This is a genomic window from Streptomyces sp. NPDC002130 (assembly GCF_040296465.1).
Taxonomy (GTDB): Bacteria; Actinomycetota; Actinomycetes; order Streptomycetales; family Streptomycetaceae; genus Streptomyces.
In genome coordinates, this window is sequence record NZ_JBEOXI010000018.1 from 1 (window position 1) to 54,893 (window position 54,893).

A 54,893-nucleotide genomic window follows, 5' to 3' on the forward strand; every position below is an offset into this window, starting at 1 on the left:
AGCCGGCGGCCCCCCGCGCCGGGGGGGGCGCCGCGGGGGCCCCCCCCCCCCCCCCGGTGCGAGAGGTCCACGAATCCGGTGCCGTCGGCGAGGGCGCGCTGCTCACGGAACAGGTCGCCGTAGTGGGCGGCGACGCCTTCGTCCACGCCCTCGGCGGGGACGGCGCCGGGCAGGGTCAGCAGGGGGCTCTTCATACCCGTAAGCCTACGACTCGGTAGTTGAAGCCTTGAGCGTGCAGTCCTCGCACCGGCCGAAGATCGCGAAGTGCTTGAGGTCGGTGTCGAAGCCGAAGGTCTCCCGCAGCTTGGCCGTGAACTCGGCGGCCACGGAGACGTCCGCCTCGATCACGTTCTGGCAGTCACGGCAGACCAGGTGGATGTGGTGGTGCCGGTCCGCGAGGTGGTACGTCGGCGCCCCGTGCCCCAGATGGGCGTGGCTGACCAGCCCGAGCTCCTCCAGGAGCTCCAGGGTCCGGTAGACCGTGGAAATGTTGACCCCCGACGCCGTCTTCCTCACTTCCACGAGGATGTCGTCGGGGGTCGCGTGCTCAAGTGTGTCCACGGCTTCGAGCACGAGTTGCCGCTGCGGGGTCAGCCGGTAACCGCGCTGCCGCAGATCGCTCTTCCAGTCGGTGCTCACCACACCCCTGAGTCTAGGACTACTTGAAGAAAGCGATGCCGTCGTCCGGCATGTCGTCGGGCAGGGCCTTGGCCCAGCGCTCGACCTCTTCCGGGGTGACGACCTTCTTGAGGTGGGCGGACATGTAGGGGCGCAGCTCGACCTCGGGGGTCTGCTTCTCGCCGACCCACATCAGATCGCTCTTGACGTAGCCGTACAGGCGCTTGCCGCCGGTGTAGGGCTGGGAGGCGGCCGTGCGGGCCACCGCGTCCGTCACGAGGTCGATCTGCGGCTTCTTGTCGGCCAGCTCGCCGTACCAGATCTCGATGACGCCGTCGTCGCGGGTCATCGTCACCTCGACCTTGCGGGCGGCGTCGATCCGCCAGAAGCCGTGCTCGGACTCCAGGGGACGGACCTTGTTGCCGTCCTGGTCGAGCACCCAGCTGTGGGACCGGTACTCCAGGAAGTCCCGGCCGTCGTGGGTGAAGGAGACCTCCTGCCCGAAGTTGCACTTCTCGGAGCCGGGGAAGTCGTGCACGCCGGCGCCCGCCCAGTTGCCGAGCAGGAAGGCGAGCGGGACGAGGTCCTTGTGGAGGTCGGACGGGATCTCGATCATGGGAACTTCCTAGACGTGGGTCAGCGCTGGCCCTGGTACAGCTTCTTCACGGTCAGTCCGGCGAAGGCGAGGACGCCGACGGCGACCAGGACCAACAGGATTTCGAAGAAGATCTCCACGGGGTGCTCCTTGAGCGGGGGTGCGAATGGGTGCACAGGGCCGAGCCCAGCTTACGCGGGCCCCTTCGGCACTACGATTCCGGCTATGGCGAAGAAGCTGGTGATCAAGGTGACGGCGGGGGCCGACGCCCCCGAGCGGTGCTCTCAGGCGTTCACGGTGGCGGCGGTGGCCGTCGCGAGCGGCGTCGACGTCTCCCTGTGGCTGACCGGCGAATCCGCCTGGTTCGCCCTGCCCGGCCGGGCCGCCGAGTTCGAGCTGCCGCACGCGGCTCCCCTGCCCGACCTGCTGGACTCCCTCCTCGCGGGCGGCCGCGTCACCCTGTGCACGCAGTGCGCGGCCCGCCGCGACATCACGGAGCAGGACGTCATCAAGGGCGTCCGGATCGCGGGCGCGCAGGTCTTCGTGCAGGAGGCGATGGCGGACGGGACGCAGGCGCTCGTCTACTGAGGCGTCTGCGTGTAGAGGCAGAACGGGTGGCCCGCCGGGTCCAGCAGCACCCGGACCTCGTCCTGCGGCTGGAACTCCGCCAGCCGCGCGCCCTCGGCGACGGCCCGCGCGGTCTCCCGTTCCAGGTCGTCGACCTGGATGTCGAGGTGCATCATCATCTGCTGCCGGTCCGGGCGGCTCGGCCACACCGGCGGGCGGTAGGCGGGTTCCGTCTGGAAGGACAGCCCCGTGCCACCGTCGGGCGGCAGGATGTGCACCCAGTCCGGGCCGTCCTCGCCCGGCCGTACGGCCCAGCCGGTCAGCAGCCGCAGATAGAAGTCCGCCAGTTCACGGGCGTCCGGTGCGTCCAGAGTCGCCGCCGCCAAGCGCATGGCCCTCCCCCCGTCCCGGCCGGTTCAGTACCGGCGCTTCCTGCCGTCCAGCTCGTCCCACCACTCGTCGGACTTGGGGTCCCCGGAGGGGTCGTCCCACCACCGGTCCTCCGGCCCCCGCCGGTTCGCGACCATGGCCGCCACGGGCGGGATGACCATGGCGACCACACACATCCCGACGGCGACGGGAACGGACCACAGCCGCACGACACTCCAGGCCAGCACGAAGAGGCCGATGCAGAGGCCCATCATCGCGAAGTACGTGTGACGCCGCCGTGCGTACATGTCTCCAGCGTAGGTCCGGGCAGGCCGAAGGGCCGCACCCCAGGCGTCCAACCCGCGGGGTGCGGCCCTTCGAGGACCGGTCGTCGTCAGACGGCGATCGCGACCTCCGCCAGGCCGCCCTGCTGGGCGACGACCGTGCGGTCGGCGGTGGCGCCGGGCACGAGGGCACGGACGGTCCAGGTGCCCTCGGCCGCGTAGAAGCGGAACTGTCCGGTCGCCGAGGTCGGCACCTCGGCCGTGAACTCGCCGGTCGAGTCCAGCAGACGGACGTAGCCCACCACGGGCTCGCCGTCCTTGGTCACCTGACCCTGGATGGTGGTCTCACCGGGCTTGATCGTCGAGGCGTCGGGGCCGCCGGCCTTCGCACCGCACATGTCGTACTCCTGAAGTCTGGAAAGGTCGGTCGGGGTTGCTTACTTGTTGGCGCCGAGCTCGATCGGCACGCCCACGAGGGAGCCGTACTCGGTCCAGGAGCCGTCGTAGTTCTTGACGTTCTCCACACCCAGGAGCTCGTGCAGCACGAACCAGGTCAGCGCGGAGCGCTCACCGATGCGGCAGTAGGCGATGGTGTCCTTGGCCAGGTCGACGCTCTCCTCGGCGTAGAGCTCCTTGAGCTCCTCGTCCGACTTGAAGGTGCCGTCGTCGTTGGCGTTCTTGGACCACGGGATGTTGCGGGCGGACGGGACGTGGCCCGGGCGCTGCGACTGCTCCTGCGGCAGGTGGGCCGGGGCGAGCAGCTTGCCGGAGAACTCGTCGGGCGAACGCACGTCGACGAGGTTCTGCGAACCGATGGCGGCCACGACGTCGTCGCGGAAGGCACGGATGGACGTGTCCTGGGCCTTGGCCTTGTAGTCCGTCTTCGGACGCTCCGGCACCTCGTCGCCGGCGACCAGCTCGCGGGCGTCGAGCTCCCACTTCTTGCGGCCGCCGTCGAGGAGCTTGACGCTGTCGTGGCCGTACAGCTTGAAGTACCAGTAGGCGTACGAGGCGAACCAGTTGTTGTTGCCGCCGTAGAGGACCACGGTGTGGTCGTTGCCGATGCCCTTGTCGGACAGGAGCTTCTCGAAGCCCTCCTGGTCGACGAAGTCACGGCGGACCGGGTCCTGAAGGTCCTGCGTCCAGTCGATCCGGATGGCGTTGCGGATGTGGTTCTTCTCGTAGGCGGACGTGTCCTCGTCCACCTCGACGATGGCGATGGTCGGGTCGTCCAGGTGCTCCTGGAGCCAGTCGGCGTCAACCAGGACGTCGTTGCGGCTCATGCTTCTTCTCCTCCGGGGCAGTTACGGCGGGGCGTGCGAGGTCTGCAGGGCGCGCCCTTGAGGCAGGGCGGCGCACGGGTGCCCGTGATGCGGGGCTGCGGGGATGCGCGCGCCGGCGAGAATGCCGGTGCGATCGCTCAGAAGGTGCGACAGAGCATGGCGGCGACGCGGCACAGGTCTACTGCCCGCCGCTTCGTGAGGTCCGCCTGTCGCTTCATACCGTCGATCGTAGGGACGGTCGGGCGGGCGTGTCACCGGTGTGTCGCATGCTGAGACGAGATGATCCGCGATGTGGGACCCATGAGCTGTGCGAGGCCTCGGGGCAGGGGCCGTGACCCGGTGTATCGGCCGTCACCTCTGAGCTGCGGACGCCACCGTCTCGCCCACCGGACACCCCTGGTCCGCCGCCCTGCGCCCTTCTCTACCCGGCCAGCCGGACGTCGGAACCCTTCACGGTGATCTCGACGCCGTCCGGGGCGGCCTGGACGGTGTCCACCTTGATGCCGCCGGGCAGACCGTCGATCTTCTGCTGGAAGTCGGTGATCGCCCGCACGCGGTTCTCGGCGATGTCGACTCCGCCGAAGCTGGGCAGGCCGTCGGCGTGCACGCGGACGGTGCCGTCGTCCACCTTCACCGAGCTGAGCACGGAGACCGGCTCCGGGAGCTTGGTGCCGAGGACCGTGGCCTCGACGGTGACCTTGATCTTGCCGTTGCCGCCGTCGGAGAGGCCGACGACGTTGGCGGTGACGCCCGGGGCGACCTGTGTGGGCTCGGACTTCGCCGTCTTCAGCAGCTCGTCGTAGGCGATGGTCGCGGTGCCGGTCGCGCTGGTGGCGGTGGCGGAGCTGTAGTCGCCGGAGAACTCGACGCCCTTCATGTCGGCCTGGAGGTCGTCGATGCGGATCTTCCGGCCGCCGTCGCCCGCGGCGGCCTCGTAGTCCTTGATGCCGACCTCGATGTCGTCCAGGGAGCCGCCAACGACCTGGGTCAGGAACGGGAAGCCCTTGATCGACACGTCCGGGGTCGTCGACAGGTTCTCCGTGGTCTTCAGCCGGTCGGCGGCCTCGTCCTCGGCGAAGTTGACCGCGACGCGGTCGGCGATCACGAAGAGGCCGCCCAGGATCACGACGAAGATCAGCAGTATTCGCAGTGCGCGCATGCGTTGTGTCCCCCACCGGTCCGGTGTTTCGACGACCCGGTGGCCGTCCCTTGCGTGAGGGTAACGCCGGGCGGAAGGGGGGCCGGCAAATTGTTGATCATCTGTGACAGCCCCCGGCCCGGAGCTACGCCAGCGCCCTGCCCAGGACGTACACCGCCGGGGCCGCCGCGGCCAGGGGCAGGGCCACGCCCGCCGTGAAGTGGACGAACCGGGACGGGTAGTCGTAGCTCGCGACCCGGTGGCCGATCAGGGCGCAGGCGGCGGCGCCCGCGCCGAGGAAGGCGCCCTGCGTGCCCAGGTCCGTCAGCGTGCCGACAGCGCTGCCCGCCCCGGACGCCGCGAGCAACGCCACCACCACGGACGCCGCCGTGCGCGGCGGCGGCACGATGGCGCGGGCCAGGACGGCCACCGCCACGGCCACGGCACCCACCGTCACCGCGTCGGCGGCGGCCGCGAGGTACCCGCCGGCCACGATCGCCAGCGCCGAGGCCGCGACCGTCGCCATCAGGCCGTACATCCGCTCGTCCGGGTCGGCGTGCGACCGCAGTTGCAGGACCAGGGCGAGCAGCACCCACACCCCGATCGTGCCGAGGATCGCCGACGGCGAGCGGTCCGAGACCAGCAGCGCGGCGTCGGCGGCCAGCGCGCCCGCGAAGCCCAGCGCGATGCCCTGCCGGGCGGGCCACATCCCGTTCAGCCGGAACCAGCCCGCCGCCGTGACCGCCTGAAGGACGACGAGCGGCACGAGCAGCGCGTACGTCCCGAGCGCCGCCGCACCGGCCAGGAGCAGCCCGAGCAGCGCCGTCAGCGCGGCCGGCTGCATCCCGGGCTCGATGATCGGGGAGCGCCCCTCCGCCCGGGCCCGCTGGGCGGCCGTGACGCGCGTGTTCCCGCCGACGGTGGCGGGGCCGTAACCGGAAGCGGAGGGGTCGGCGGCGTCACCTGCGGCCGGGGCCGCGGGCCCCTGCGGCGTCCCGGGGCTCCGGGCCGGCTGGGGCGACTGGGGTGTCAGGATCGCCGTCTCCGGGTCCGGCGCCTGCCCGGACACCGGCTGGTGGTTCTGCGTCTCCCAGGTCTGCCCCTGCCACTGCTGCGTGTACTGCTGAGCGGCGTGCGGGTCCTCGTACCCCTGGTAGCCCTGCCCGGGCCAGGCCTGCGGCTGCTGCCCGTAGGGGTCGTAGCCGTCGTACGGCTGGTGGGGCTGGTTCGGCTGGTCGGTCATCGTCACCCTCCTGCGAACGGCGGGAGCACCTCGACCGTGCCGCCGTCGGCCAGCCGTACCGTCTCATGCCCGCGGGTGCCCACGGGGTCACCGTCCACGAGGAACGAGCACCGGCGCAGGACGCGCTCGAGTTCGCCTGGGTGCCGCTCGCGCACCCCGGCGAGCGCCTCGGCGAGCGTGACCGCCTCGTACGGCTCCTCGGCCACCCCGGCCGCGGCCTTGGCGGCGGCCCAGTAGCGCACCGTGACCTTTGGCATCTGCTTCCTCAATGAATTCGACGGTGAACCCCGTCAGGCTAGCCCGCCCGGCCGACACCCCACTCCCCGATCCGGGCCAGCAGCTCGTCGCCCGCCGCGTGCTCGGCGTGCCCCATGCCCGGCTCCAGCCACAGTTCGCCCTGGTCACCGGCGGCCGCGGCCAGCATCCGCGGATGGTCGACAGGGAAGTAGCCGTCGGCGTCGCCGTGCACGATCAGCAGCGGGGTCGGGGCGATCCTCGGCACCGCCTCCACCGGGGAGAGGGGCACCGGGTTCCAGTCCCGGTGGTGGATGCGGGTACGGAAGCCGTACCGGCCCACGACCCGCCCCTCGGGCCGGGTCACCAGCCAGTGCAGCCGCCGCATGGGCGCGGTGCCCCGGTAGTACCAGCGGGCCGGTGAGCTGACCGACACCACTGCGTCCGTCTGCCGCGGGTGCAGCGCCGCGTGCCGGAGCACCACGGAGCCGCCCATGGAGAAGCCCACGGTCACCACCCGCGCGTGCCCGCGACTCCGCGCCCAGGCCACCGCCGCCGCCAGGTCGAGCACCTCCCGGTCGCCGACCGTGGAGTGCCCGCCGGACATCCCGTGCCCGCGGAAGGAGAAGGTGACCACGCCCCCGTACCGGGCGAACGCCTCAGCGATCCGCCGCACGTGCGGGCGGTCCACCGCGCCGGTGAACCCGTGGGCGACGACGAACACGGGATGAGCGGAAGGCGTCCCCGAGGTGTCGTGCACAGCCGCTCCCGGCTCGTACACGGCGTCGATCGCGACACCGTCGGACGTCCGCAGAAACACCCGCGACGACATCCGCACAGGCTTTCCCCCGCTCGTCTCGGAATGCGGACGATCGGTGGAACGCGCCACATGACCTGCCGGACCAGAGCTCATGTGGGCTATTCTGCTGGGCAGAGGACTCGGGCAACGTAGCCCCCGGGTCCTTTTGTGCTTTCGGAAGCGTTGTATACGACGCGGGAAACCGCAGGTGTACGGGGCCTTCGGGATCGCAGAGCGGTGCTGTGCCAACAAACGTCCTCGCAGGGACCGAGGAGGAACCAGACATATGAGTTCTCTGCTGCTCCTGACCAATGCCCTCCAGCCGTCGACGGAGGTGCTCCCCGCCCTCGGACTGCTCCTGCACAACGTGCGTGTGGCTCCCGCGGAGGGCCCCGCCCTCGTCGACACCCCCGGCGCCGACGTCATCCTCGTCGACGGCCGGCGTGACCTGCCCCAGGTCCGCAGCCTCTGTCAGCTGCTGCGCTCCACCGGACCGGGCTGCCCGCTCGTCCTCGTCGTCACCGAGGGCGGCCTCGCCGCCGTCACCGCCGACTGGGGCATCGACGACGTCCTGCTCGACACCGCCGGCCCCGCGGAGGTCGAGGCGCGGCTGCGGCTGGCCATGGGGCGGCAGCAGATCGTCAGCGACGACTCCCCCATGGAGATCCGCAACGGCGACCTCTCGGTCGACGAGGCGACGTACTCGGCCAAGCTCAAGGGCCGCGTCCTGGACCTCACCTTCAAGGAGTTCGAGCTCCTGAAGTACCTCGCGCAGCACCCCGGCCGGGTCTTCACCCGCGCCCAGCTGCTCCAGGAGGTCTGGGGCTACGACTACTTCGGCGGTACGCGCACGGTCGACGTGCACGTACGGCGGCTGCGCGCCAAGCTCGGCCCGGAGCACGAGTCGCTGATCGGCACCGTCCGGAACGTCGGTTATCGATTCGTTACGCCGGAGAAGCCGGAGAAGATGGAGCGCGCCGCCGAGGACGCGAAGGCCAAGGCGGCCAAGGCAAAGACGGACAAGGCGGACGAGTCGGCCGCCCTGGACGCCGCTGAGGCCCGCGCCAAGGCGTGAGAGGCGTATCCCGGCGCCGACCTGGGCATCGCTTCCCTCACAGGGCGCCCCGGACGGCGGTCGGGATATCGTACAGAACCTCCTTTACGCCCTGCCCGGAGCCGGTATATCCGCGTAGACTCCGCGCGTGGCCAAGGTGACTCGGGATGATGTGGCGCGGCTGGCAGGGACTTCCACTGCCGTGGTCAGCTATGTCATCAACAACGGACCCCGGCCGGTCGCCCCGGCCACGCGCGAGCGTGTCCTCGCCGCGATCAAGGAACTGGGGTACCGGCCCGACCGGGTCGCTCAGGCGATGGCCTCCCGGCGCACGGACCTCATAGGCCTGATCATCCCGGACGCCCGCCAGCCCTTCTTCGGGGAGATGGCGCACGCGGTCGAGCAGGCCGCCTCCGAGCGCGGAAAGATGGTCCTCGTCGGCAACACGGACTACGTGGCCGAGCGCGAGGTCCACTACCTGCGCGCCTTCCTCGGGATGCGGGTCTCCGGCCTGATCCTCGTCAGCCACGCGCTCAACGACCTGGCCGCCGCCGAGATCGAGGCCTGGGACGCCCGCGTCGTGCTGCTGCACGAGCGTCCCGAGGCCATCGACGACGTCGCCGTCACCACGGACGACCTGGGCGGCGCCGAGCTCGCCGTCCGCCATCTGCTGGAGCACGGCTACGAGTACGTCGCCTGTATGGGCGGCATAGCCGAAACACCCGCGGTCGGCGACCCGGTCTCCGACCACGTCGAGGGCTGGCGCCGCGCGATGGACGACGCCGGGATCTCCACGGAGGGCCGCCTCTTCGAGGCCCTCTACAACCGCTACGACGCCTACCAGGCCGCCCTGAAGATCCTCTCCGGCCCCGAGCGCCCGCCGGCGATCTTCTGCTCCACCGACGACCAGGCGATCGGCCTGCTGCGCGCGGCGCGCGAGCTGCGCATCGACGTCCCCGGCGAGCTGGCGGTGGCCGGCTTCGACGACATCAAGGAGGCGGCGCTGGCGGACCCGCCCCTGACGACGGTCGCCTCCGACCGTCCGGCGATGGCCCGGGCGGCGGTGGACCTCGTCCTCGACGACGGGCTGCGGGTCGCGGGGAGCCGGCGGGAGCGGCTGAAGGTGTTCCCGTCGCGGCTGGTCACCCGGCAGTCCTGCGGCTGCGCGTAGCCTCCGGCGGCTGGGCGGGAAGCCTCTTTATATCGGGCATACGAGGTTCTGTCGGGCTTCTCAGGGAGCACTCAGGAAGCTCTCATGGTCGGGCGACAAGCTCTGTTCCATGACCGAGAGCTTCCACCGCAGTGGCGAGTACGAGAACCCTTACGAGGGTCAGCAGCAGGCCCCGGTGAACCCCGAGTGGCCGCCCCCGCCGGCGTACGCCCCGGCACATGCTCCGCATCCGAAGAAGCGCAACCGCGGCCCCCTGGCCCTGATCGCCGCCGTGGCGATCGTCGCGGCGGCGATAGGCGGCGGCACCGCCTACGGCATCCAGGAACTGACCGGCAACGACACCGTCGCCTCCAGCTCCACCAGCACCAACGTGGTCCCGTCCAGCCAGAAGGGCACAGTCGCCGGGGTCGCGAAGGCGGTCAGCCCGAGCATCGTCGAGATCAGCGCCGACTCCAACGCCGGGTCCTCCACCGGCTCCGGCGTGATCATCACGAGCGGCGGCGAGATCGTCACCAACAACCACGTCGTCGCCGGGGCCTCCCAGATCAAGGCGACGACCAGCGACGGCAAGTCGTACACCGCGAAGGTCGTCGGCACCGACAGCAAGAAGGACCTGGCGCTGATCAAGCTGGAGAACGCCTCCGGCCTGAAGGCGGCCACCCTCGGCGACTCCGCCGGGCTCCAGGTCGGCGACCAGGTCGTGGCGATCGGCTCCCCCGAGGGACTGTCCGGCACCGTCACCAGCGGCATCATCTCGGCCCTCGACCGTGACGTCACCGTCCCGACCGAGGAGGGCCAGGACCAGGGCCGGCAGCAATGGGGGCAGGATCAGGGGCAGGGCGACCAGTGGCCGTTCGAGTTCGGCGGACGCCAGTTCAACGGCGACACCGGGTCCGACACGACCACGTACAAGGCGCTCCAGACCGACGCGTCCCTCAACCCGGGCAATTCCGGCGGCGCGCTGATCGACATGAACGGCAACATCATCGGGATCAACTCCGCGATGTACTCGCCGACCAGCCAGGCCTCCTCGTCCTCCGACGCGGGCAGCGTCGGCCTTGGCTTCGCCATCCCGATCAACACCGTCAAGGCGGACCTCGCGAAGCTGCGGGCGGGGTCGACCGACTGATCCCTAGCACCCGACAGCGAGGAGTACGGCGATGATCCAGCAGGTGGTGCACACGGAGCCGGGCGGCGGGGACCCGGCGGCGATCGGGCCGGCCCTGGCGGTGGCGTGCGCCCTGCACGCGCCGACGGGCCGGGCGGCGGAGGTGGCGGCGGCCACGGCAACGCGGAGGACGAGCCGGCCCGCGAGGGCGCGAAGCCGAGCGGGACGAGGCTGACACACCCCTCGCCGGGCAGGCGCTCCCCCGCCACCGCCCACCACCGCGGGAGCCGCTCCTCGCGGCCACCACCACCGCCCACCACCGCGGGAGCCGCTCCTCGCGGCCACCACCACCGCCCAGCACAGGCCGGCACTCCCCCCGCCCCCGCCCGCCGGCGTGCGACGCTGAGACCCTCAGAGCAGCAGCGCCCCGTCCCCCTTCACACCCGAGGACCCCGACCCATGAGCCCCGCAGACGGCGACCGTGACCCGCAGCGCATCCTGATCGTCGACGACGAGCCGGCCGTACGCGAAGCACTCCAGCGCAGCCTCGCGTTCGAGGGGTACGGGACCGAGGTCGCCGTCGACGGCGCGGACGCCCTGGACAAGGCGGCGGCCTACCGGCCCGACCTGGTCGTCCTCGACATCCAGATGCCGCGCATGGACGGCCTGACGGCAGCACGCCGCATCCGCGCCACCGGCGACACCACGCCGATCCTGATGCTCACGGCCCGTGACACGGTCGGCGACCGCGTCACCGGCCTCGACGCGGGCGCCGACGACTACCTGGTCAAGCCCTTCGAACTCGACGAACTCTTCGCCCGTATCCGCGCCCTCCTCCGCCGCAGCTCCTACGCGGCGGCCGTGGGCGCGGGCGACCCGGCCGACGAGGACGCGCTCACCTTCGCCGACCTGCGCATGGACCTGTCCACGCGCGAGGTCACGCGGGGCGGCCGGCAAGTGGAGCTGACCCGGACGGAGTTCACGCTCCTGGAGATGTTCATGGCACACCCGCGCCAGGTCCTCACCCGGGAGCAGATCCTCAAGGCCGTCTGGGGCTTCGACTTCGAACCGTCGTCGAACTCACTCGACGTGTACGTGATGTACCTGCGGCGCAAGACCGAGGCGGGCGGCGAACCGCGCCTCGTGCACACGGTCCGAGGCGTCGGGTACGTCCTGCGGCAGGGCGGCGCGGAGTGAGTTCCCGAACGCATCGGGTCGTACGGCGTTTCCGCTCCCTGCCGATCCGCTCCCGACTGGCGCTGCTGGTGGCGGCGGCGGTGGCGTTCGCGGTGGCGGCGGTGTCGGTGACGTGCTGGTTCATCGTCCAGGGGAAGTTGTACGACCAGGTCGACGACGACTTGAAGTCGTCGTTCCGGACGCTGCAGGCGGACGACTTCGAGGCGCTGACGAAGTCGTGCCCCCAGAAGCCGTCGAACACGCTCGGCGGGGCCCCGCGGCCGCAGACCTACGCGCAGGTGGTCCGGGTCGACGGCAAGGTCTGCCTGTTCAGCAGCCTCATGCCCCAGGTGAAGGTCACGAGCGGCGACAAGGACGTGGCGAAGGACCCCGACCCGACCGTCGTCCGGCTGCGCAACGGCACGGACAGCGACGGCAACTCGGTGCGGGTGCTGACCACGGCGGTCGTCGTGAAGAACGGCCCGTTCCAGCAGGGCGTGGCCGCCGACTACGCGCTGGTCATCGCCGTGCCCCTCAAGGGAACGGAGTCCACCCTCAACGAACTGGCGCTGATCCTGCTGCTGGTCTCGGGTGTCGGGGTGGTGGGCGCCGGGGCGGCCGGACTCACCGTGGCGAGGGCGGGCCTGCGCCCGGTGGACAAACTCACCGAGGCCGTCGAACACGTGGCTCGTACGGAAGACCTCGGCGTCCGTATCCCGGTGGACGACGACACCGAAGACGAGGTGGCCCGGCTCTCCCGGTCCTTCAACTCGATGACCTCGGCCCTGGCCAGCTCCAGGGACCTGCAACAGCAGCTGATCGCGGACGCCGGGCACGAACTCCGTACACCGCTCACGTCCCTGCGTACCAACATCGAACTCCTCACCCGCAGCGAGGAGACGGGCCGCCCCATCCCCGAAGCGGACCGCAAGGCGCTGCTCGCGTCGGTGAAGGCGCAGATGACGGAGCTGGCCGCGCTCATCGGCGACCTCCAGGAACTGTCCCGCCCCGACACCGGCCAGCACGCGGGCCGGACACAGATCGTCGCCTGGCAGGACACGGTCGAGTCGGCGCTGCGGCGGGCTCGGCTGCGGGGCCCGGAGCTCACGATCACGGCGGACGTCCAGCCCTGGTTCGTCCGGGCGGAACCCTCCGCCCTGGAACGGGCGGTGGTCAACATTCTCGACAACGCGGTGAAGTTCAGCCCGCAGGGCGGCACGATCGAGGTCCGCCTGATCGAGGGTGTCCTCACGGTCCGCGACCACGGCCCGGGCATCCCCGCCGAAGAACTCCCCTACGTCTTCGACCGCTTCTGGCGCTCCCCGAGCGCTCGGGCCCTGCCGGGCTCGGGCCTGGGCCTGTCGATCGTGGCGCGTACGGTCCAGCAGGCGGGGGGCGAGGTGTCGCTGTCCCGGGCGGACGGGGGCGGCACGGTGGCGACGGTACGGCTGCCGGGGGCGGCGGTGCCACCGCCGGAGGATCCCCCTACTTCTTGACGGAGGCGAGGAAGGACGCCCAGGGGCTCGCGCCGAACACGAGTATCGGACCGTCGGGCCGCTTGCTGTCGCGGACGGGAGCTGTGCCGGGGTGGCCTTCGGCGATCTCCAGGCAGTTCGAGGCTCCGCCGTCGCTGTAGGACGACTTGCGCCACAGGACGGTGGTGAGGTCCGGGCTTCGGTTCATGGTCTGCACTCCTCCAAGAGGCGCTTGAGAAACGCTGTCGACCCCGCCGGGCTCAGCGCCGCATCCCTGACGAGATCGTGGGACAGGCGATAGGCAAGCACCTTGTCCGGATCCTGGATCAGCTCGCCGAAACCGTTGCCCTCCACGTAGGCGGCGGGATCACCGACACGCTGCCACAGCAGGATGAGGTCACTGTTCATAAGGTCGTGCACACCGGCCATGTAGGGCAGCACCTGGATTGCGACATTCGGCAGCTCCGCCGCATCCACCAGGTGCGACAACTGGTCGGTCCACACCTTCGCGTCGGGAACGGGCCGCCGCACCGCCCCTTCATCCAGGATCACGCGCACGCTCGGCGCCGACTCGCGGTAGAGCAACTCCTGTCGCCCCATCCGCGCGACCACCTGCTCCTCGACTTCTTCGCTGTTGCCTGCCGTTGTCTGGGCGCCGGACAACCCTGACAACACCGCTCGGGCGTAGTCCTCGGTCTGCAGGAGACCCGGCACGCGCAGCTGGAACATCCACATGACCTGGGCCGTCGCCTCAAGGTCCATGAAGCCTTTGTACTTGTCCTTGATGACCTCCCTGCTCGCCTCCCGCCACTCACGAACCAGCAGGTCACCGGAACCGTAGTAGCTGTCCAAGTCCTCCATGACCGCCCGCTTGGAGAGCCGCTCCCCCTTCTCCAGGCGGCTCAAGTAGCTCTTGTCGTAGCCCGTGTCCTCGGCCAACTGCCCGAGCGACTTGCCCGCTTGCTCCCGCAGAAACCTCAGCGTCCGGCCCAGGACGGCCCGGCCCCCGTCAACCATGTCCCCCACGTCACCCCTCCCCGTTGCCTGAGCCGCCAGGCAACGCCTGGCCTCTTCCGCAGCGCAGGGGCATACAGTGACGATGAGGGCACGAACGGTAATCGCCACTCGTCACACCCCACCCGGAGGCCCACGTATGCGCCTGCTCCCCTGGACCGGCACCGACGGCAAGGCCTGTTACCTGTCCACCGACGACCCCGGCAGCCTGCTCTCGCGGCTCGCCGACGACGTCGAGGCCGCCCAGCTCGCGTCCGCCGCAACCGTGCTCGCCGGTGCCAGAGCCGTACTGCACGACGACAAGTCCGGTGAACGCGCCGTGCGTTTCGCGTTGACGCGGGCCGTGGAGTCCTTGGGCGACGTGCTGCGGATCGCTGTCGGTCGCGGCGACGGCACCCGATAAGGCGGGACATACACCCCGCGAACCTGTCGATGCCCTGTCATACCCATCAGTAGCGCAAACTCCCGCCGCTGTTCTGACATCTTCATCGCCGTCACAGAACGACAAGCAGGAGTGAGCCCCCCACATGCGTCTCATTCGCACGTCAACTGTCAGAAAGATCGGCGTAGTTGCCGCCTCCACCGTCCTCGCCGTGACCGGTCTGCTGGCCGGCGCGGGGACCGCCTCGGCCGGGCCCGCCGGGGCGACCGACATCCGGGGTGTGGACCCCGGGGACACCGACCTGATGATCGAGCGGCTCTGCAGCCAGGAGCCGAGCCTTACGGGCGTGTACGGCGCCCTCAACGTCGACACCGGTGAGTTCAAGACCCGGGACGAGTACCTGCGGGACGTCATCGGGCTGTGGGCGCCCGCGGGGCCATGGGAGCTGTTCCGCGGCTGGTGCGGGTACGCCGAGGCCTCCACCTGGTCCATCAAGGGCGACACCGTCCGCACGTCACGGTGGATCGGCAACAAGGGCTCCGCCGACGACAAGGAGACCTTCGTCAGCAGCTACAGCACCAAGACGTTCGCGAAGAAGAGCGTCGGCGGCTCCATCAGCCTCTCCCTCGCCAAGAGCATCTTCAGCGGGACCGTGGGCGGCAGCGCCGGGTACGAGTGGGGCTGGGAGAAGGAGTCCAAGTTCGAGACCCGCAGCGAGAAGACCGTCCCGCCGTGCCGGCAGGTCGCCGTGACCTGGACGCCGTACCAGCGCGTGGTGCGCGTCAACCCCGTCTTCCACGTGGAGGACTACCAGTGGAACAAGGGCGACGGGGACCGGACCGTGCACAGCTGGCGCGACCGGGGCTACCAGACCATCCACTCGCACGGTTACTACATCGACGGCATCTCCGACAAGCTCCTGCCCAGCGGCCGGCCCGACGGCCGTGAGGACAAGATCGAGGAGAAGCTCGACCCCAAGTCCTGCACCCGGTAAGGCACACCGGCAACCTTTCCGTGTGGGGCGGCGACTGCTCAGCGGTCATTCCCCCACACGGAACGGATCACCGCATGAGTGAGCCGCGCAGCAAGGCCCAGCACCGTCGTCGCAGAAGCCGCACCGCCCTGGCGGTCGGGGTCCCCCTCGCCCTGACCGCCGCCGGCACCTTCGCCTACGGCACCGACCTCGGCGTACTGGGCTCCACCGCACTGCAGGCATCCGCCGCCACCCCCGCCTGGGCCGCCGACACCGCCGACGGGTTCGCCTCCGTCAACTCCCTCGGCCAGAACGGGACGTACGGCGGGCGCGGCGGCCAGGTCGTCACCGTGAAGACGCAGGCCGAGCTGGAGAAGTACGCCACCGCGACCCAGCCGTACGTCATCGTCGTCGCCGGGACCATCGCCATGAACCCGGTCGGCAAAGAGATCAAGGTGCAGTCCGACAAGACCATCGTGGGTCAGGGGACCGCCGGGCACATCGTCGGCGGCGGGTTCTTCCTCGGCCAGGGCGTGCACAACGTGATCATCCGGAACCTGACCATCCGGGACGCGTACCAGGGGATCTGGAACGACAAGGACCACGACTTCGACGCGATCCAGATGGACGGCGCCCATCACGTCTGGATCGATCACAACGACCTGCGGCACATGGCCGACGGGCTCATCGACGTCCGCAAGGACTCGACGAACGTCACCGTCTCCTGGAACAAGCTGAGCGACAACAACAAGACCTTCGGCATCGGCTGGACCGAGAACGTCAAGACCGACATCACGATCCACCACAACTGGATCCGCGAGACCGAGCAGCGCAACCCCTCCACGGACAACGCCGCCCACGCGCACCTCTACAACAACTTCCTGGAGGACGCCCAGGGCACCGCCATCAAGTCGGCGTACGGGAACTACTCGCGCGGCGGCACGAGGATGGTCCTGGAGAACTCTCTCTTCCAGGGCGTCAACAACCCCGTCATCAAGGACAGTGGCGCATCCATCGTCCAGCGCGGCAACTCCTTCTCCGGCACCAGCGGGCGCAACGAGAGCGGCGGGAGCGCCTTCGATCCGAAGACGTACTACCCGTACAGCCTCGACAAGGCCACCGACCTCCCGTCGATCCTCAAGGCCGGTGCCGGGCCCCGCGCCTCCATCGGTACGACCGCCGCCTCCACCAAGGCCGCGGCCGCCACCACCCTCACCGTCGCCAAGGACGGCAGCGGTCAGTACAAGACGGTCCAGGCCGCCGTGAACGCCGTACCGGCGAACAACCCCTCGCGCGTGGTGATCGCCGTGAAGCCGGGGACGTACCGGGAACTGGTGAAGGTGCCGTCCAACAAGCCGCACGTCACCATCCAGGGCACCGGCGGGAGCCGCAAGGACACCACGATCGTCTACAACAACGCGTCGGGCACGCCGAAGCCCGGCGGCGGCACGTACGGCACGAGCGGCAGCGCCACCGTCGCCGTCGAGGCGGACGACTTCCAGGCGCGCAACCTGACCATCTCCAACGACTTCGACGAGAAGGCCAACCAGGGCTTCAAGGACCATCAGGCCGTCGCCCTGCGGACCGCCGCCGACAAGGTGTTCCTCGACGGGATCATCGTCAGCGGGGACCAGGACACCCTGCTGCTCGACACCGCGTCGAAGGACCGGCTGGGCCGGGTGTACGTCAGCAACTCCTACGTCATCGGCAACGTCGACTTCATCTTCGGCCGGGCCACGGCCGTCGTCGACAAGTCCGTGATCACGCTGAAGAAGCGCTGGGACGGCACCTCGTCCGGCTACATCACCGCGCCGAGCACCGCGGCGAACCGCAAGGGCATCCTGATCGCCAACTCCACGGTGAACGGCGACGTGTCGGCCGGGACCTTCTACCTCGGGCGGCCCTGGCACGCGGGCGGGGACGCCTCCCTCGACCCGCAGACCACCGTCCGCAACACCAGCCTGAGCAACGCGATCAAGTCGGCCCCGTGGACCGACATGAGCGGGTTCTCGTGGAAGGACGACCGGTTCGCCGAGTACAAGAACTACGGCGCGGGGGCGGGCGGTGCGAGCAGCAACCGGCCCCATCTGAGCGATGCGCAGGCCGCGAACCAGGAGGTCGCGGACTGGCTCGCCGGCTGGACGCCCTCGGCGTCCTGAACAGCTCCCTTCCGGGTCCGGCTGACGAGCGGCGCCGGACCCGGAAGGGCCACCATGGATCGGGTGGGAGTCACTGCTTCCAGGCGTAGTGCAGCCGGTCCAGGCCGCTCTGGTTGTTCACCGTCAGGCTGAGGTTCGTGCCCGTGCCCTGGAGCGTGGTGAGGGAGTAGGTGTCACCGTTGCGCAGGCCGGGCCAGTAGACCGAGCCGAGGCCCAGCTCCCGGATGGTGTCGGTCGCGGCCTGGATGTAGGCGATCTCGTTGGAGGTGCCCACCGGGCCGTTGTAGTCCAGGCCGGTGGTCATCGAGGCGCCGAACTCGTCGAGGATCGTGCGGGAGGCGCAGTCGCCGATGCGGGCCTTGAAGTCGGCCTTCCACTGGTCGACGCTGGTCCAGTCGGTGTGCCAGAAGCCGTAGTTGTGCAGGGCCAGACGCGTGCCCTTCAGGCGCGGGTCGGCGCAGACCGGCTTGACGTCCTCGCTGTACTTGTAGCCGCCGATCAGGATCCGGTCGCGGGGTATGAAGCGGTGGGTGCTCACCCACTTCGCCGCGATGTCGGTCCACTCCTGGGCGGTGTAGCCGAACGGCTCGTTCATCGGCTCGAAGTACACCTTGGAGTTGCCGGCGTAGGCGGAGGTGATCCGCGCCCACATCTGATCCCAGGACGCCTGGTTGTCGATCTTGCCGTCCTTGGCGTTGTCGGCCTCCCAGTAGCCCAGGATGACCTTGAAGCCCTTGGCGGTGGCGGCGTCGATCGCGCCCCGGTACGACTTCCAGAACGGGCCGTTCACCGAGGTCGGGTTGACCGGGAGACGGACCGTGTTGGCGCCGAGCTTGGAGAACCCGCCGATGATCGCCTTGGACTTGGCGTAGGTGGTGGCGTAGCTGTCGGAGGTGGACAGGCCCGAGGGCACGACCGCGTCGTCGGCGTAGTTGTCGCGCGGGTCGGCCCAGTTGACGCCCTTGAAGTCGCTGACGGGCGGCGGGGTGGGACGGTGGGCGGGAGAGGCGGCCGCGGGGGAGGCGAACGCTCCACCGAATGCCGTGACGCAGGCCAGCAGCGCCCCCACGCAAGCTGTCCCACGGTGGGTCTTTTGAGACACGACATCCCCTTCTGAGCAGGTGCGAAGGCGAGCAGCCCACAGACGGACCGCTCAGTGGAGCACGAAACTAGAAGGAGACTCGAACAGAGGTCAACACATCTGCACACCAAATTTCATCAAGAAAGCAGGGATGCCGAGCTGGCGTTGCAGCTAGGAGCCCACCGTCAGCCCCGAGCCCGACAGCCGCACCCGGATGCCGTCCTCCTCCACCCGTACGTCCTCCAGCTTCACGCCTCCCTGCTCCGGCTTGGGCAGTTCGAAGGCCAGCGCGAGCCGGTCGGCCAGGACCGGGCGCGTCAGGCGCGACAACTCCCCGAGGAGTGCGGGGTCCAGGCCCAGGCTCTTGAGCACGTCGGGGTTGTCCAGGGCGAGGTCGATGAGGTTCAGGCGTTCGGCCTGGCGTGCGAAGCGCGGGGAGCCGGTCAGCTCGGCGAGCTTGCCGTCGTCGGCCAGGGCCTGGTTCACGGTCGCCTCGGGCACGCCCATCCGCTGCACGATGGCCGGGACCGACAGCAGGGCCTTGGCCTTCCGGGTCTCCCGGGCCAGATCGGCGGAGGCCTCTGGCGTCAGGTGCAGCCCTTCCGAGGCGCGCTTGCCGGGGCGGTAGGTCGCCAGGTCACCGATGTCCAGGCGCATGCCGCCGATCTCCGTGGCGATGCCCCGCTCGCCCTGCCGCTGGATCCGGGCCTCGGCCCGCAGCTTCAGGTCGTGCCCGGCGACCGGCAGGGTGCCGCGCGCCCGCACCCGGTCCCGGCCCTCGCCGGTGAAAGTGACCTGGGAGGCGCCGAGTTCACGGTTCAGGTCCTCGAAGGACAGCAGGACGTCCCCGTCGAACCGGGGGACGTCGGCGCCGCGCACGGACGTCAGCCCGTCGGCGTTGAGCGTCACGTCATGGGCCGTGGCCGACACCTTCGCGAGCGAGACGCGGTCGGCGGCGACGTCCGGGACGGTCAGCTTCACCGACTCCAGCCGCTTGCCGGCGAGCTGGGTGAGGAAGGGGAAGCCGCCGATCTCCACCTCGGGCGCGGCGGCCAGGTCGAGGCGGTCCTTGAGGGTGTCGGCGGCCCGGTGCTCGGCGTAGAGCACCGCCCAGCGGTCGCCGAGGGCGGCGAACGAGGCGAGGACGACCAGGCCGACGACGGCCTTCATCGCGAACGGCAAGCCAGCGAAACGATTCTTCCGACGCCGCTTGCCGCCGCGGCGATGGTCCGGCGGGGCCCAGGCGTCCTCGGCGCCCGCAGTGCGTTCCTCCGGGAGGAACTCCTCCAGAGGGGTTTCCTCCAGAGGCCCGTCGTCGAGGGCGGCGAGCTCCTCGTACGGGTTCGGACGGGGATGCGCATCGAGGTGGTGGGGGGTACGCATCGATCCATCCGACCATGCGCACCGCCCCCACCCGCAACTCGAACCCCCGGTATGCGACCTACTTCACGATCGTGATCCGGTCCGCCTTCGGCGGCGCGATCGGGTTCGACGCCGAGGAGTTGGCCGCCAGGTACTGCTCCAGCGCGGTCAGGTCGTCGGCGCCGACGACGTCGTTCGTGCCCTGGCCGAGGGTCGGGAAGCCGTCACCGCCGCCCGCGAGGAAGCTGTTCGTCGCGACACGGTAGGTGGCCGCCGGGTCGATGGCCGAGCCGTTCAGCTTGATGCTGTCCGTGACCACCCGGTCGGCGCCGGACTTGGTGAGGTCCAGCGTGTAGGTCAGGCCGGACGAGACCTGGAGGACCTTCGGGGCCGCCGCGTTCGGGCCGGACACCTGCTCCTTGAGCACCTGGATCAGCTGCGCGCCCGTGAAGTCCTGGAGGTTCACGGTGTTCGCGAACGGCTGGACCGTGAAGCCCTCGGCATAGGTGACGACACCGTCGCCCTCGGCGCCCTTGGCCGCGTAGGTCAGCGGGGCGCGGATACCGCCCGGGTTCATCAGCGCGAGGTCGGTCTCCGGGTCGAGCTGCTTGCCGTGCGCGAGCTGGGCGTCGGCGATGAGATCGCCGAGCGGGGACTCGGTGCCGGTGTTGCCGATGTCGCCGGAGATCCAGCCGATCGCGCGGTTGCCGATGGGCGCGGCCAGCGTGTTCCACTTGCTGATCAGCTCGGTCATGTCGGGCGCCTTGGGGACGTCCCGGGTGACCACGCGGTTCGCGGACTTCACGGCCGTACGGGCGATGTCGCCGGTCCTGCGGTCGTACGTCAGCGTCGTGTCGGTGTAGAGGCGGCCGAAGGAGGCGGCCGAGGTGACCATGCGGGGCTTGCCCGCCGGGTCGGCGATGCTGCACACGTACGCGTTGTGGGTGTGGCCGGTGACCAGCGCGTCCACCTGCGGCGTGACGTTCTTGGCGATGTCGACGATCGGGCCGGAGATGCCGTCGCCCGCGCCCGGGGAGTCACAGTCGTAGTTGTACGACGTCGACGCCGGGAAGCCGCCCTCGTGGATGAGCGCGACGATCGACTTCACGCCCTGCTTCTGCAGCACCTTGGCGTACTTGTTGATCGTCTCGGTCTCGTCCTTGAAGGAGAGGCCCTTGACGCCCTCGGCGGAGACGATGTCCGGGGTGCCCTCCAGGGTCACGCCGATGAAGCCGACCTTGACGCCGTTCTTCTTCCACACCCAGTAGGGCTTGAGGATCGGCTTCTTCGTCTTCTCGTCGAGGACGTTGGCCGCGAGGTAGGGGAAGTCGGCGCCCTGGAACTTCTGGTCCGAGTAGCAGCCGTCCTTCGGGTGGCAGCCGCCGTTCTGGAGGCGGCCGAGCTCCTTGGCGCCCTCGTCGAACTCGTGGTTGCCGACGGAGGTGACGTCGAGGTCGAGCTTGTTCAGCGCCTCGATGGTCGGCTCGTCGTGGAACAGCCCGGACAGCAGCGGGGAGGCTCCGACCATGTCGCCGCCGGCGGCCGTGATGGAGTACTTCTCGCCCTTGCGGGCCTGCCGCAGGTGCGTGGCGAGGTACTCGACACCACCGGCGTCGATGGTCTTGGTCGTCCCGTCGGGCTGCGTCTCGGTGACGCGGCCGGAGGAACCGGCGGGCGGCTCCAGGTTGCCGTGCAGGTCGTTGAAGGACAGCAGCTGGACGTCCTGGTAGCGGCCGTGGCCGTACCCGCCCTTGCTGGACTCCTCCCCTGCGGAAGCCGAGCCGGGCAGTCCGGCCGCGGCCAGCGCACCGACGGTGACGACACCGGCGGCGAGAGCGGCGAAACGGTTCGTACGACGTCTGCGGCGGTCCGGGTGCGCCGGTGAAGTGGCTGGCATACGCCCCCCTGTAGGTCTGCTGGGACAGTGATGTCGTCCGGCGCAGCCTAGAGTCAACGCGCGTAGCGCAACAGGCCTTTCCGGGTTACGACCTGGTTGCTTCTTTGCCGCCGTTTTGCCGGTGGTGCCCCGTACCCTCGTACGCATGACCAGCGACGACACCGTGAGGCCGGGCCACCCCCGCTCGATCGAGACCCTTGCCGCCCTCTCCGCGGAGCAGACCGAGGCCGTGCTCGGGCTGCTCGACGAGGCGGCCCGGACCGACGGGCAGCAGGCGGTGTCCGAACAGGGCCGGTTGCAGCTGCGCGGCGGAGAGCGGGAGGGCGTGTCCCATCTGCTGCTCACCGTCGGCGGGGAACTCGTCGGTTACGCCCAACTGGAGGACACGGACCCGGTGGAGCCGCCGGCCGCCGAGCTGGTGGTGCATCCCGGGCATCGCGGACACGGGCACGGGCGGGCGCTCGGCTCGGCCCTGCTGGCCGCCTCGGGGAAGCGGCTGCGGGTGTGGGCGCACGGCGGGCACTCCGCCGCCCGGCATCTCGCGCAGGTCCTCGGTCTCACGCTCTTCCGTGAACTGCGCCAGATGCGGCGCACGTTGACCGACTTCGACGCGCCCGACCCGGTGCTCCCCGAGGGCGTCTCGGTCCGTGCCTTCGTCCCCGGCAAGGACGACGCGGCGTGGCTCGCGGTGAACGCCGCCGCCTTCGCCCACCACCCCGAGCAGGGCTCCCTCACCCAGCGCGACCTGGACGACCGCAAGGCCGAGCCGTGGTTCGACCCGGCGGGCTTCTTCCTCGCCTTCCGCGGCGACGAACTCGTCGGCTTCCACTGGACCAAGGTGCACGCCGAGGAGGGCCTGGGCGAGGTGTACGTCCTCGGCGTCGGCCCCGGCGCGCAGGGCGGCGGCCTCGGCAAGTCCCTGACCACGATCGGGCTCCGGCACCTCGCGGGGCAGGGGCTGCCGACGGCGATGCTGTACGTCGACGCCGACAACCAGGCGGCGGTGTCGGTGTACGAGCGGCTGGGGTTCACCACGCACGAGGTGGATCTGATGTACCGGACGGAGACGTGACGGAGCCATCGGGAGGTTCCGGGTCAGGGCGTCGCAATGGGGCGATGCGCTCGCCCCGGCTCGCCGCGACGCGCAGTACCTCCCCCAGCGACTCCACCGCCCTGACCAGCGCGAAACGCAGCGCGCGCTCACCGGCTCCGGCATCACCGAGTACGGCCCTGGCGCCGGCGAGCACCTGCTCCGCAGAGGCCAGTTGAACGGCCTCGATGTCATCGGCGAGCCGGGAGAGGAGGCTGTCGGGGTCGTCGGTGCTGAGGTAACAGGGCCGTCCGTCGGTCCCGGTCCAGGGGAGCAGCATCATACGAACACCTCCTCGGCGCGCAGGTACGGCCGGACGAGCGGGCCGTCCATGAGCAGCGGTTCCGGGGGCCACGGGCCGGGGACCGGCGGGGAATGGGGCAGCGCATACGACCGCCGGACCGACACCGCTCGATGACGCCCCCGCGCGGGCAGCAGGCTCCGCAGGAGGGCGAGCAGCAGGAACTCGCAGAGTTCGGCGATACGCAGGCGCACGGAGGCGTCCCTTCTCAGGGCAGGGGGAGGGAAGGCGGGGCTGACGAGCGGTGATCACCGTTCGTGCCTCGATCGTCACTCATCGCACGTACGCTGCGGAAGAGGTCCGGTGTTGTCTGGCGCGCAGACAACGGGGAGGGGTGACGTGGGCGAGAAGGTTGACGCGGAGCCGGTTTCCGGGCGGGTGATGCTCGGGCAGACGCTGAAGGTCCTGCGGGAGAAGGCCGGGAAGTCACTGGGGCAGCTGGCCGACGAGACCGGTTACGAGAAGAGCTATCTGAGCCGGCTGGAGTCGGGCGAGCGGCTCTCCAAGGTGACGGTCATGGAGGACCTGGACGGGTACTACGGCACGGGTGACCTGCTGTTGAGCCACTGGAAGGCGGCTCGGCTGGATGCGTTCAAGGATCAGTACAAGGAGTTCATGGCGCTGGAGGCGACGGCGCGGATCATGTGGAAGTTCTCGCCGGGGATTCCCGGGCTGCTGCAGACCGAGGACTTCGCTCGTGGGGTGTTGTCTGGCGCTCAGACAACGGCTGAGGGTGACGAGGCTGTCGAGGAGCAAGTAGCCGCGCGGCTCGGACGGCAGTCTGTGCTGGGGCAGAAACCGGAGCCCGAGGTCCGGATCATCGTGGACGAGTTCGCGCTCCGACGTCCTGCTGCCCGGGGCAAGACGTGGCACGACCAGCTGCTTCACCTTGAGGCCGCCGCGCTGTGGCCCAACTTGGCGCTCCAGGTACTGCCGTTCTCGGCGGGTGCGCATCACCATATGAACGGATCGCTGACGCTGCTCTGGCAGAGGAGCGGAAGCGCCGTTGCCTACACGGAAGGCAACAGCGGTGGTCGGCTGATCGAAGATCCGGACGAGGTTCTTCGAGAGCGATCGTCCTACGATCGGCTTCGCGACCTGGCGTTGTCCCCGTCGGACTCGCTCGCGTTCATCAGGGGCGTACTGGAGGAGCACAGATCATGACGAGCACCCGCGACCTCACCACCGCTGTGTGGCGCAAGTCGTCCTACAGCGACGGGGGAGACAACAACTGCGTCGAGGTCGCCGACAACTGCCCCGGCATGATCCCGGTCCGCGACACCAAGCAGCCGCAGGGCCCGATACTCGTGTTCGGCGCGAGCCCTTGGGCGTCGTTCCTCGACTACGTCACCAACTGACCGTCGGGGCCGCCCGCTTCCTTGCCAGTGTCGTGCTTCCACGGCCAGCCTCAAGGGCGCTTCGCGTCGCCTTCGGCGATCGGCCAGGGGGTGCGCGGGCGCGCCTCGCCAGCACGCCGGCTCGTTCAGCGGCAAGCGGTGGGTGGGAGTGCGGGGGCGTGGCGGAGTTGTGGCGGCTCATAGGAGCGTAGGCGGGGCAAATGGAGGGCTTGGGTCGACTGTCCAGCGCTCACCAGCGCATCTGCTCCCGCTAGTGGCCCATCCGCTCCAAATGCCGGGGATACCGCCCCTCTTGTTCCCATCCCCCACCGCCGCCGCTCGCCGCCGAGGCCACCTGGCGTGCAGGCGAGGCGCGACCGCGCGCTGACGCCGGGTGCGGTGCGACGGGGCGTTGATCGCACACGGCGCCGGCCACTCGTGTTTCCGGGCCGCTCGCTCGCTTCTCTGCCGTGCTGGAGCGAGTCGAGTCAAGGGTGGCCCGCAGGGCCATCGGCGAAGCCGACGCGTAGCGCCCTTTACTCGGCTCGCGGAGGCACGACACTGGCCAAGAAGCGAGTGGCCCCGACAGTTTCGCTCTGCTCAGACCTCGGGCCCTGGTCGCTCCGCCCACGACGGCCGCCAGAGTTCGCCCTCGGGTGGTCGCGGGCGGGTCGCCGTCAGGTGCTCGCGCAGTGCCGTCAGGCCGGGGTGCGGGTTGCCCGTGCGCCAGAGCAGGGAGTGCGGGTAGACCGGGGCCGGGTCGCGCAGGGGGACGAGCCGCAGGTCGTGGCCCACGGGCCAGACGTGCGGGGTGCGATCGCTGAGGAAGGTCGCCACGGTCGGGGAACCGGCGATGGTGTCGAGCAGCGCTTCCAGGCCGAAGTTGGGCCCGATGGTGTCGATGACCGGCCCGAACTCGGCGGCCAGCGCCTCGTAGTAGGCGTGCCACTCGGTGCCGGGCACGTTGCCCGGCATCCAGATCCGGTGCCCGGCCAGTTGTGCCGGCGTCACCCAGGGCGCCCGGGCGAACGGATGGTCGGGGCCGACGCACAGGTGCATCGGCTCGTCGAGGACCGGGAGGGCGGCGATGCCGTCGGGGAGCCTGTGCCCGGGCATGGTGACGGCACGGAAGGTGGCGTCGACGGCCCCGTCCCGCACGGCGGCCACGGCCGTCTCCACATCGAAGAGCGTGACGATGTCCAGCGCGGTCTCCGGGTGCGCCCGGTGGAATTCCTGCACCAGCCCGCCGGTGGCGGCCCGGCGTCCCACGACGTCCACCCGCAGCGCCCGGCTCCCGGGCCGCACGGCGGCCGACGCCCGTTCCTCGGCCTGGAGCAGGACCCGGGCGTGCGGCAGCAGGGCCTGCCCGTCGATCGTGAGCTCCGCCCCGCGCGGCGTCCGGACCAGCAGCCGCACCCCGAGGTCCTTCTCCAGCGCGGCGATCCGCTTGGAGACGGCCTGCTGGGTCAGGGCGAGATCCACGGCGGCCCTCTGGAACTGCCCGGAGTCGGCGATCGCGACGAAGGCGCGTACGGCTTTGAGGTCCACGATGGGCAGACTAGCCGCACAACCCTGGGTTGTGGGACGGCACGGAGACACCGACGAACACGGCCGGGAACGGCCCTCTGCACAACCGCTCGATGTGCTCCGGTGCCGCTAGCGCCGGACCCGCCGCCCCAGGGGCTCCACCGCGCACACCGCGCCGAGGAGCACGGCGCCGCCCAGCACCACGGCCCACCGCTCGTGCGCCGCCGCCCACCGCTCGTCCTCCACCGGCACGAACAGGGCCCAGCGGCCGGGCCAGAACAGCATGGCCAGGACGGCTGTGGTCAACAGTCCGCCCGTGACCGGCAGTCCGGGCCGGGTGACCTCGCTGAAGCGCATCGCGGCCGCCGCCGCGGCCACCGCCAGGACGAGGGCCGCCCCCGCCTCCAGCGTGAGATCACCGACCGGGGGCCGTGCGTCCGGCGGCACGAGCAGCAGCGCGACCGTCCACCAGGCCGCCGCGGCCGGGACGACGAGGGCCGTGCGCAGGGCGATGCGGACCGGGCGCGGGGTCGGCACGGTGGACGTGGTGTGCCGGGCCGGGTCGTCCAGGAGGAAGGCCAGGCCCACCGCGAAGGCGAGGATCGCGGCCCGCAGCAGGTACAGGGAGAGCCGTTCGGCCGTCTCGCCGGTCCGGGTCAGCGCGGCGAGCAGCAGTCCCGCCGCCCCGGCCGCGCCGATCGCCGCCCACGGCACCGTCCGGTGGACGGGGAACACCAGCTGCCGGATCACGAGCACTTGTCCTTCCCCTCGGGCGCGGGCAGGCCCAGCAGCTCGGCGGCCCGGGCCGTGGTGACCTTCGGTGCGGTCAGTTCGCGCCAGTGGTCCTTGACCCGCGCTCCGGCCTCACCGCGGGGCAGGTCGAGCAGTGACCGCAGCACCTCGGTCTGGGCCTCGGTCATGTACAGGCCCTCGGTGGGCTGGAGCACGTAGGCGGAGCCGGTGACGGTGTCGTCGAGGCGGACGCGGCGCAGCGCGTCGAGCGGCTCGGACTCCCAGCCCACGGCCAGCCACATCAGGGGGACCATGCGGCCGTCGCAGATCGAGGTCGCGGCCTTCTCGTCGCCCGCGATCAGCACACCGGCCACGGCCGCGGAGAACTCGGGGACGCGATTGCCGCCCCACCCGGTGCCCACCGTCACCTCGTGCGGACGCTCCAGCGAGGCCAGAGCGGAGTCACTGGATAGGCCGTAGCGCGCTTCGATCCGCTGCCGTACGACGAGGTCCTGCTCGTGGGCGCTGCCCCCGGCCAGGGACCGGACCCGGTGGACCACCCCGGCCCAGTCCGCCACCCGTGGCGCCCACTCGGGGAACGCGCAGTACGTCGATCCGTCCCGGCGAACACAGGACTGCACCTGCTCGGGGTGCACGGTGGCGCGTTCGCGTGCCTCGACCAGCTCGGGGGAGTCGCCCGCCGACTGGGCCACTCCGCCGACCAGCGTCATGGCGAGCGCCCCGGCGACACCGGCGAACACGGCCGGCTTGCGGGCACCGGCCAAGAGCACCGCCAGCAGTCCGAGGCACAGGCCGAGTCCGGCCAGGTACAGGGCGTGCCAGGCGGCCGGCCGGCCCATCAGGTCCGACGGCAGGGTGTTGGGGGACGCCTCCTCGACCGCCGGCAGCAGCCACCTCGCCCCGTAGTTCATGCCCGAGAGGAAGAGGAAGAAGAACAGGAAGAGCACCACCAGTAGCGGCGCGGCCAGAGCGGACCGCACCAGCCCTGCCAGGAGCAGCCCGAACAGCCCGAACAGCAGCACGGTCAGCGGGCCGACGAGCAGTTCGCCCACCGACCCGTGCCCGATCGCGCCGGGCCGCAGCGCCTCCCGGCCGAACTGCCCGGCCACGCACACGGCAGTGAGCAGGGCCACCGCCACGACCGACAGGGCGTGGGCGGCCGTACGGCGCCACTGCGGGAGTACCAGCACCGCGAGGTGCCGTTCCGTGTCGTGCCGCCGGGAGCGCAGGGCGGCGAGGTTGACGGACAGCAGGACCGCGAGGCCGATGAGCATCGGCGCGCCCTGGGTGGCCCGGTCGGCGTCCTGGAGGGCCGGGTAGTCGCCCCACGCCCTCCCGCCGCGCCACACGGTCCAGGCGAGGTAGACGGCGAAGGCCACCAGCACCGGGATCCGGGTCAGCAGCCGGCGCGACTCGAACACGGCCAGGGCGAACACGGCCTTCCGGGCCCCGCCCCGCTCCTCCCGCATCCCGGAGACGGCCGGTTTCTCCGCCACCGCGGTCATGCCGCCACCTCCGCTGCGGTGCCGTCGAGCGTGAGCAGGTAGCCGTCCTCCAGGGTGGGTTCGAGCAGTTCGGCGCCGGGCGGCGGGTCCCCCACGTTCCGGAAGGTGCCGGTCCCCGTGCGCCACCCCGCCTTCGCCCCGGGGGCCCGCTCGGTGCTGCTCCACACGCGCCCCGCGGCCCGCTCGGTCAGCTCGGCCGGGGTGCCCTCGAACCGCACCCGGCCACCGGCCATGACCACCACGCGGTGGCAGAGCATCGCCACGTCCTCCGTCTGGTGGGTGGACAGCAGCACCGTCCGCCCCTGCCCGGCTTCCGCGATCAGCTCCCGGAACCGCATGCGCTGTTCGGGGTCAAGACCGACGGTCGGCTCGTCGAGCACCAGGAACCCGGGATCGCCGACGAGGGCTGCTCCCAGGGCGACGCGCTGCCGCATGCCTCCGGACAGCTTGCGGATCCGCTTGCCCCGCACGTCCGCCAGGCCGACCTCGTCGAGCACCCGCCGCACCTCGCGGTGCCGGGCGGCCCGGCCGGTCATCTCCTTCAGGATCGCCACGTAGTCGACGAACTCGAAGGCGGTGAAGTCCGGGTGGAAGCCCGGGGTCTGGGGCAGATAGCCCAGCCGGCGCCGCACCTCCTGGCGGCCCCGGGCGGTGCCCGGGTCGTGCCCGAGCACGGTGAAGGCCCCCCGGTCGGCGGGCAGGGCCGTGGCGAGCACCCTCAGCAGCGTGGTCTTGCCGGCGCCGTTGGGGCCGAGCAGCCCGGTGACGCCGGCGGTCAGCCGCACCGACACGTCGTCGAGGGCCCGGGTACCGCCGTAGCGGAGGCTCAGCCCGGAGGCGGACACGGTCGTGGTCATACGGCACGTCCCTGGAAGAGGTCGAATCGGTCACGAAGCAGGAAGAGCAGCCCGGCGGCGAGCGCGGCGACGACCGCCGCCACGCCCTGCCCGGCCGCGGTGAACGGCGCGAGCGGCACGTCCGCCCCGGCCCGCAGCACGTCGGCCGCCAGCAGCAGCCCGGCCCACGCCCCGCCCACCAGGGACGGTGCGAGCACCGGGCCGAGACGGGGCATCAGCGCGAGTCCGGTCGCCGTCAGCGCCAGCCCGGGCAGCAGCCAGGCCAGCGCCCGCAGCCCGTAGGCGGGCAGGGCGAGGGTCGCCAGGCCGTTCAGCGCGAGCACGACGGCCAGCACGGCCACGGTCCGGATCATCAGCAGCCGGAACCCGTGCATCGGCGCGACGACGGCCATCTCGTACGTCGGATCCAGCGCGGGCCCGTACGACAACGCCACCCCGGCCAGCGGCAGCAGCGGCGCGAGGGCCAGGAACAGCGTGGGGAACTCCCCGCCGCGCACGGCGTGCCCGGCCGCCACGCTCAGCAGCAGCACGGCGACGACCGCCCCGAGCCAGGACCGCCGCAGCACCGGCGTCGCCGCCAGCAGCCGCGCGGTGTGCCCGGCCACCCCGGCCCGCACGAGCAGCCTCTCCAGCAATCCCGTCCGGGGCGCGTCCAGTTCGGCGTCGAGCCGGTCCCAGCCGGCATCGAGGGCGACGGGATCGCTGACCTCGGCCAGCACCGCACGGCACGGCGCGCAGGAGGTCAGATGGGTATCGGCGGACCAGAGCGCGGGGGGCTGCAACTCCCCTCGCGCATACGCGCGCAGGTCCTCTTCGGACACGTGCCAGCTCATGCCAGGGCCTCCCGCAACTGCTTCCGGGCCCGCATCGCCCGCGTCTTGACCGTCCCGGGCGGTATCCCGAGCAGCACGGCCGCCTCACGGGTGGTCAGCCCGTCGATGACGGTCGCCTGCAGCACCGCCCGCAGCTCCGGCGACAGCCGGACCAGCGCCCCGGCGAGGTCTCCGTGCTCCACCCCCGCGAGCACGCGTTCCTCCGCCGACACCTCGTCCCGGTGCCGCAGACGCGCCAGGGCCTGCCGCAGCCGCCCCCGCGCCCCGTCGCCCCGCAGCGCGTCCACCAGCCGCCGCGAGGCGATGCGCCACAGCCATCCGGCCGCGTCCGGGGAGTGGCCCTCCTGCCGGTGGCGGGCCGTGCCGCGCCACACCGCGAGGAACGTCTCCTGCACCACGTCGTCGACGACCCCGAGGTCGGCGCACCGCCCCCGCAACCGGGCCCGGAGCCATGGCGCGTAGCGCCGGTACAGCTCCTCGAAGGCACGCCGGTCGGCGTCCGCGGCTATGGCCCGCAGCAGCTCCCCGTCGCTTCTCGTATCGCTCACGTCTCCTCATCGGACGGCCCGGCCCGAACGGTTCACGAAGCACGCTTGACTTTCACCACTCCCCTGCACCACCCTTTCACTACTCAATTAGTGAAAGGGTGGTGCAGCAGTGGTCGAGTACCGCATCGACCGGCGCAGCGGCGTGGCCACCTACGTCCAGATCGTCCAGCAGACCAAACAGGCCCTGCGCCTGGGCCTGCTGGAGCCGGGCGACAAGCTCCCGACGGCCCGTGAGGTGGTGGAGGCCACCGCCATCAACCCGAACACGGTCCTCAAGGCCTACCGGGAGCTGGAGCGCGAGGGCCTGGTCGAGGCCCGCCGCGGACTGGGCACGTTCGTCCGCAAGGCCCTGAGCACCGCCCCCGCCGACTCCCCGCTGCGCGCCGACCTGGACGCCTGGGCGGCCCGGGCCCGCGAAGCCGGCCTGGAGCGCGAGGACGTGGCCGCCCTCTTCACTTCCGTACTCGACGCGCATTTCGCAGACTTCAAGGGGGACGCATGACCGACACCGCCATCGAGGCGGCGGGGCTGGGCAGGAGGTTCGGGCGACGCCGCGCTCCGGCCCTGGACGGCTGCGCCTTCCGGCTCCCCGCGGGCCGCGTCTGCGCCCTCACCGGCCCGAACGGCGCCGGCAAGTCCACCCTGCTCGCCCTGGCGGCCGGGCTGCTCCGCCCCACCGAGGGCAGCATCAGCGTGCTCGGCACCACCCCGGCCGCGGCCCGCGAGCGCCTCTCCTACGTCGCCCAGAACAAGCCCCTGTACTCCCAGCTCACCATCGCCGGGACCCTGCGGATGGGCCGCGACCTCAACCCCCGGCGCTGGGACGCCCGGACCGCCGAGCGGATCGTCGCGGAGGGCGACCTCGACCCCGACACGAAGATCCGGGCGCTCTCCGGCGGCCAGCGCACCCGCGTCGCACTCGCCCTCGCCCTCGGCAAGCGCCCCGAACTGCTGCTGCTGGACGAGCCGATGGCCGACCTCGACCCGCTCGCCCGGCACCAGCTGACGGCCACGCTCATGGCCGACGCCGCCGAACACGGCACCACGGTTGTCATGTCCTCGCACGTCGTCGCTGAGCTGGAGGGCTCCTGCGACCACCTGCTGCTGCTCGGCTCGGGCCGCGTCCGGCTGGCCGGGCCGCTCGACGACCTGCTCGCCGCGCACACCCTGGTCACGGGCCGGGCGGGCGACGCCCTCGACCCGCACACGGTGGTCGAGTCGCGCACCACCGGCCGCCAGCTCACCGCCCTGGTCCGGCCCGCGGGCCCCCTGGGCGACGGTTTCCAGGGCGACCGCCCGTCCCTGGAGGAAGTCGTCCTGGCCCACCTGCGCTCCCCCGACGCCCCGCCGCTCCTGCTCGACGCGCGGGAGGCCGCCGTATGACCGCCCTCGACACCGTGAGCGCACCCGCCGTCACCCGGCCCGCCTCGCCGTCGCGCGGCCTGCTCCTGGCCATGCTCCGGCTGCACCGCACGGCGCTGCTGTTCTGGCTGGGTCTGGTGGCGGTGGCCGCCGGAGCGCTGCTGTGGGCGATGGGCCCGGGCGCGGACGCCGCCTGGGCCGAGTACACGGACATGGGCTGCGACCAGCCCCGCCCGAACCTGGGCTGCGACTCCCCCGGCCCCGCGAACAGCCGGTACCAGACGGCCGTGGCGGTCGGCATCGGCCTCGTCGGGCTCCTCCCGCTGCTCACCGGGGCCTGGGCGGGCGGCGCCCTCATCGGCCGCGAACTGGAGAACGGCACCGCCCGGCTCGCCTGGACCCAGTCGGTCAGCCCGGCCCGCTGGCTCGCCGCCAAGCTCGCGGTTCCGGCCCTGCTGCTCGTGACGGGCACGCTCACGCTGACGCTGCTGCACCGCGTGCTGTGGTCGTCGGACCGTGCCCTGATCACCGTCATGGGCTGGCGCGCGTGGCACGACGACGGCGTCTTCGAGCTCAACGGCACCATCGCCGCCGCCCAGGCCCTCGCCGCCCTGGCCCTCGGCGTCCTGGCGGGCCTGCTGCTGCGCCGGACGCTGCCCGCCCTCGGCGTCGCGGTCCTGGCCGTCGTGTCACTCGTCTACGTCGTCGACGAACTGCGCCCGCGCCTGTGGCCGGTGAAGACGGTCGTGACCAGCCTGGACGACGGCACCCCCGGCCTCGACAGCATGATCGTCGAGACCGGCGCCCTGACCGCCTCCGGTGCCCGCGTCCCGATCCCGGCATGCTCGGGCGAGCCCGGCTGCGACGCCAGAAACGGCATCACCCACTACTACGCCGACTACCACCCGGCCTCCCACTTCTGGCCCCTCCAGCTCATGGAGACCGGCCTCCTCCTCGCCGTCGCCGCCCTGGCGGCCGCGACCGCCTTCGTCCTGCTGCGCCGCCGCACGGGAGCCGCCGTATGACCGCCCTCACCGCGGCGACCGCCCCCGCCGCCCGCCCCGCCCGCCACCGGGGCGGCCTGCTGCGGGCGGTGCTGCGGACCCACCGCACGGCCCTCGTCCTGTCGCTGCTGGCCCTGGCCGCCGCGACCGCCGCCCTGATCTGGCTGCACTCTCTCGAGGACGAGGCCCGGGCGGGCATGAGCGCCTGCGCCACGCCCCCCACGGACCGGCTCCCCTCCTGCGCGGCGGTCGAGGCGATCACCACCGACGAGGTGTACGCGAACGGCATCGCCGTGCTCGCCACCGCCCTGTCCTGGGTGATGTTCCCCGTGGCCGCCTGGGCGGGCGGCGCCCTCGTCGGCCGCGAACTGGAGAGCGGCACCGCCCAGCTGGCCTGGACCCAGTCCGTCGGCCCCCTGCGGTGGCTGACCGCGAAACTGGCCGCCCCGGCCGCGCTGCTCGCCGCCGGCACCGGCGCGCTCGTGCTGCTGAACGTCTGGGCACGCGGGGACGGCGATCCCAACCTGGTCGGCGACTGGTACTACCCGGACGCGTTCGTGTCGACGGGCCCGGTGGCCGTGGCCTACGCCCTGGCCGGACTCGCCCTCGGCGCCCTCGCCGGACTGGTGTGGCGCTGGGCCCTGCCCGCCACGGGGGTGGCCCTCGCCGCCTCCCTGCTCCTCCACAGCCTCCTGGAACGGCACCGCGAGGACCTCTGGCCGACCGTCAGCCGCATCGCGCCCGGCAGCATCGAACTCCCCCGCTCGGCCTTCCAGGTCACCTGGGACACCCCCATGCCCCACGGCGTCCAGATCAGCCACGCCACGTTCCACCCGCAGTCCCACTTCTGGCCGCTCCAGTACGTGGAGACCGGCCTCCTGCTGGCCGTGGCCGGCACCGCGACGGCCGCCGCCTTCCTCCTGCTGGCCCGCCGCCTCCCCTGATCCCGGTCCGCGCGTCCTTCCACGGGGGGATGGACGCGCGGCCCGCCCTTCGGAGACACTCCGCGGCACACGCCGGGGACGGACGGACACTCCCCGGCGCACGCCCGACACCGACACCGGGACAACTCCACAGCGCACGGCGACGCCGGCACCGGACCCCCTCCGCAAGCCCGACGCCGGCACCGGGACCCTCCGCGGCACGGCGACACCGACACCGGGACGACTCCACAGCGCACGTCGACGCCGGCACCGGCCCCCCGTCCGCACGCCCGACGCCGGCACCGGGACACTCCGCGGCACACGCCGACACCGACGCCGGGACAACTCCACAGCGCACGGCGACGCCGACACCGGGACACTCCGCGGCACACGGCAGCGCCGAGGACCGTCCACAGCCTGTGGGCAGCCGCCCCGGCCGCACGCCCGGCCCTGTGGACGCCCGCGGGCCGCTCCCCGGTGTCCCGCACGTCATGTCTCCGTAACCATCGATTCAGACGAGCTTGCGAAGCTCGGCCAATGAATCCCGCCGTGCCCGAGCCTCCCCCGTCCCGCGAGGGTCCCGAGGGAAACGGGAGCACTCATGTGACGCCGTCGCTCCCGCCCGCGCTGTCCGACGCGCCCGTGATGCTCGCGGCGCGGAAGAATGGGTCCATGAGCCAGCCGAACACCCAGGCACAGGTCCAGCACGCGCAGCCCTCCGTGGGCTCCATAGCAGCCCACCGCCCCCACACGGTGGCGGCCGTCGTCTCCGATCTGGAACCCGACATCGACGCCGACCTCGACGCGTACGAGGAGTCGCCGTACGACGGGCCCCAGCTGCCGCAGGGTCGTTTCCTCGACCGGGAGCGCAGCTGGCTCGCGTTCAACGAGCGGGTGCTCGAACTCGCCGAGGACCCCGACACGCCCCTGCTGGAGCGAGCCAACTTCCTCGCGATCTTCGCCAGCAACCTGGACGAGTTCTTCATGGTCCGGGTGGCCGGACTGAAGCGCCGCATCGCCACCGGCGTGGCCACCCGCTCCGCCTCCGGCCTCCAGCCCCGCGAGGTGCTGGAGATGATCTGGGCCCGCTCCCGCGAACTCATGGCCCGGCACGCCGCCTGCTACCACGAGGACGTCGCCCCCGCCCTCGCGGAGGAGGGCATCCACCTGGTCCGCTGGAACGAGCTGCAGGAGAAGGAGCAGGCCCGCCTGTTCACCCTGTTCCGGCACCAGATCTTCCCCGTGCTGACCCCGCTGGCGGTCGACCCGGCGCACCCCTTCCCGTACATCTCCGGCCTGTCCCTGAACCTGGCCGTCGTCGTGCGCAACCCGGTCACCGGCCACAAGCACTTCGCGCGCGTCAAGGTGCCGCCGCTGCTGTCGAGGTTCCTGGAGAGCTCCCCCGGCCGCTACGTCCCCATCGAGGACGTCATCGCCGCGCACCTGGAGGAGCTGTTCCCGGGCATGGAGGTGCTGGAGCACCACGCCTTCCGTCTCACCCGCAACGAGGACCTGGAGGTCGAGGAGGACGACGCCGAGAACCTCCTCCAGGCCCTGGAGAAGGAGCTCATGCGGCGCCGCTTCGGCCCGCCGGTGCGCCTGGAGGTCGAGGAGTCCATCGACCGCGAGGTCCTCGACCTGCTGGTGCGCGAGCTGAAGATCAGCGAGGCGGAGGTGTACCCGCTGCCGGGCCCGCTGGACCTGACGGGCCTGTTCCGCATCGCCTCCCTGGAGCGGCCGGAGCTGAAGTACCGCAAGTTCGTCGCCGGCACCCACCGGGACCTCGCCGAGGTCGAGTCGGCGTCCGCGCCGGACATCTTCGCCGCGCTGCGCGAGCGGGACGTGCTGCTACACCACCCGTACGACTCGTTCTCCACGTCCGTCCAGGCCTTCCTGGAGCAGGCCGCCGGCGACCCGGACGTCCTCGCCATCAAGCAGACCCTGTACCGGACCTCGGGCGACTCCCCGATAGTCGACGCGCTCATCGAGGCCGCCGAGACCGGCAAGCAGGTGCTGGTCCTGGTCGAGATCAAGGCCCGCTTCGACGAGCACGCCAACATCAAGTGGGCGCGCAAGCTGGAGGAGGCCGGCTGCCACGTGGTCTACGGCCTGGTCGGCCTGAAGACCCACTGCAAGCTGTCGCTGGTGGTCCGCCAGGAGGGCGAGACGCTGCGCCGCTACAGCCACGTCGGCACCGGCAACTACCACCCGAAGACGGCCCGTCTCTACGAGGACCTCGGCCTGCTCACGGCCGACCCGCAGGTCGGCGCCGACCTCTCGGACCTCTTCAACCGCCTGTCCGGCTACTCACGCCGGGAGACCTACCGCCGGCTGCTCGTGGCGCCCAAGTCGCTGCGCGACGGCCTGGTCTCGCGGATCGCCAAGGAGGTCCAGCACCACCGTGCGGGGCGCCCCGCGCACGTCCGCATCAAGGTCAACTCGATGGTCGACGAGGCCGTCATCGACGCCTGCTACCGCGCGTCCCAGGCGGGCGTGCCGGTGGACATCTGGGTGCGCGGCATCTGCGCGGTACGCCCGGGCGTGGCCGGCCTGTCGGAGAACATCCGGGTCCGCTCGATCCTCGGCCGCTTCCTGGAGCACTCCCGGGTGTTCGGCTTCGGCAACGGCGGCGAGCCCGAGGTGTGGATCGGCAGCGCCGACATGATGCACCGCAACCTCGACCGCCGGATAGAGGCCCTGGTCCGGGTCACCGACCCGGCCCACCGGGCGGCCCTGAACCGGCTGCTGGAGACCGGCATGTCCGACTCCACCGCCTCCTGGCACCTCGGCCCGGACGGCGACTGGACCCGGCATGCGACCGACGCGGACGGACAGCCCCTGCGCAACGTCCAGGAGATGCTCATAGACGCCCGGAGGCGCCGGCGTGGCACAGCAACACCTTGACCCGACGGATCCCCGGTCCAGGCACGCCGGGCCCGTCCCCACCGGAGACGCCCTCGCGGGCTATCTGCGGGCCCAGGCCACGGAGTTCCTCCGAGCGCTGCGCCTGCACCGGGAGACGGGCTCGGGGCCGAACGGCTCGGAGGGGTCCGCCGAGGCGGCCCGCGCCCTGCGCCGCTCGGCCCGCCGCATCAGCGCCAGCCTGCACTCGTTCCAGTCCCTCCTCGACGCGGACTGGTGCGAGACGATGCGCCCCGAACTGGCGTGGGTGTCGGGGACGTTGGCGATGGAGCACGCCTACACGGCCCGCCTGGAACGCCTGCTGGCGGCCCTGCACCGGTTGTCGGGCTCCACGGCGCTCCCGGCCCAGGCCACCGCACGGACGGGCGCGGCGACGCCCCCCAGGGCCGGTGCCCCCACTCAGGAACGCGGCAACCTGACCGTGGGCGCGGCGAAGGCCGGCGCCCTGCTCGACCGCCAGCTCACCCTCGCCCGCACCCGGGCCCACTCCACCGCCCTGCAGGCCCTGGGCAGCAGCCGCTTCCACGCCGTCGCGGACAAGGTCGCCGTCCTGGCCAGCGAGGTCCCCCTCACCAAGACCGCCGGCACCACCGACCTGCGCCCCCTGGCCGGTGCCGCCCAGGACCGCCTCGCCGACGCCGTGACCGCCCTCCCCCTGCTCACCGCGGGCAACCCGTACAACGCCACGGCCCTCGTCCACGGACTGTCCCCGGACACGGTCCCGCACCCGCAGGACGCCCCGTGGCACCAGGTCCGGCTGCTGCTGCGCCTGCACCGCTACGCCCGCGAGGCCGTCAGCGGCCCGAAGGGCAACGCCGTGGTCGACCTGCGCCTGCTCTCCGCCGGCCAGGCCCTGAACCGGCACCGCGACGCCTCGGAGGCGGCGGCAGCGGCGGCCCAGGCGGCCCGTACCCCGCGCATCGCCCCGGCCACGGCGTACGCCCTCGGCGTGCTCCACGCCGACCAACGGCACGAGGTGGAGGCGGCGCGCTTCGCGTTCCAGCAGGCTTGGCAGAAGGAGACCGTGGGCGCGTCATGACCGGGCCCGGCACCAGGAGGCGGTGAAACACGGTGAACACTCCCAAGGACACCACCGTCCAGGCGGCGGGCTGCGTCCTGTGGCGCCGGTCCCCGGCCACCGGCGAGCCGGAGCTCTGTCTCATCCACCGGCCGAAATACGACGACTGGTCGTGGCCGAAGGGGAAACTGAAGCGCGGTGAGGACGCACTCGCCGGAGCCCTGCGCGAGGTGGCGGAGGAGACGGGCTGCCGGGCCGCGCCGGGCCCCGAGCTGTCCACCCTGCGCTATATGGCGGGCGGTCGCCCCAAGCAGGTCCGTTACTGGGCCGCCGAGGCGGTGAGCTGCGCGTTCTCGCCGACGGACGAGGTGGACCGGGTGCTGTGGCTGGCGCCCGCCGCCGCCCGCGACCGTCTCACACAGCCCCACGACCGGCCCCTGGTCGAGGAGCTGCTCGCCGTTCTGCACCTGCCCCGGGCGGGCGGCTGACCGGACGGTCCGGGTTCGTCCGCAAAAGCGGAATGCCGACGTGCTCTCCCCGTAAGCATTCCGTGACCTCACCAGGCCTTAGGCAGGGGTTCACCCCTCGTTCATTTGCGGCCATCGACGCCTTCACCTGATCTGCCTAATTTCGGCCTTACCGACGCGAGCCGTCCTGCTGAGTGCGACCGCGTCCGCGACACCTCGTCTCGCACGCCGCCGATCAGGACGGCGGCTCCTGGAAGGAACTCAAGTGAAGCTTCAGCGCATGAACCGGCGGGCCCTCGCTCTCGGTGCTCTCGCCGTCTCCGGCGCCCTGGCCCTCACGGCGTGCGGCTCCGACGACACCGGCGGCGCCTCCGGCGGCGGTTCCTCCAACGCCGCCGCGCCGAGCAACGTCAAGTGCGACGACGCCAAGGGCCAGCTGCTGGCCGACGGCTCGTCCGCGCAGAAGAACGCGATCGACGCCTGGGTGAAGCAGTTCACCGCGGCCTGCCAGGGCCTCCAGATCAACTACAAGGGCGGCGGCTCCGGCGCCGGTGTCACCGCGTTCACCCAGGGCCAGGTCGCCTTCGCCGGCTCCGACTCCGCGCTGAAGCCCGACGAGGTCGCCGCCTCCAAGAAGGTCTGCAACGGCGGCCAGGGCATCGACCTGCCGATGGTCGGCGGCCCGATCGCGGTCGGCTACAACGTCAACGGCGTGGACAACCTCGTCCTGGACGCCCCGACCCTGGCGAAGATCTTCAACGGCAAGATCACCAACTGGAACGACGCGGCGATCAAGAAGCTGAACCCCGACGCGAAGCTCCCGGACCTCAAGATCCAGGCGTTCCACCGCTCGGACGACTCCGGCACCACGGACAACTTCACCAAGTACCTGATCGCCACCGCCAAGAGCGACTGGCCCTACGACGGCGGCAAGACCTGGCAGGCCAAGGGCGGCCAGTCCGCCTCCGGCTCCTCCGGCGTCGCCCAGCAGGTGAAGCAGACCAACGGCGCCATCGGCTACTTCGAGCTGTCGTACGCCAAGGACGGCCTGAAGACGGTCGACCTCGACACGGGCGCCGCCCAGCCGGTCAAGGCCACCGTCGAGAACGCCACCAAGGCGATCTCCGAGGCCAAGGTCGTCGGCACGGGCAAGGACCTCGCCCTGGAGCTGAACTACGGCACCAAGGCCGAGGGCGCCTACCCGATGGTCCTCGTCACCTACGAGATCGTCTGCGACAAGGGCAACAAGTCCGACACCCTGCCCGGCACCAAGGCGTTCCTGCGCTACATCGCCTCCGAGGACGGCCAGAAGATCCTCTCCGAGAACGACTACGCGCCGATCCCCGCCGACATCATCTCCCAGGTCCGCACCACCATCGAGGGCCTGAGCTGACCCGAGTGCGGCCCGGTCCCCTCCCCGGGGCCGGGCCGCACCGTCCGGTGCACCGCCGCCAGTGGCCGTACCCCGCGTACGGCTCCGCAGACCGGAGAACCCGATGGGCACACCCACACAGATAACCGACGCACCTCCCCCCGCTCAGCAGCCGACCGTCGACAAGCGCGCCGCGCGCGGGGCCACCCGGCCCGGAGACCGGATCTTCCTCGGTCTCTCCCGCGGGTCGGGCATCCTGCTGCTGGTGATCATGGCCGCGATCGCGGTCTTCCTCACCTACCGCGCCTCCCTCGCGATCAGCAAGGACGAGGGCAACTTCCTCACAACCTTCCAGTGGGACACCAACCTCGTCCCGCCGAACTTCGGCATCGCCGTCCTGGCCTTCGGCACGGTCGTCTCCTCGATCGTCGCCATGGTCATCGCGGTCCCGGTCGCCGTCGCCATCGCGCTGTTCCTCACGCACTACGCCCCGCGCCGGATGCGCGGCCCCATCGCGTACGTGATCGACCTGCTCGCCGCCGTGCCGTCCATCGTCTACGGCCTGTGGGGCGCCCTCGTCCTCGTGCCGCACATGAACGGCCTCTTCGGCTGGCTGAACGACTACCTCGGCTGGACCGGCGTCTTCTCGTGGGAGGGCGGCGCCCCCCGCTCGATGCTGACCGTCGGCATCCTGCTCGCGATCATGATCCTGCCGATCATCACCAACGTGAGCCGCGAGGTCTTCCGGCAGGTCCCGCAGATGCACGAGGAGGCGGCCCTGGCGCTCGGCGCCACCCGCTGGGAGGTGATCCGCATGGCGGTCATCCCCTTCGGCCGCTCCGGCGTCATCTCCGCCTCGATGCTCGGCCTCGGCCGCGCCCTCGGCGAGACCATGGCCGTCGCCACCGTGCTCTCGCCGACCTTCGACATCCAGGCCAGCCTGCTGGACCCGGGCGGCGGCACGTTCGCCCAGAACATCGCCAGCAAGTTCGGTGAGGCCACCGAGTTCGGCCGCGACGCGCTGATCGCCTCCGGTCTGGTCCTGTTCGTCATCACCCTGCTGGTCAACGGCGCGGCCCGTGCGATCATCGCCCGCCGCAAGGAGTACTCGGGGGCCAACGCATGAGCACCGCGACCGTCACCCCGAAGGGCCCCAGCACCCTGCGCGGCGCCCGCCTGCCCAAGTGGTCCCCGTACGCCATCGCCGCCGGCTCGATCGCCCTCGCGGTCGGCATCGGCCTCGTCGGCGGCCTGCACAGCCGCGTCCAGTGGGGCCTGATCGCCGCGATCCTGTACGTCGTCGGCACCTACGCCATCGCCGCGGGCGTCGAGGGCAAGCGGCAGGCCAAGGACCGCATCGCGACCTCCCTCGTCTGGGTCGCCTTCCTGCTCGCCGTCGTCCCGCTGGCCTCGCTGGTGTGGTCGACCGTCGTGCGCGGCGTGAAGGTCCTGGACGTCTACTTCCTGACGCACTCCATGGGCGTCGTCGCCGACACCGAGCCCGGCGGCGGCATCTACCACGCCATCCTCGGCACCCTGGAGCAGGTCGGTCTCGCCACGGTGATCGCCGCGCCGATCGGCGTGCTCACCGCGATCTACCTCGTCGAGTACGGCAGGGGCAACCTCTCCAGGGCCATCACGTTCTTCGTCGACGTCATGACCGGCATCCCGTCGATCGTCGCGGGTCTGTTCATCCTCAGCCTCATGCTGATGTTCGACATGGAGCCCTTCGGCTTCGCCGGCTCGCTGGCCCTGGCCATCCTGATGATGCCGGTCGTCGTGCGCTCCACGGAGGAGATGCTCAAGCTCGTCCCGAACGAGCTGCGCGAGGCCTCCCTGGCGCTCGGCGTCCCCAAGTGGCGCACCATCCTGAAGGTGGTCCTGCCGACCTCCATCGGCGGCATCACCACGGGCATCATGCTCGCGATCGCCCGTATCACCGGTGAGACCGCCCCGGTCCTGCTGCTGGTGTGGGGCAACGCGTTCATCAACGCCAACCCCTTCGAAGGGGCGCAGGCATCGCTGCCGCTGTACATCTACCAGCAGTACGCGAACAGCGCGGGCTCCGGTGCGGCGTACGACCGCGCCTGGGCGGCCTCGCTGACCCTGATCGCCTTCGTGATGCTCCTGAACCTGGTGGCCCGCGGGATCGCCCGCTGGAAGGCCCCGAGCACCGGTCGCTGACGCGGCCATTCAGCGACTGACTGAGTCTGGAAGTGAAGTAGTAATGGCCAAGCGAATCGACGTAAGCGGACTGACCGCCTACTACGGCTCCCACAAGGCGATCGAGGACATCTCGATGACCGTCGAGCCGCGCTCGGTGACGGCGTTCATCGGCCCCTCCGGCTGCGGCAAGTCGACGTTCCTGCGCACCCTGAACCGCATGCACGAGGTGACCTCGGGCGGCCGCGTCGAGGGCAAGGTGCTCCTCGACGACGAGGACCTCTACGGCACGGGCATCGACCCGGTGTCGGTCCGCCGCGAGGTCGGCATGGTGTTCCAGCGGCCGAACCCGTTCCCCACGATGTCGATCTTCGACAACGTGGCGGCCGGTCTGCGCCTGAACGGCAACTACAAGAAGAGCGAGCTCTCCGACATCGTCGAGCGCTCCCTCAAGGGCGCGAACCTCTGGAACGAGGTCAAGGACCGTCTGAACAAGCCCGGTTCGGGCCTGTCCGGCGGCCAGCAGCAGCGTCTGTGCATCGCGCGGGCGATCGCGGTCGAGCCGAACGTCCTGCTCATGGACGAGCCCTGCTCGGCCCTGGACCCCATCTCCACGCTGGCGATCGAGGACCTGATCGGCGAGCTGAAGGAACGGTTCACGATCGTCATCGTGACGCACAACATGCAGCAGGCGGCCCGCGTCTCCGACCGCACGGCGTTCTTCAACCTCGCGGCGGTCGGCCAGCCCGGCAAGCTCATCGAGATCGACGACACGGAGCGCATCTTCTCCAACCCGTCGGTCCAGGCCACGGAGGACTACATCTCCGGCCGCTTCGGCTGAGCCGGAGCCCGCCGACTCCTCGCGGTGCTGCATGGCGGTGCCACCGCGAGGCCGAAAAAGGGCCCGCCCCCGGCTCCCGGGGGCGGGCCCTCTCGTCTGCGTCCGGTGCGCTACAGGAACGCCAGGTTCACGATCCCGAACGACGCGGCGGCCACGATCGCCGCGGCCGGCATCGTGATGAACCACCCCAGGATGATGTTCTTGGCGACGCCCCAGCGCACGGCGTTCACGCGCTTGGTGGCCCCCACGCCCATGATCGCCGAGGTGATGACGTGCGTCGTGGAGATCGGCGCCTTGAACAGGAACGCCGTGGTGAACATGATCGAGGCTCCGGTGGTCTCCGCGGCGAAGCCCTGCGGCGGGTCCAGCTCGATGATCTTCCGGCCCAGCGTCCGCATGATCCGCCAGCCGCCGGCGTAGGTGCCCAGCGACAGCATCACCGCACAGGCGATCTTGACCCACACCGGGATCGGATCGCCGTAGTCCTCGACATCGGCGATGACGAGCGCCATCACGACGATGCCCATGGTCTTCTGCGCGTCCTGCAGACCGTGCCCGAGCGCCATGCCGGCCGCCGAGACGGTCTGCGCTATCCGGAAACCGCGCTTGGCCTTGTGCGGGTTGGCCTTGCGGAACATCCACAGGATCGCGGTCATCACGAGATAGCCGGCCAGCATGCCGACCACCGGGGACACGAACATCGGGATGACGACCTTTTCCAGCACCCCGCTCCAGTAGACCGTCGTCCCGCCGGCCAGCGCCGCGCCGACCATGCCGCCGAACAGCGCGTGCGAGGACGAGGACGGCAGCCCGAAGTACCAGGTGATGAGGTTCCAGACGATCGCGCCCACCAGCGCGGCGAAGAGGATGCCCATCCCCTTCGACCCGGTCGGTGTCTGGATCAGGCCCTCACTGACCGTCTTGGCGACCCCGGAGCCCATGAACGCGCCGGCGAGGTTCATCACCGCGGCCATGGCCAGGGCGGCCTTCGGCGTCAGCGCGCGCGTCGAGACGGACGTGGCGATCGCGTTCGCCGAGTCGTGAAAACCGTTGGTGTACGTGAAGAAGAGCGCGACCGCGATGGTCACGACCAGAGCAAAGGTGTCCATGAAGGGCTCAGGACTCCTTGACGGCGATGGTCTCCACCGTGTTCGCCACGTGCTCGAACGCGTCGGCCGCTTCCTCCAGCACGTCCACGATCTGCTTGAGCTTCAGCACCTCCATGGCGTCGTACTTGCCGTTGAAGAGGTGCGCCAGCAGCTTGCGGTGGATCTGGTCGGCCTGGTTCTCCAGCCGGTTGACCTCGATCCAGTACTCGGTGAGGTTCTCCATCGTCCGCAGGTGCGGCATCGCCTCGGCCGTGAGCTCGGCCGCGCGCGCCAGCACCTCGATCTGCTGGTCGACGCCCTTGGGCAGTTCCTCGACGTTGTAGAGGACGACCAAGTCGACGGCCTCCTCCATGAAGTCCATGATGTCATCGAGCGACGAGGCGAGGGAGTAGATGTCCTCGCGGTCGAACGGCGTGATGAACGAGGAGTTCAGCTGGTGGAAGATCGCGTGCGTGGCGTCGTCACCGGCGTGTTCCGCGGCCCGCATACGCTCTGCGATCTCGGCCCGGGCGGATGAGTCCGCCCCGAGCAGTTCCATCAGGAGCTTCGAGCCCGTGACGATGTTGTCCGCGGAGGCGGCGAACATGTCGTAGAAGCTCGTCTCCCTGGGGGTCAGACGAAAGCGCACGTGGGGTCCTCGGGGTGCTTCGGTTTCGGTCAGGCTGATGCTAGGCGCAACATCCGGCCACGGCTATCGGGCCGCCCACCAGTGTCGCCCATCGGGCACAGTGATGAGCACGGGGGCGGTTCCCAGGGCCGTATACCCCGCAAAGTTCGGTACCATATACCCACCAGGGGTATATGTCGGCCCACTGCCCACCAGGAGGAAGCGATGACGGACGTGACCGACACAACAGATGTCGCACATGTCACCACCGGCAGCGCCGAGACCGCCGGTGCGGACGCGACGACCGATCACGACCACGGCGTGCACGGGTACCACAAGCAGAAGGACGAGCACCTCAAACGCCTGCGCCGCATCGAGGGCCAGATCCGCGGCCTGCAGCGCATGGTCGACGAGGACGTCTACTGCATCGACATACTCACGCAGGTCTCCGCCTCCACCAAGGCCCTGCAGTCCTTCGCCCTCCAGCTCCTGGAGGAGCACCTGCGGCACTGCGTCGCCGACGCGGCCCTCAAGGGCGGTGACGAGATCGACGCGAAGGTGAAGGAGGCGACCCAGGCGATCGCCCGCATGCTGCGGACGTGAACCGGGCCCGGCCTCGACGGACGCCCTGGTTCAGCGTCTGGAGGAGTCCCGCTCCTCGGCCACTTTCAGCACCTCGTCGATGCTCTCCAGGCTGAGCCGCTCCCGGGCGGCCGAGGCCGCGATGATCAGCTCTCCGCACAGCTCGATCTCGGCGAGGGCCACGTGGTCCTGAACTGCCGTACCGCCGACCGGAGCCACGTGCATCACCTCATCTCTGCCGTTGCCGACTTCCTAGAGTAGGGAGCGGCCTACACACCGCGCATGGCACGGACGGGCTAGTTCACGCCGGTCACTCCTCGGCGATCCTGCCCGCGTAGATGTCGTCGGTCCGCGGCAACCGTACGCGCACCGAGGCCCCGAAATCGTAGAGCAGCGTCGTCGAGGCGACGGCGACGGGGCTCTGCTGCTGGCCGTTCAGGAAGCTGAAACGGTGCCTGACCTTGCGGATGCGTCCCTCGTCGTCGAGATAGGCGTCGAACGGCACCTCGGCGGTGGCGAATCCCTTGGCCGCCGCCTTCAGAGGCTCCTCGTTCCCCTTCGACGCCCGCCGGGCCGCGTCGGCGAGGTCCGCCGTCCCCCGGTAGTGACGCACTCCGGTTCCCGCGACCTCCGTCCTGCCCACATAGGTCGCCGTCCGCGTACCCAGCAGTACCTCGGCCGCCGTGAACGGGTCGGTGGCCCCACCGGTGACGAGATTGCCGTCGGACAGGGTCCGGGTGTCCACCCGCACCCACTTGTCCGCGGGCACACCGGCGCCCCGGTTCTTCATGAACAGCGCACCCGGCGCGAGCAGTTCGGTGATCGGCCGGCGCTCGGCGACCCCCGCGGGATCCTGCGGCAGCAGCACCTTCAGCCGCCCCATCCGCTTGCGGTAGTCGTACACCCCGGCGCCCCGGATGGTCACCCGGGTCCCGCCGGCGGCCATCTCCATCGACGTACGGGCCTTGGAACTCCCCGCGCCGACGAGCCGGTCGGCGGACTGCCGCAGCACGGTGACCGCTTCCCCGCCGCGGGAGTCCCCGGCGGCCGCGTCACCCCCGGAACACCCCGCGGACCCCAGCCCCGCCCCGGCCAGGACCACGGCGGCGACGACCGTCGCACCCGTCCGCCTGTGCCGCCCTTCGAGCTGCCGCCCAGTCATCGCCTGCCTACCCCCAGCCGGTACGTCCGTCACGGGCCCCCTCGTTGTTCCGGTTAACGACGGGTTTGTGCCCCCGTCACGCGAGCCCGCGCCGACCGCCGTACGAACCGTTTACCTGTGCTGGGTAACGTTGTCGCCGTGGCGCAGCAGGACGGGCTGGAACTTCCCCCCAACCTCCCGGAACACCGCACGACGACCATGGAGAAGGGCCGTTTCTGCATGGCCCACTGCATCTGTGGCTGGCGCGGCCCGGCACGAAGAGCGAGAAGCCAGGCGCGTACGGACGCGGAGCGGCATGCGACGGGCTGAGACCCGTGGCGGACACCGCCGGGCCGGGTCCGGACCATGGAACCCCCACCCCCATCACCCCGTCTCCCAGGACGGAACCACCGGGAGGCCCCATGGAACGGCGCACGATCCTCACAGCCGGCACGGCGGCGATCGCCGCGGCCGCGACCCCTTTCACCACCGCCTGCACGCAGTCGGGCACCCGCTCCGGGGCCACGGCCACGGCCACCGACGCCGTGCGCACCTCCACCACCTCGAGAACCACCGCCGCGAACTGGTCCGCCCTGGCCCGCGACCTCGACGGCCCCCTGATCCGCCCGGGCGACGCCGACTGGCCCGCGGCCCGGCAGCTCTACAACACCCGCTTCGACAGCCTGAAGCCCGCCGCGGTCGCGTACGTCTCCCACCCGGACGACATCCGCACATCACTGGCCTACGCCCGCGCCCACGCCCTGCGCGTCGCGATTCGCAACGGCGGGCACTCGTACGCCGGCTGGTCCTCCGGCGACGGCCGCCTGATCATCGACGTCTCGAAACTCAACCGCGTCCGGGCATCCGGCACCACCGCCGTGGTCGGCGCCGGCGCCAAACTCATCGACGTCTACCGGGCGCTCGCCGCGAAGGGCGTCACCATCCCGGCCGGCTCCTGCCCGACCGTCGGCGTCTCGGGCCTCACCCTCGGCGGCGGCCATGGCGTCGTCTCGCGTGCCTACGGCCTGACCTGCGACAGTCTCACCCGGGCCACCCTGATCACCGCCGACGGCAAGCAGCTCAGCGCCGACGCCCGCGAGAACAAGGACCTCTTCTGGGCCCTGCGCGGCGCCGGCAACGGCAACTTCGGCGTGGTCACGGAGCTGCACTTCACCACCCACCCGGCACCGCAGGGCGTCTCGGCGTACCTGTCCTGGCCCTGGTCGAAGGCGGCCGCGGTGGTGAAGGCCTGGCAGGAGTGGGGCCCGTCGCAGCCCGACGAGATCTGGTCGTCCCTGCACCTGGCGAACGCCGCGGGCGGCACCCCTACCGTCTCGGTCGCGGCGTTCTCCCTCGGCACCTACGGCGAGCTGAAGAACGCCGTCGACCGCCTGGCCGACCGCGTCGGCGCCCCGGCCCGCAGCGTCTCCCTGAAGCGCCGCTCGTACGAGGAGTCGATGGAGGTGTACGCGGGCTGCTCCTCGTTCCCCACGGACGCGCAGTGCCATCTGCCCGGCTCGACGCCGGGGCGTTCCCCGAAGGGCGCGCTGGGCCGCGAGACGTACGCGGCGGCGTCGGACTTCTTCGACCGCTCCCTGTCCACGGCCGGCATCCGCGCGCTGCTGGCCGGGATCGGTTCGGTGCGCGGCGGCACGGGCAGCATCGCGCTGACCGCCCTCGGCGGAGCGGTCAACCGTGTCTCCCCCACCTCCACGGCGTTCGTCCACCGCCGCTCCCGGATGCTCGCCCAGTACATCGCCGCGTGGCGGGCCGGCACGAGCGGCGCGACGGCCCGCGACTGGCTGGCCTCGGCCCACAGGGCCATGCGCCCGCACGCCTCGGGGGCCGCCTACCAGAACTACACGGACCCGACCCTGACCGACTGGCGCAAGGCGTACTACGGGGATGCGGCAACGCGCCTGGCGAAGCTGAAGAAGCAGTACGACCCCGACCGCTTCTTCACGTATCCCCAGGCGCTGTGAAGCCCTTACGCGGCGAGGTCCCGCTCCGAGGCCCGCTCACTGCGCGCCTCGGGGATCACCGTGTCCTCGGCTTCGGCACGCCCTCTGCCGCGCACCAGCCACCCCAACCGGGGCGAGCGCTCGACGGCCTTCACCAAAGGCGTCAGCAGGGCCATGGCGAGCGGCGACAGCAGCAGCGCCACGGCGGTGCCCAGCGCGAACCCGCCCACGACGTCCGTCGGGTAGTGCACACCCATGTAGACGCGGATGAACCCGCCGAACAGCGCCAGCACGAGCCCGACGAGCCCGAACCTCCGGTTGGCGACGAACAGGCCGACCGCGAGGGCCATGACGATCGTCGCGTGGTCGCTGACGAACGAGTAGTCGGTCTTGCCCTGGACCAGCACGTCGAGCCCCTGGTGGTCCAGGAACGGCCGGGGCCGCTCCACGAACCCCCGGATGGGCACGTTGACCAGGACGGCGATACCGGCGGCCAACGGCGCCCAGACCAGCGCCGCGACGGTGGACGCCGCGTCCTCGTCGCCGCGTCGCCGCACGGACCACCAGCACCACACCACGAGCAGGACGATGGCGAGCAGCAGCCCGTACTCACCGACGTACTCCATGACGCGGTCGAACCACGGCGGCGCGTCCTTGGCCAGGCCATTGATGTCGTACAGCAGGTCGACGTCAGGGTTCGACCCGGAATCGGCGAGTCCAGCCATGGCGCTGCGGCCCCTTCGTCGTCTCTCCCGGCGCACCTGTGCGTGCGCCGCTCCTGCCACCCCCGTGGTTGTAGATCCGCTTCCGCTGCACTGACGTCCGCTCGGCTACGTCATCAGGAACGCATGGTCCCCGTTGATACGTTCCACACTCCACCGAATGATCACGCAGACGTTATCGAAGAGAGACAAGTCTTCGCAGCTCAGGGGGTGGGTTCACACACGGTTCACACCGTCGTGGGCAGTGCTTTCGCGCCATCTTCGGTGACGCGGGTGGCACCGAAGTAGTCAGGGGTGTCGATCGGGTCGAATCGGATGACGGCACCGGTCCGGGGCGCGTCGATCATGTACCCGCCTCCGACATAAATGCCGACATGCCGGATGGCGCGGGAATTGGTGAGGTCGTCCGAGAAGAACACCAGGTCGCCGGGGAGCAGTTCGTCCCGCGAGGGGTGCGGGCCGGCGTTGTACTGGTCGTTGGCCACGCGCGGGAGCTTGATGCCCACGGTCTCGTAGGCGGCCTGGGTCAGTCCCGAGCAGTCGAAGCGTCCGCCCTGCTCAGCGGTGCCGGTGCCGCCCCACAGATAGGGCGTGCCGAGCTTCTTCTGCGCGTACTCGATCGCGGCCGCGGCCTGCTCGGAGGGGTCGACCCGTCCGACCGGCGCCGCGAAGCTCTCGGAGAGCGTCGTGATCCGCTTCACGTAGTTCCGGGTCTCGCTGTACGGCGGCACGCCCCCGTACTTGATCACCGCGTACGCCCCCGCGTTGTAGGCGGCCAGCATGTTCTCGGTCGGATTCCCGCCAACCTTCTTCACGTACGAGGCGAGTTCGCAGTCGTACGAGGCGGCCGAGGGAATCGCGTCCTTCGGATCCCACACGTCACGGTCGCCGTCGCCGTCACCGTCGATGCCGTGGCTCGCCCAGGTGCCGGGGATGAACTGCGCTATCCCCTGCGCGGCGGCGTGGCTCTGAGCCCTGGGGTTGAAGCCGCTCTCCTGGTAGAGCTGGGCGGCGAGCAGGGCCGGGCTGATGGCGGGGCAGAGGTTGCCCCACTTCTGCACGAGCGCCGCGTAGGCGGCGGGCACGGACCCCTTGGCCAGCGATTTCGCCCCGCCGCCCACGCCGTTGACGAGGTTCCCGGCGACGAGATAGACCCCGACGACGAGCAGCATCACGAAGGCCAGCGCGGAGCTGATCGCAACGCTCGCCACGATCCATGCCTTACGCACCGTCAACCGCCCCTCGCCGCCCAGGAGTCCGTTGGTCAGTGTAGAGGCGGCCGGCACGCCCGGGAATGATCACGTGGAGGAGAGTCGGGGCGGACGGACGAACGGGGCGCGGCACGGGCGGCACGGGGAGGGCACGGCGGATCCGAAGAGGCACGGCGGATCCTGCGAGGGCACGGCGGGTGCGGCGGGCGCACGACAGATCCGGCCGACGCTCGACAGATTCGGCCGCTGCTCGACGGCTTCGGCCGACGCTCAGCGGATTCGGCCAACGCTCAGCGGATTCGGCCAACGCTCAGCGGATTCGGCCGCTGCTCGACGCATCCGGCGGGCGCTCGACAGATCCGGCCGACGCTCAGCGGATTCCGCCGACGCTCGGCGGATTCGGCGCTCGGCGGATTCAGCCGACTCTCGGCGTATTCGGCCGACGCTGAGGGATCCGACCGCTGCTCGACGCATCCGGCGGGCGCACGACAGATCCGGCCGGCGCACGGGATCGCGGCGCGTCACGCCTACCCCGCCGCTGCCCGGTACAGCCGCTCCGCCTCCGTACCGAGGACGACGCTGTAGGAGACGCCGGGGGTCGTCCCGCCCCGGTCGTGCCCGCCGAGGACCCCGACGACCTGCCCGTCCCCGTTCACCCAGGGGCTGCCGCTGGTGCCCCCGCTGAAGCCGGGGCACGCGATGCGCTGCTGGGTGCGACTGTGCGCGGCCGGCTTGTCGGTGCAGCTGACGGGCGTCTCACGGGCGTTGGGGTACCCGGTGACGGTCACCGCGGTGGCCCCGGTCGCCGTGCCGGTCACGAACCGGTTCCCGCCGACGGCGTCCTGAAGCTCCGTGCCGCCGCGCGGCGCGACCGCCGCGAATCCCACGTCGCTGTCCTCGTCGTGTCCCTCGGTCCACCCGCGGGACAGGAACCGCCGCCGCACCTTCCACTCGCCGTAGGGCGCGCGTCCGTCGCGGTAGCCCGGCACGAAGACCAGCGCTCCGTCGCCACCCAGGCAGTGCGCCGCGGTGACGATCAGGTTCCGGTGCGGTGCGTCCACCACGGAGGCGGTGCAGAAGTGCGCGCCGGCCGGCCGGCCCGCCCGTGCGGCCGGGACCAGCACCCCGACCCGGGCATCGCGCCCGGTGACGGTCACGCCGAACGGGCCGGCGCCGTCGTCGGCGGTCGCGGTGGACGCGGTGATGAGGGCGACGAGGATCACGGCGACGGACAGGACGCGCTTCATCGGAGCGACTGTGCCCGACGAAGGTGAGAGAAGTGTCAAGTCAAGCCGGACCCATCGCACGGCCATCGGGCCGTCAGCGACAGGTAAGCCCCACACCCTCTTCAGTAAGGCGGAAGTCAGGATTCCGACCACCGCCTTGTTGTCACGTACTCAACAAGCGATCGTCGTCGCGGGTCGCCGCCCCCGCCGGGAAACACACCGGCGGTTCCCCCACCCGCAGGCCTCTGCCCACCACTGCCAGGAGGCTGTACCTTGCGCACGACATCCTCGACTCCCCCCACTTCCCGCCTCAGATGGCGCCGCGTGGCGTCCGCCGTCACCGCCACCGCCGCACTCCTCCTCACCGGCCTCACCACCGCCACCCACGCACAGGCCGCGGACCCGAGCACCTCCAAGGTCACCTGGACCCGCTCCTGCGCCCTGCCCCGCCACCAGGGCGAAATGGCCTGCAACGCCCTGCGCGTCACGGGCGGCCGCACCGCCTTCCAGCAGCAGCACGGCATCTCCGCCAAGGCCGCCGACGCCTCCTCCCCCTCCGGCTACGGCCCCTCCGACCTGCGCAGCGCCTACGGCCTGATTTCCGCCGCCGCGAGCAACGGCTCCGGCCGGACCATCGCCATCGTCGACGCCTATGACGACCCCAACGCCGAGTCCGACCTCGCCGCCTACCGCTCCCAGTACGGCCTGCCCGCCTGCACCACCGCGAACGGCTGCTTCAAGAAGGTGAGCCAGACCGGCTCCACCACCGCCCTCCCCACCGCCGACAGCGGCTGGGCCGGCGAGATATCCCTCGACCTCGACATGGCGAGCGCCGTCTGCCCGAACTGCCACATCACCCTCGTCGAGGCGAAGTCGGCGTCCATGGCCAACCTCGGCACCGCCGTCAACGAGGCCGTCGCCCTCGGCGCCAAGTACGTCTCCAACAGCTACGGCGGCGGCGAGTCCTCCTCCGACGCCTCCTACGACTCCGCCTACTTCAACCACCCGGGCGTCGCCATCACCGTCAGCGCGGGCGACGCGGGCTACGGCGCCGAGTACCCGGCGGCCTCCAAGTACGTGACGGCCGTGGGCGGCACCAGGCTCTCCACCTCCTCCACCACCCGCGGCTGGACCGAGAGCGTCTGGCGGACCAGCAGCACCGAAGGCACCGGCTCCGGCTGCTCCGCCTACGACACCAAGCCCACCTGGCAGACCGACACCGGCTGCACCAAGCGCATGATCGCCGACGTCTCGGCCGTCGCCGACCCGGCGACCGGCGTCTCCGTCTACGACACCTACGGCGCCGACGGCCAGGGCTGGGCCACCTACGGCGGCACCAGCGCCTCCGCCCCGATCATCGCGAGCGTCTACGCCCTCGCGGGCACCCCGTCCACCGGCTCCTATCCGGCCAAGTTCCCCTACGCGAACACCACCGCCCTGAACGACGTCACCAGCGGCAGCAACGGCAGCTGCACCACCAGCTACTTCTGCACCGCCCGGACGGGCTACGACGGCCCGACCGGTCTGGGCACCCCGGAGGGACTCGGCGCCTTCACCGGCTGACGCACCTCCCCCCGGTGACAGACCGTCACCATAGAACGCCGCCCGGCGCCGTGGGGGCCCGGGACGGCGGGGAAACGAAGGGGCCGCGGCATCCCAGCCGCGGCCCCTTCGCCTTGCCAGGTAGCCTTCACCCGGGGAACACCGGCGCGACCCCTCACCCGACCAGCCGTCAGAAACGGCCCCCAAAGGTGGGAAAGGCCGCAAGAGGGCACAACGACGGAACCACACACCAGGTTCCGCTCAGGCCTCATTGCCCGGCGTGACCTGCCGTGATACACAGAGTGACCATACGATCCTTCGTACACCACCCGTCACCTCCCTTAGGGCCCGGAGCGGAACGGTGGCAAGGTATTCGTACGGAACCCGCCAATCAATGACGCCAAGTCGACATCCGACAGCATCATTGTCGGCGACAATGAGGCCTGACCTCTGCACGACCGCAGAGGGTGCGGAACTACCCAACAGGGGCGGTGACTTACATGCTCTTTGCGGCCGACAAGGGAGACATCAACACCATCATCGGCGGGATCGCTCCGGACTGGGGCCCCTTCGGCAGCCTGGGCAACGAGGCGAAGGTGATGATCGAGGTCGTGATGGCGGTGGCCATCCTGCTCTGCCTCGGCATCGCCATCTGGGGCGCCGCCAAGCAGCGCATCGGAGCGACCGCCCTGCGGGACACCTTCAGCGCGGAGCAGGGCAAGGGCCTCATCATCGCCGGCCTCACAGGAGTCTTCATCATCGGCTCCCTCGGCACACTCTTCACCATCGTGTACGGCATGGCCGTGTAGCCCGGGCACCGTCCGCCCGGCCGGTCACGCCCGGCTCCCCTCCATCCCACCCGCCCGTCGTGCCCACCGGCTGAGGTTGCGTTTCCCTGATGTCGAGTCACCACACCGCGCCCGCGCGGGAACCAGCACGGCTACCGTCGTACGAGGAGTATGAGAAGTACGACCGGTACGAAGTGTTTCCGCACGACGTCGAGGGGGCGTACGCGGCATGAGTCTCGGTGACGACCACGAGTCCTCCGGCGGCTACGCCGGCACGGGCCAGACCCGCACCCGCCTGCCCGACTCCGGCGACGCCTTCGGCGACCCCCGCCGCCGCTCCTCGTCCCGCAGCCTGGTCACGGTGGTCGGCGTGGTGGTCCTCCTGATCGCCGCGATCGCCTTCGCCAACCGGGGGGACGGCGACTCGTCCTCTTCGACGGACGGCTCCTCGGGCAAACCGGACTCGACAGCGACGGCCCCCTCCGGCCAGCGCCCCGTCAAGTCCAAGTCGGCCGCCGGCATCCCCTCGGGCTTCGCCCAGAACCAGGAGGGAGCGGAGAGCGCCGCGGCGAACTACGCCGTCGTGCTGGTCTCGGCCGACATCCTCAAACCCGCACGGCGGACCGAGATCGTCCGCCAGGTGTTCGACGCCGACAAGGTCTCCGAGCTGGAGAGAAATCTCGACCAGGTCTACAGCAAGGCGTTCCTGGAGAAGGTGGGCCTCGACGCGAACGGCGAGGCACCCAAGGGCAGCACCTACGTCTCCCGCACCATGCCGGTCGGCACCAAGGCCACCGACTACTCGGGCAACGCCGCCACCGTCGAGGTCTGGTGCACGGGCGTGTTCGGGATGACGGGGGAGAGCTCACAGAACCCGGTCACCAACGACTGGTTCACCATGACCCTCCAACTGCGCTGGACCGACGGCGACTGGAAGGTCGACAGCTTCTCCCAGAAGGAAGGCCCCGCGCCGGTCAACGGCGACAACAGGGTGTCGACGTCGGAGGCCATCTCCAAGGCCGTCGAGGAGTTCGGAGGGTTCACGTATGCCCGGTAGCCCGCGCCGCGCAGTCCAGGTCGCCGCAACCCTCACCGCCGTGCAGACCGCCCTGGTCCTGTTCGCCACCCGGGCGGCAGCCGCTCCCACGCCCTCGCCCAGCCCCAGCAACGACAACTGCTCCCTGCTCTCCGGCAGGGCC

61 protein-coding genes and 2 pseudogenes (1 of these 63 running past the window's edge) are annotated in these 54,893 nt (G+C 71.0%); 31 read left to right on the plus strand and 32 right to left on the minus strand.

The genetic code is table 11. The features are described from left to right. The 3 genes and pseudogenes from ABT116_RS05460 to ABT116_RS05470 form a co-directional block, all read right to left on the minus strand. Window positions 1-194 (minus strand): annotated as a pseudogene (locus ABT116_RS05460) (hypothetical protein); the annotation flags it as partial. 10 nt (window positions 195-204) lie between these two features. Beyond that, window positions 205-642 (minus strand): Fur family transcriptional regulator, encoded by a 438-nt coding sequence (locus ABT116_RS05465; RefSeq protein WP_030849015.1) that lies wholly within the window; start codon window positions 640-642, stop codon window positions 205-207. A 16-nt stretch (window positions 643-658) separates the two neighbouring features. After that, complete coding sequence (locus ABT116_RS05470) at window positions 659-1,234, minus strand: heme-binding beta-barrel domain-containing protein (protein ID WP_351628188.1); 576 nt, start codon at window positions 1,232-1,234, stop codon at window positions 659-661. Between the two features lie 204 nt (window positions 1,235-1,438). On the opposite strand from ABT116_RS05470, the gene ABT116_RS05475 reads away from it, so the two are divergent. Beyond that, window positions 1,439-1,801: a DsrE family protein gene (locus ABT116_RS05475; RefSeq protein ID WP_344466453.1), complete on the plus strand. Its 363-nt coding sequence runs from the start codon at window positions 1,439-1,441 to the stop codon at window positions 1,799-1,801. On the opposite strand, the gene ABT116_RS05480 is transcribed toward ABT116_RS05475, so the two are convergent. The 9 genes from ABT116_RS05480 to ABT116_RS05520 all read right to left on the minus strand — a co-directional run bounded on the left by ABT116_RS05480 (window position 1,795) and on the right by ABT116_RS05520 (window position 7,244). After that, on the minus strand, window positions 1,795-2,172 hold the full coding sequence (locus ABT116_RS05480) for a VOC family protein (RefSeq protein ID WP_351628191.1): 378 nt from the start codon (window positions 2,170-2,172) through the stop codon (window positions 1,795-1,797). The genes ABT116_RS05475 and ABT116_RS05480 overlap by 7 nt on opposite strands. 24 nt (window positions 2,173-2,196) lie before the next feature. Then, window positions 2,197-2,457 (minus strand): DUF3099 domain-containing protein, encoded by a 261-nt coding sequence (locus tag ABT116_RS05485; protein ID WP_351628194.1) that lies wholly within the window; start codon window positions 2,455-2,457, stop codon window positions 2,197-2,199. An 86-nt stretch (window positions 2,458-2,543) separates the two neighbouring features. Beyond that, on the minus strand, window positions 2,544-2,831 hold the full coding sequence (locus ABT116_RS05490; protein WP_003991226.1) for a DUF1416 domain-containing protein: 288 nt from the start codon (window positions 2,829-2,831) through the stop codon (window positions 2,544-2,546). Between the two features lie 39 nt (window positions 2,832-2,870). After that, window positions 2,871-3,716 (minus strand): sulfurtransferase, encoded by an 846-nt coding sequence (locus ABT116_RS05495; RefSeq protein ID WP_351628197.1) that lies wholly within the window; start codon window positions 3,714-3,716, stop codon window positions 2,871-2,873. A gap of 137 nt (window positions 3,717-3,853) precedes the next feature. After that, on the minus strand, window positions 3,854-3,934 hold the full coding sequence (locus ABT116_RS05500) for a putative leader peptide (RefSeq protein ID WP_350310325.1): 81 nt from the start codon (window positions 3,932-3,934) through the stop codon (window positions 3,854-3,856). A 203-nt stretch (window positions 3,935-4,137) separates the two neighbouring features. After that, the gene (locus tag ABT116_RS05505) at window positions 4,138-4,875 is read right to left on the minus strand and encodes an LmeA family phospholipid-binding protein (protein WP_351628200.1); all 738 of its coding nucleotides are present in this window, start codon (window positions 4,873-4,875) and stop codon (window positions 4,138-4,140) included. Between the two features lie 124 nt (window positions 4,876-4,999). Next, window positions 5,000-6,097, minus strand: coding sequence for a hypothetical protein (locus ABT116_RS05510; protein WP_351628203.1), 1,098 nt, complete (start codon window positions 6,095-6,097; stop codon window positions 5,000-5,002). 2 nt (window positions 6,098-6,099) lie between these two features. Then, window positions 6,100-6,354, minus strand: a complete 255-nt coding sequence (locus ABT116_RS05515) for a MoaD/ThiS family protein (protein ID WP_351628205.1) — start codon at window positions 6,352-6,354, stop codon at window positions 6,100-6,102. 38 nt (window positions 6,355-6,392) lie between these two features. After that, a complete protein-coding gene (locus tag ABT116_RS05520; protein ID WP_351628208.1) occupies window positions 6,393-7,244 on the minus strand; it encodes an alpha/beta hydrolase in 852 nt (283 codons plus the stop codon). A gap of 172 nt (window positions 7,245-7,416) precedes the next feature. Between ABT116_RS05520 and ABT116_RS05525 the strand changes: the two genes are divergently transcribed. The 6 genes from ABT116_RS05525 to ABT116_RS05550 all read left to right on the plus strand — a co-directional run bounded on the left by ABT116_RS05525 (window position 7,417) and on the right by ABT116_RS05550 (window position 13,135). Then, on the plus strand, window positions 7,417-8,205 hold the full coding sequence (locus ABT116_RS05525; RefSeq protein WP_351628211.1) for a response regulator transcription factor: 789 nt from the start codon (window positions 7,417-7,419) through the stop codon (window positions 8,203-8,205). A gap of 127 nt (window positions 8,206-8,332) precedes the next feature. Then, entirely contained in the window at window positions 8,333-9,355 is a 1,023-nt protein-coding gene (locus ABT116_RS05530) for a LacI family DNA-binding transcriptional regulator (protein ID WP_351628214.1), read from the plus strand. A 109-nt stretch (window positions 9,356-9,464) separates the two neighbouring features. Then, a complete protein-coding gene (locus ABT116_RS05535; protein WP_351628217.1) occupies window positions 9,465-10,484 on the plus strand; it encodes a S1C family serine protease in 1,020 nt (339 codons plus the stop codon). 31 nt (window positions 10,485-10,515) lie between these two features. Next, window positions 10,516-10,698 carry a hypothetical protein gene (locus tag ABT116_RS05540; RefSeq protein ID WP_351628219.1) on the plus strand — a complete coding sequence of 61 codons (183 nt, stop codon included), beginning with the start codon at window positions 10,516-10,518 and terminating at the stop codon, window positions 10,696-10,698. Window positions 10,699-10,922: 224 nt separating this feature from the next. After that, entirely contained in the window at window positions 10,923-11,660 is a 738-nt protein-coding gene (locus ABT116_RS05545) for a response regulator transcription factor (protein WP_351628221.1), read from the plus strand. After that, entirely contained in the window at window positions 11,657-13,135 is a 1,479-nt protein-coding gene (locus tag ABT116_RS05550; RefSeq protein WP_351628223.1) for a HAMP domain-containing sensor histidine kinase, read from the plus strand. Before ABT116_RS05545 ends, ABT116_RS05550 begins: the two co-directional genes overlap by 4 nt. Here ABT116_RS05550 and ABT116_RS05555 read toward each other — a convergent pair. Beyond that, window positions 13,125-13,322, minus strand: coding sequence for a DUF397 domain-containing protein (locus ABT116_RS05555; protein ID WP_351628225.1), 198 nt, complete (start codon window positions 13,320-13,322; stop codon window positions 13,125-13,127). The two genes, ABT116_RS05550 and ABT116_RS05555, sit on opposite strands and share 11 nt — an antisense overlap. Then, the gene (locus ABT116_RS05560; protein WP_351628319.1) at window positions 13,319-14,131 is read right to left on the minus strand and encodes a helix-turn-helix domain-containing protein; all 813 of its coding nucleotides are present in this window, start codon (window positions 14,129-14,131) and stop codon (window positions 13,319-13,321) included. The genes ABT116_RS05555 and ABT116_RS05560 overlap by 4 nt, the downstream gene beginning before the upstream one ends. Window positions 14,132-14,267: 136 nt before the next feature. Here ABT116_RS05560 and ABT116_RS05565 point away from each other — a divergent pair, with 136 nt between their 5' ends. The 3 genes from ABT116_RS05565 to ABT116_RS05575 all read left to right on the plus strand — a co-directional run bounded on the left by ABT116_RS05565 (window position 14,268) and on the right by ABT116_RS05575 (window position 17,642). Further along, entirely contained in the window at window positions 14,268-14,531 is a 264-nt protein-coding gene (locus ABT116_RS05565) for a hypothetical protein (RefSeq protein ID WP_351628227.1), read from the plus strand. 124 nt (window positions 14,532-14,655) lie between these two features. Then, window positions 14,656-15,504 (plus strand): hypothetical protein, encoded by an 849-nt coding sequence (locus ABT116_RS05570; RefSeq protein ID WP_351628229.1) that lies wholly within the window; start codon window positions 14,656-14,658, stop codon window positions 15,502-15,504. Between the two features lie 74 nt (window positions 15,505-15,578). After that, a complete protein-coding gene (locus ABT116_RS05575; protein ID WP_351628232.1) occupies window positions 15,579-17,642 on the plus strand; it encodes a pectinesterase family protein in 2,064 nt (687 codons plus the stop codon). A 70-nt stretch (window positions 17,643-17,712) separates the two neighbouring features. On the opposite strand, the gene ABT116_RS05580 is transcribed toward ABT116_RS05575, so the two are convergent. The 3 genes from ABT116_RS05580 to ABT116_RS05590 form a co-directional block, all read right to left on the minus strand. After that, on the minus strand, window positions 17,713-18,744 hold the full coding sequence (locus ABT116_RS05580) for a glycoside hydrolase family 5 protein (RefSeq protein ID WP_351628235.1): 1,032 nt from the start codon (window positions 18,742-18,744) through the stop codon (window positions 17,713-17,715). A gap of 150 nt (window positions 18,745-18,894) precedes the next feature. Next, window positions 18,895-20,106: an LmeA family phospholipid-binding protein gene (locus ABT116_RS05585; protein ID WP_351628236.1), complete on the minus strand. Its 1,212-nt coding sequence runs from the start codon at window positions 20,104-20,106 to the stop codon at window positions 18,895-18,897. A 58-nt stretch (window positions 20,107-20,164) separates the two neighbouring features. Beyond that, a complete protein-coding gene (locus ABT116_RS05590; protein ID WP_351628239.1) occupies window positions 20,165-21,982 on the minus strand; it encodes a bifunctional metallophosphatase/5'-nucleotidase in 1,818 nt (605 codons plus the stop codon). 145 nt (window positions 21,983-22,127) lie between these two features. Between ABT116_RS05590 and mshD the strand changes: the two genes are divergently transcribed. Then, window positions 22,128-23,054, plus strand: coding sequence for a mycothiol synthase (gene mshD, locus ABT116_RS05595; protein ID WP_351628242.1), 927 nt, complete (start codon window positions 22,128-22,130; stop codon window positions 23,052-23,054). On the opposite strand, the gene ABT116_RS05600 is transcribed toward mshD, so the two are convergent. After that, window positions 23,011-23,355, minus strand: coding sequence for a hypothetical protein (locus tag ABT116_RS05600; RefSeq protein ID WP_351628245.1), 345 nt, complete (start codon window positions 23,353-23,355; stop codon window positions 23,011-23,013). The two genes, mshD and ABT116_RS05600, sit on opposite strands and share 44 nt — an antisense overlap. Beyond that, a complete protein-coding gene (locus tag ABT116_RS05605; RefSeq protein WP_351628248.1) occupies window positions 23,352-23,567 on the minus strand; it encodes a hypothetical protein in 216 nt (71 codons plus the stop codon). The genes ABT116_RS05600 and ABT116_RS05605 overlap by 4 nt, the downstream gene beginning before the upstream one ends. A gap of 145 nt (window positions 23,568-23,712) precedes the next feature. Here ABT116_RS05605 and ABT116_RS05610 point away from each other — a divergent pair, with 145 nt between their 5' ends. Both ABT116_RS05610 and ABT116_RS05615 read left to right on the plus strand, forming a co-directional pair. Next, window positions 23,713-24,537, plus strand: a complete 825-nt coding sequence (locus tag ABT116_RS05610; RefSeq protein ID WP_351628250.1) for a helix-turn-helix domain-containing protein — start codon at window positions 23,713-23,715, stop codon at window positions 24,535-24,537. Continuing rightward, window positions 24,534-24,731 carry a DUF397 domain-containing protein gene (locus ABT116_RS05615; RefSeq protein ID WP_351628252.1) on the plus strand — a complete coding sequence of 66 codons (198 nt, stop codon included), beginning with the start codon at window positions 24,534-24,536 and terminating at the stop codon, window positions 24,729-24,731. Before ABT116_RS05610 ends, ABT116_RS05615 begins: the two co-directional genes overlap by 4 nt. Window positions 24,732-25,310: 579 nt before the next feature. Here the strand turns inward: ABT116_RS05615 and ABT116_RS05620 are convergent. The 6 genes from ABT116_RS05620 to ABT116_RS05645 all read right to left on the minus strand — a co-directional run bounded on the left by ABT116_RS05620 (window position 25,311) and on the right by ABT116_RS05645 (window position 30,733). Then, on the minus strand, window positions 25,311-26,258 hold the full coding sequence (locus ABT116_RS05620) for a LysR family transcriptional regulator (protein ID WP_351628254.1): 948 nt from the start codon (window positions 26,256-26,258) through the stop codon (window positions 25,311-25,313). A 108-nt stretch (window positions 26,259-26,366) separates the two neighbouring features. Next, window positions 26,367-26,987: an ABC transporter gene (locus ABT116_RS05625; protein ID WP_351628257.1), complete on the minus strand. Its 621-nt coding sequence runs from the start codon at window positions 26,985-26,987 to the stop codon at window positions 26,367-26,369. Continuing rightward, window positions 26,984-28,495, minus strand: a complete 1,512-nt coding sequence (locus ABT116_RS05630; RefSeq protein WP_351628259.1) for an ABC transporter permease — start codon at window positions 28,493-28,495, stop codon at window positions 26,984-26,986. Before ABT116_RS05630 ends, ABT116_RS05625 begins: the two co-directional genes overlap by 4 nt. Next, window positions 28,492-29,352: an ABC transporter ATP-binding protein gene (locus ABT116_RS05635; RefSeq protein WP_351628261.1), complete on the minus strand. Its 861-nt coding sequence runs from the start codon at window positions 29,350-29,352 to the stop codon at window positions 28,492-28,494. The genes ABT116_RS05630 and ABT116_RS05635 overlap by 4 nt, the downstream gene beginning before the upstream one ends. After that, the gene (locus ABT116_RS05640; protein ID WP_351628264.1) at window positions 29,349-30,185 is read right to left on the minus strand and encodes a zf-HC2 domain-containing protein; all 837 of its coding nucleotides are present in this window, start codon (window positions 30,183-30,185) and stop codon (window positions 29,349-29,351) included. Before ABT116_RS05640 ends, ABT116_RS05635 begins: the two co-directional genes overlap by 4 nt. Continuing rightward, window positions 30,182-30,733, minus strand: a complete 552-nt coding sequence (locus tag ABT116_RS05645; protein ID WP_351628267.1) for an RNA polymerase sigma factor — start codon at window positions 30,731-30,733, stop codon at window positions 30,182-30,184. The genes ABT116_RS05640 and ABT116_RS05645 overlap by 4 nt, the downstream gene beginning before the upstream one ends. Window positions 30,734-30,842: 109 nt before the next feature. Between ABT116_RS05645 and ABT116_RS05650 the strand changes: the two genes are divergently transcribed. The 11 genes from ABT116_RS05650 to pstB all read left to right on the plus strand — a co-directional run bounded on the left by ABT116_RS05650 (window position 30,843) and on the right by pstB (window position 42,805). Continuing rightward, window positions 30,843-31,235 (plus strand): GntR family transcriptional regulator, encoded by a 393-nt coding sequence (locus tag ABT116_RS05650; protein ID WP_033312368.1) that lies wholly within the window; start codon window positions 30,843-30,845, stop codon window positions 31,233-31,235. After that, window positions 31,232-32,116, plus strand: coding sequence for an ABC transporter ATP-binding protein (locus tag ABT116_RS05655; protein WP_351628271.1), 885 nt, complete (start codon window positions 31,232-31,234; stop codon window positions 32,114-32,116). Before ABT116_RS05650 ends, ABT116_RS05655 begins: the two co-directional genes overlap by 4 nt. After that, complete coding sequence (locus tag ABT116_RS05660) at window positions 32,113-33,120, plus strand: ABC-2 membrane transporter-related protein (protein ID WP_351628274.1); 1,008 nt, start codon at window positions 32,113-32,115, stop codon at window positions 33,118-33,120. The genes ABT116_RS05655 and ABT116_RS05660 overlap by 4 nt, the downstream gene beginning before the upstream one ends. Beyond that, a complete protein-coding gene (locus ABT116_RS05665) occupies window positions 33,117-34,043 on the plus strand; it encodes an ABC-2 membrane transporter-related protein (protein WP_351628276.1) in 927 nt (308 codons plus the stop codon). The genes ABT116_RS05660 and ABT116_RS05665 overlap by 4 nt, the downstream gene beginning before the upstream one ends. 651 nt (window positions 34,044-34,694) lie before the next feature. Beyond that, complete coding sequence (locus ABT116_RS05670) at window positions 34,695-36,926, plus strand: RNA degradosome polyphosphate kinase (RefSeq protein ID WP_351628278.1); 2,232 nt, start codon at window positions 34,695-34,697, stop codon at window positions 36,924-36,926. Further along, a complete protein-coding gene (locus tag ABT116_RS05675; protein WP_351628279.1) occupies window positions 36,907-37,983 on the plus strand; it encodes a CHAD domain-containing protein in 1,077 nt (358 codons plus the stop codon). Before ABT116_RS05670 ends, ABT116_RS05675 begins: the two co-directional genes overlap by 20 nt. Before the next feature lie 32 nt (window positions 37,984-38,015). Next, entirely contained in the window at window positions 38,016-38,450 is a 435-nt protein-coding gene (locus tag ABT116_RS05680; protein WP_351628282.1) for an NUDIX hydrolase, read from the plus strand. Between the two features lie 244 nt (window positions 38,451-38,694). Next, window positions 38,695-39,822 (plus strand): phosphate ABC transporter substrate-binding protein PstS, encoded by a 1,128-nt coding sequence (gene pstS / locus ABT116_RS05685; protein ID WP_351628285.1) that lies wholly within the window; start codon window positions 38,695-38,697, stop codon window positions 39,820-39,822. Between the two features lie 103 nt (window positions 39,823-39,925). Then, on the plus strand, window positions 39,926-40,927 hold the full coding sequence (gene pstC, locus ABT116_RS05690; RefSeq protein WP_351628288.1) for a phosphate ABC transporter permease subunit PstC: 1,002 nt from the start codon (window positions 39,926-39,928) through the stop codon (window positions 40,925-40,927). Next, window positions 40,924-41,985 (plus strand): phosphate ABC transporter permease PstA, encoded by a 1,062-nt coding sequence (pstA, locus tag ABT116_RS05695; protein ID WP_351628291.1) that lies wholly within the window; start codon window positions 40,924-40,926, stop codon window positions 41,983-41,985. The genes pstC and pstA overlap by 4 nt, the downstream gene beginning before the upstream one ends. A 43-nt stretch (window positions 41,986-42,028) precedes the next feature. Further along, a complete protein-coding gene (gene pstB, locus ABT116_RS05700; protein WP_020269923.1) occupies window positions 42,029-42,805 on the plus strand; it encodes a phosphate ABC transporter ATP-binding protein PstB in 777 nt (258 codons plus the stop codon). 110 nt (window positions 42,806-42,915) lie between these two features. On the opposite strand, the gene ABT116_RS05705 is transcribed toward pstB, so the two are convergent. Further along, window positions 42,916-43,914 (minus strand): inorganic phosphate transporter, encoded by a 999-nt coding sequence (locus ABT116_RS05705; protein ID WP_351628293.1) that lies wholly within the window; start codon window positions 43,912-43,914, stop codon window positions 42,916-42,918. A 7-nt stretch (window positions 43,915-43,921) separates the two neighbouring features. Then, window positions 43,922-44,542, minus strand: coding sequence for a DUF47 domain-containing protein (locus ABT116_RS05710; RefSeq protein ID WP_142162335.1), 621 nt, complete (start codon window positions 44,540-44,542; stop codon window positions 43,922-43,924). A 204-nt stretch (window positions 44,543-44,746) separates the two neighbouring features. On the opposite strand from ABT116_RS05710, the gene ABT116_RS05715 reads away from it, so the two are divergent. Further along, window positions 44,747-45,124: a metal-sensitive transcriptional regulator gene (locus ABT116_RS05715; protein ID WP_351628296.1), complete on the plus strand. Its 378-nt coding sequence runs from the start codon at window positions 44,747-44,749 to the stop codon at window positions 45,122-45,124. Window positions 45,125-45,154: 30 nt separating this feature from the next. Here the strand turns inward: ABT116_RS05715 and ABT116_RS05720 are convergent, their stop codons facing one another. Further along, window positions 45,155-45,322 carry a hypothetical protein gene (locus ABT116_RS05720; RefSeq protein ID WP_350705544.1) on the minus strand — a complete coding sequence of 56 codons (168 nt, stop codon included), beginning with the start codon at window positions 45,320-45,322 and terminating at the stop codon, window positions 45,155-45,157. A 91-nt stretch (window positions 45,323-45,413) separates the two neighbouring features. After that, a complete protein-coding gene (locus ABT116_RS05725) occupies window positions 45,414-46,265 on the minus strand; it encodes an SCO4651 family lipoprotein (protein ID WP_351628299.1) in 852 nt (283 codons plus the stop codon). 117 nt (window positions 46,266-46,382) lie between these two features. On the opposite strand from ABT116_RS05725, the gene ABT116_RS05730 reads away from it, so the two are divergent. Continuing rightward, window positions 46,383-46,574, plus strand: a complete 192-nt coding sequence (locus ABT116_RS05730; RefSeq protein WP_351628325.1) for a hypothetical protein — start codon at window positions 46,383-46,385, stop codon at window positions 46,572-46,574. Window positions 46,575-46,666: 92 nt separating this feature from the next. Next, a complete protein-coding gene (locus ABT116_RS05735; RefSeq protein WP_351628302.1) occupies window positions 46,667-48,226 on the plus strand; it encodes an FAD-binding oxidoreductase in 1,560 nt (519 codons plus the stop codon). Between the two features lie 5 nt (window positions 48,227-48,231). Here the strand turns inward: ABT116_RS05735 and ABT116_RS05740 are convergent, their stop codons facing one another. From ABT116_RS05740 to ABT116_RS05750, 3 genes are all read right to left on the minus strand, one after another. Then, on the minus strand, window positions 48,232-48,930 hold the full coding sequence (locus tag ABT116_RS05740; protein WP_351628305.1) for a phosphatase PAP2 family protein: 699 nt from the start codon (window positions 48,928-48,930) through the stop codon (window positions 48,232-48,234). A 224-nt stretch (window positions 48,931-49,154) separates the two neighbouring features. Next, the gene (locus ABT116_RS05745; RefSeq protein ID WP_388136141.1) at window positions 49,155-50,099 is read right to left on the minus strand and encodes a bifunctional lytic transglycosylase/C40 family peptidase; all 945 of its coding nucleotides are present in this window, start codon (window positions 50,097-50,099) and stop codon (window positions 49,155-49,157) included. A 566-nt stretch (window positions 50,100-50,665) separates the two neighbouring features. Continuing rightward, complete coding sequence (locus tag ABT116_RS05750; protein WP_351628307.1) at window positions 50,666-51,385, minus strand: trypsin-like serine peptidase; 720 nt, start codon at window positions 51,383-51,385, stop codon at window positions 50,666-50,668. Between the two features lie 252 nt (window positions 51,386-51,637). On the opposite strand from ABT116_RS05750, the gene ABT116_RS05755 reads away from it, so the two are divergent. From ABT116_RS05755 to ABT116_RS05770, 4 genes and pseudogenes are all read left to right on the plus strand, one after another. Beyond that, complete coding sequence (locus tag ABT116_RS05755; RefSeq protein WP_351628310.1) at window positions 51,638-52,927, plus strand: S53 family peptidase; 1,290 nt, start codon at window positions 51,638-51,640, stop codon at window positions 52,925-52,927. 479 nt (window positions 52,928-53,406) lie between these two features. Continuing rightward, entirely contained in the window at window positions 53,407-53,715 is a 309-nt protein-coding gene (locus tag ABT116_RS05760; RefSeq protein ID WP_003991275.1) for a DUF8827 family protein, read from the plus strand. A gap of 208 nt (window positions 53,716-53,923) precedes the next feature. Further along, window positions 53,924-54,751 (plus strand): DUF8175 domain-containg protein, encoded by an 828-nt coding sequence (locus tag ABT116_RS05765; protein WP_351628313.1) that lies wholly within the window; start codon window positions 53,924-53,926, stop codon window positions 54,749-54,751. Continuing rightward, window positions 54,741-54,893 (plus strand): annotated as a pseudogene (locus tag ABT116_RS05770) (hypothetical protein); its annotated part runs 639 nt beyond the window's last position; the annotation flags it as partial. The gene ABT116_RS05765 and the pseudogene ABT116_RS05770, both read left to right, overlap by 11 nt.

Bases quoted from the DNA above. Each gene is read 5' to 3' on its own strand.
- ABT116_RS05765 (WP_351628313.1), top strand. From the start codon at position 53,924: ATGAGTCTCGGTGACGACCACGAGTCCTCCGGCGGCTACGCCGGCACG.
- ABT116_RS05520 (WP_351628208.1), bottom strand. From the start codon at position 7,244: ATGAGCTCTGGTCCGGCAGGTCATGTGGCGCGTTCCACCGATCGTCCG.
- ABT116_RS05575 (WP_351628232.1), top strand. From the start codon at position 15,579: ATGAGTGAGCCGCGCAGCAAGGCCCAGCACCGTCGTCGCAGAAGCCGC.
- ABT116_RS05715 (WP_351628296.1), top strand. From the start codon at position 44,747: ATGACGGACGTGACCGACACAACAGATGTCGCACATGTCACCACCGGC.
- ABT116_RS05705 (WP_351628293.1), bottom strand. From the start codon at position 43,914: ATGGACACCTTTGCTCTGGTCGTGACCATCGCGGTCGCGCTCTTCTTC.
- ABT116_RS05640 (WP_351628264.1), bottom strand. From the start codon at position 30,185: ATGAGCTGGCACGTGTCCGAAGAGGACCTGCGCGCGTATGCGCGAGGG.
- ABT116_RS05660 (WP_351628274.1), top strand. From the start codon at position 32,113: ATGACCGCCCTCGACACCGTGAGCGCACCCGCCGTCACCCGGCCCGCC.
- ABT116_RS05560 (WP_351628319.1), bottom strand. From the start codon at position 14,131: ATGGTTGACGGGGGCCGGGCCGTCCTGGGCCGGACGCTGAGGTTTCTG.
- ABT116_RS05500 (WP_350310325.1), bottom strand. From the start codon at position 3,934: ATGAAGCGACAGGCGGACCTCACGAAGCGGCGGGCAGTAGACCTGTGC.
- ABT116_RS05665 (WP_351628276.1), top strand. From the start codon at position 33,117: ATGACCGCCCTCACCGCGGCGACCGCCCCCGCCGCCCGCCCCGCCCGC.
- ABT116_RS05505 (WP_351628200.1), bottom strand. From the start codon at position 4,875: ATGCGCGCACTGCGAATACTGCTGATCTTCGTCGTGATCCTGGGCGGC.
- ABT116_RS05630 (WP_351628259.1), bottom strand. From the start codon at position 28,495: ATGACCGCGGTGGCGGAGAAACCGGCCGTCTCCGGGATGCGGGAGGAG.
- ABT116_RS05555 (WP_351628225.1), bottom strand. From the start codon at position 13,322: ATGAACCGAAGCCCGGACCTCACCACCGTCCTGTGGCGCAAGTCGTCC.
- ABT116_RS05525 (WP_351628211.1), top strand. From the start codon at position 7,417: ATGAGTTCTCTGCTGCTCCTGACCAATGCCCTCCAGCCGTCGACGGAG.
- pstC (WP_351628288.1), top strand. From the start codon at position 39,926: ATGGGCACACCCACACAGATAACCGACGCACCTCCCCCCGCTCAGCAG.
- ABT116_RS05590 (WP_351628239.1), bottom strand. From the start codon at position 21,982: ATGCCAGCCACTTCACCGGCGCACCCGGACCGCCGCAGACGTCGTACG.
- mshD (WP_351628242.1), top strand. From the start codon at position 22,128: ATGACCAGCGACGACACCGTGAGGCCGGGCCACCCCCGCTCGATCGAG.
- ABT116_RS05670 (WP_351628278.1), top strand. From the start codon at position 34,695: ATGAGCCAGCCGAACACCCAGGCACAGGTCCAGCACGCGCAGCCCTCC.
- ABT116_RS05600 (WP_351628245.1), bottom strand. From the start codon at position 23,355: ATGATGCTGCTCCCCTGGACCGGGACCGACGGACGGCCCTGTTACCTC.
- ABT116_RS05490 (WP_003991226.1), bottom strand. From the start codon at position 2,831: ATGTGCGGTGCGAAGGCCGGCGGCCCCGACGCCTCGACGATCAAGCCC.
- ABT116_RS05475 (WP_344466453.1), top strand. From the start codon at position 1,439: ATGGCGAAGAAGCTGGTGATCAAGGTGACGGCGGGGGCCGACGCCCCC.
- ABT116_RS05740 (WP_351628305.1), bottom strand. From the start codon at position 48,930: ATGGCTGGACTCGCCGATTCCGGGTCGAACCCTGACGTCGACCTGCTG.
- pstA (WP_351628291.1), top strand. From the start codon at position 40,924: ATGAGCACCGCGACCGTCACCCCGAAGGGCCCCAGCACCCTGCGCGGC.
- pstB (WP_020269923.1), top strand. From the start codon at position 42,029: ATGGCCAAGCGAATCGACGTAAGCGGACTGACCGCCTACTACGGCTCC.
- ABT116_RS05760 (WP_003991275.1), top strand. From the start codon at position 53,407: ATGCTCTTTGCGGCCGACAAGGGAGACATCAACACCATCATCGGCGGG.
- ABT116_RS05515 (WP_351628205.1), bottom strand. From the start codon at position 6,354: ATGCCAAAGGTCACGGTGCGCTACTGGGCCGCCGCCAAGGCCGCGGCC.
- ABT116_RS05615 (WP_351628252.1), top strand. From the start codon at position 24,534: ATGACGAGCACCCGCGACCTCACCACCGCTGTGTGGCGCAAGTCGTCC.
- ABT116_RS05480 (WP_351628191.1), bottom strand. From the start codon at position 2,172: ATGCGCTTGGCGGCGGCGACTCTGGACGCACCGGACGCCCGTGAACTG.
- ABT116_RS05635 (WP_351628261.1), bottom strand. From the start codon at position 29,352: ATGACCACGACCGTGTCCGCCTCCGGGCTGAGCCTCCGCTACGGCGGT.
- ABT116_RS05735 (WP_351628302.1), top strand. From the start codon at position 46,667: ATGGAACGGCGCACGATCCTCACAGCCGGCACGGCGGCGATCGCCGCG.
- ABT116_RS05750 (WP_351628307.1), bottom strand. From the start codon at position 51,385: ATGAAGCGCGTCCTGTCCGTCGCCGTGATCCTCGTCGCCCTCATCACC.
- ABT116_RS05535 (WP_351628217.1), top strand. From the start codon at position 9,465: ATGACCGAGAGCTTCCACCGCAGTGGCGAGTACGAGAACCCTTACGAG.
- ABT116_RS05485 (WP_351628194.1), bottom strand. From the start codon at position 2,457: ATGTACGCACGGCGGCGTCACACGTACTTCGCGATGATGGGCCTCTGC.
- ABT116_RS05745 (WP_388136141.1), bottom strand. From the start codon at position 50,099: ATGCTGCTCGTCGTCGGGGTCTATCTCGTCGCCGGGAACCTCGTCAAC.
- ABT116_RS05570 (WP_351628229.1), top strand. From the start codon at position 14,656: ATGCGTCTCATTCGCACGTCAACTGTCAGAAAGATCGGCGTAGTTGCC.
- ABT116_RS05470 (WP_351628188.1), bottom strand. From the start codon at position 1,234: ATGATCGAGATCCCGTCCGACCTCCACAAGGACCTCGTCCCGCTCGCC.
- ABT116_RS05510 (WP_351628203.1), bottom strand. From the start codon at position 6,097: ATGACCGACCAGCCGAACCAGCCCCACCAGCCGTACGACGGCTACGAC.
- ABT116_RS05565 (WP_351628227.1), top strand. From the start codon at position 14,268: ATGCGCCTGCTCCCCTGGACCGGCACCGACGGCAAGGCCTGTTACCTG.
- ABT116_RS05655 (WP_351628271.1), top strand. From the start codon at position 31,232: ATGACCGACACCGCCATCGAGGCGGCGGGGCTGGGCAGGAGGTTCGGG.
- ABT116_RS05495 (WP_351628197.1), bottom strand. From the start codon at position 3,716: ATGAGCCGCAACGACGTCCTGGTTGACGCCGACTGGCTCCAGGAGCAC.
- ABT116_RS05585 (WP_351628236.1), bottom strand. From the start codon at position 20,106: ATGCGTACCCCCCACCACCTCGATGCGCATCCCCGTCCGAACCCGTAC.
- ABT116_RS05725 (WP_351628299.1), bottom strand. From the start codon at position 46,265: ATGACTGGGCGGCAGCTCGAAGGGCGGCACAGGCGGACGGGTGCGACG.
- ABT116_RS05540 (WP_351628219.1), top strand. From the start codon at position 10,516: ATGATCCAGCAGGTGGTGCACACGGAGCCGGGCGGCGGGGACCCGGCG.
- ABT116_RS05545 (WP_351628221.1), top strand. From the start codon at position 10,923: ATGAGCCCCGCAGACGGCGACCGTGACCCGCAGCGCATCCTGATCGTC.